55 protein-coding genes (1 of these 55 cut by a window edge) are annotated in these 55,820 nt (G+C 66.6%); 27 read left to right on the top strand and 28 right to left on the bottom strand.

The genetic code is table 11. The features are described from left to right. Positions 1-67, top strand: partial view of a PQQ-dependent catabolism-associated CXXCW motif protein gene (locus IEX25_RS06155; protein ID WP_188714474.1) — the 3' end only. The gene continues 464 nt to the left of window position 1, outside the view; only the last 67 of its 531 coding nucleotides appear in the window; its start codon lies off the left edge, out of view; its stop codon occupies positions 65-67. On the opposite strand, the gene IEX25_RS06150 is transcribed toward IEX25_RS06155, so the two are convergent. Together IEX25_RS06150 and IEX25_RS06145 are read right to left on the bottom strand one after the other, a co-directional pair. Further along, the gene (locus IEX25_RS06150) at positions 42-947 is read right to left on the bottom strand and encodes a YncE family protein (RefSeq protein ID WP_188714473.1); all 906 of its coding nucleotides are present in this window, start codon (positions 945-947) and stop codon (positions 42-44) included. The two genes, IEX25_RS06155 and IEX25_RS06150, sit on opposite strands and share 26 nt — an antisense overlap. Positions 948-967: 20 nt before the next feature. Beyond that, positions 968-1,522 carry an SRPBCC family protein gene (locus IEX25_RS06145; RefSeq protein ID WP_188714638.1) on the bottom strand — a complete coding sequence of 185 codons (555 nt, stop codon included), beginning with the start codon at positions 1,520-1,522 and terminating at the stop codon, positions 968-970. A gap of 214 nt (positions 1,523-1,736) precedes the next feature. On the opposite strand from IEX25_RS06145, the gene IEX25_RS06140 reads away from it, so the two are divergent. Genes IEX25_RS06140 through IEX25_RS06115 form a run of 6 tightly spaced genes read left to right on the top strand, consistent with a single transcriptional unit; the run spans position 1,737 to position 6,607 of the window. Further along, the gene (locus tag IEX25_RS06140) at positions 1,737-2,873 is read left to right on the top strand and encodes an ABC transporter substrate-binding protein (protein ID WP_229665084.1); all 1,137 of its coding nucleotides are present in this window, start codon (positions 1,737-1,739) and stop codon (positions 2,871-2,873) included. An 8-nt stretch (positions 2,874-2,881) separates the two neighbouring features. Further along, a complete protein-coding gene (locus IEX25_RS06135) occupies positions 2,882-3,847 on the top strand; it encodes a YVTN family beta-propeller repeat protein (RefSeq protein WP_188714471.1) in 966 nt (321 codons plus the stop codon). Positions 3,848-3,884: 37 nt separating this feature from the next. Beyond that, positions 3,885-4,466 (top strand): cupredoxin domain-containing protein, encoded by a 582-nt coding sequence (locus IEX25_RS06130; protein ID WP_188714470.1) that lies wholly within the window; start codon positions 3,885-3,887, stop codon positions 4,464-4,466. 7 nt (positions 4,467-4,473) lie between these two features. Next, positions 4,474-5,199, top strand: coding sequence for an ABC transporter ATP-binding protein (locus IEX25_RS06125; RefSeq protein WP_103172624.1), 726 nt, complete (start codon positions 4,474-4,476; stop codon positions 5,197-5,199). Next, positions 5,196-6,017 carry an ABC transporter permease gene (locus IEX25_RS06120; protein ID WP_188714469.1) on the top strand — a complete coding sequence of 274 codons (822 nt, stop codon included), beginning with the start codon at positions 5,196-5,198 and terminating at the stop codon, positions 6,015-6,017. The genes IEX25_RS06125 and IEX25_RS06120 overlap by 4 nt, the downstream gene beginning before the upstream one ends. After that, positions 6,014-6,607 (top strand): hypothetical protein, encoded by a 594-nt coding sequence (locus IEX25_RS06115; RefSeq protein WP_188714468.1) that lies wholly within the window; start codon positions 6,014-6,016, stop codon positions 6,605-6,607. Before IEX25_RS06120 ends, IEX25_RS06115 begins: the two co-directional genes overlap by 4 nt. A 21-nt stretch (positions 6,608-6,628) precedes the next feature. Here the strand turns inward: IEX25_RS06115 and IEX25_RS06110 are convergent, their stop codons facing one another. From IEX25_RS06110 to IEX25_RS06100, 3 genes are all read right to left on the bottom strand, one after another. After that, a complete protein-coding gene (locus IEX25_RS06110) occupies positions 6,629-7,330 on the bottom strand; it encodes an HAD family acid phosphatase (protein WP_158247974.1) in 702 nt (233 codons plus the stop codon). A 51-nt stretch (positions 7,331-7,381) separates the two neighbouring features. Then, a complete protein-coding gene (locus IEX25_RS06105; protein ID WP_188714467.1) occupies positions 7,382-8,629 on the bottom strand; it encodes an MFS transporter in 1,248 nt (415 codons plus the stop codon). Positions 8,630-8,745: 116 nt separating this feature from the next. Further along, positions 8,746-9,339 (bottom strand): LolA family protein, encoded by a 594-nt coding sequence (locus IEX25_RS06100; RefSeq protein ID WP_188714466.1) that lies wholly within the window; start codon positions 9,337-9,339, stop codon positions 8,746-8,748. A gap of 137 nt (positions 9,340-9,476) precedes the next feature. Between IEX25_RS06100 and IEX25_RS06095 the strand changes: the two genes are divergently transcribed. Together IEX25_RS06095 and IEX25_RS06090 are read left to right on the top strand one after the other, a co-directional pair. After that, positions 9,477-10,709 (top strand): putative DNA modification/repair radical SAM protein, encoded by a 1,233-nt coding sequence (locus IEX25_RS06095; RefSeq protein ID WP_188714465.1) that lies wholly within the window; start codon positions 9,477-9,479, stop codon positions 10,707-10,709. After that, positions 10,706-12,115, top strand: coding sequence for a UdgX family uracil-DNA binding protein (locus IEX25_RS06090; protein ID WP_188714464.1), 1,410 nt, complete (start codon positions 10,706-10,708; stop codon positions 12,113-12,115). Before IEX25_RS06095 ends, IEX25_RS06090 begins: the two co-directional genes overlap by 4 nt. Positions 12,116-12,181: 66 nt before the next feature. Here IEX25_RS06090 and IEX25_RS06085 read toward each other — a convergent pair whose 3' ends face one another. After that, on the bottom strand, positions 12,182-13,405 hold the full coding sequence (locus IEX25_RS06085) for a UbiH/UbiF/VisC/COQ6 family ubiquinone biosynthesis hydroxylase (protein ID WP_370463839.1): 1,224 nt from the start codon (positions 13,403-13,405) through the stop codon (positions 12,182-12,184). Then, positions 13,395-14,300 carry an SDR family oxidoreductase gene (locus IEX25_RS06080; RefSeq protein WP_188714462.1) on the bottom strand — a complete coding sequence of 302 codons (906 nt, stop codon included), beginning with the start codon at positions 14,298-14,300 and terminating at the stop codon, positions 13,395-13,397. Before IEX25_RS06080 ends, IEX25_RS06085 begins: the two co-directional genes overlap by 11 nt. A 92-nt stretch (positions 14,301-14,392) precedes the next feature. Here IEX25_RS06080 and IEX25_RS06075 point away from each other — a divergent pair, with 92 nt between their 5' ends. From IEX25_RS06075 to IEX25_RS06065, 3 genes are all read left to right on the top strand, one after another. Continuing rightward, entirely contained in the window at positions 14,393-15,871 is a 1,479-nt protein-coding gene (locus tag IEX25_RS06075) for an AMP nucleosidase (protein WP_103172615.1), read from the top strand. Positions 15,872-16,020: 149 nt separating this feature from the next. Further along, positions 16,021-16,311, top strand: a complete 291-nt coding sequence (locus IEX25_RS06070; RefSeq protein ID WP_103172614.1) for an HU family DNA-binding protein — start codon at positions 16,021-16,023, stop codon at positions 16,309-16,311. A 209-nt stretch (positions 16,312-16,520) separates the two neighbouring features. Next, positions 16,521-17,426 carry a DMT family transporter gene (locus tag IEX25_RS06065; protein ID WP_188714461.1) on the top strand — a complete coding sequence of 302 codons (906 nt, stop codon included), beginning with the start codon at positions 16,521-16,523 and terminating at the stop codon, positions 17,424-17,426. Here IEX25_RS06065 and IEX25_RS06060 read toward each other — a convergent pair. After that, a complete protein-coding gene (locus IEX25_RS06060) occupies positions 17,423-17,995 on the bottom strand; it encodes a glutathione S-transferase family protein (RefSeq protein ID WP_188714460.1) in 573 nt (190 codons plus the stop codon). The two genes, IEX25_RS06065 and IEX25_RS06060, sit on opposite strands and share 4 nt — an antisense overlap. A gap of 62 nt (positions 17,996-18,057) precedes the next feature. Between IEX25_RS06060 and IEX25_RS06055 the strand changes: the two genes are divergently transcribed. From IEX25_RS06055 to pdeM, 5 genes are read left to right on the top strand one after another with little or no spacing between them, the layout of a single operon-like run. Continuing rightward, positions 18,058-18,762 carry a helix-turn-helix transcriptional regulator gene (locus IEX25_RS06055; protein ID WP_188714459.1) on the top strand — a complete coding sequence of 235 codons (705 nt, stop codon included), beginning with the start codon at positions 18,058-18,060 and terminating at the stop codon, positions 18,760-18,762. Positions 18,763-18,793: 31 nt separating this feature from the next. Further along, entirely contained in the window at positions 18,794-19,786 is a 993-nt protein-coding gene (locus tag IEX25_RS06050) for a ligase-associated DNA damage response exonuclease (protein ID WP_188714637.1), read from the top strand. Continuing rightward, the gene (locus IEX25_RS06045; RefSeq protein ID WP_188714458.1) at positions 19,783-21,333 is read left to right on the top strand and encodes a cisplatin damage response ATP-dependent DNA ligase; all 1,551 of its coding nucleotides are present in this window, start codon (positions 19,783-19,785) and stop codon (positions 21,331-21,333) included. The genes IEX25_RS06050 and IEX25_RS06045 overlap by 4 nt, the downstream gene beginning before the upstream one ends. Then, positions 21,330-23,702, top strand: a complete 2,373-nt coding sequence (locus tag IEX25_RS06040; protein ID WP_188714457.1) for a ligase-associated DNA damage response DEXH box helicase — start codon at positions 21,330-21,332, stop codon at positions 23,700-23,702. The genes IEX25_RS06045 and IEX25_RS06040 overlap by 4 nt, the downstream gene beginning before the upstream one ends. Continuing rightward, the gene (pdeM, locus tag IEX25_RS06035; protein WP_188714456.1) at positions 23,699-24,373 is read left to right on the top strand and encodes a ligase-associated DNA damage response endonuclease PdeM; all 675 of its coding nucleotides are present in this window, start codon (positions 23,699-23,701) and stop codon (positions 24,371-24,373) included. The genes IEX25_RS06040 and pdeM overlap by 4 nt, the downstream gene beginning before the upstream one ends. Positions 24,374-24,424: 51 nt before the next feature. Here the strand turns inward: pdeM and IEX25_RS06030 are convergent, their stop codons facing one another. From IEX25_RS06030 to mutM, 8 genes are all read right to left on the bottom strand, one after another. Beyond that, a complete protein-coding gene (locus IEX25_RS06030) occupies positions 24,425-25,174 on the bottom strand; it encodes an outer membrane protein (RefSeq protein WP_188714455.1) in 750 nt (249 codons plus the stop codon). Between the two features lie 155 nt (positions 25,175-25,329). Continuing rightward, a complete protein-coding gene (gene gyrB, locus IEX25_RS06025) occupies positions 25,330-27,768 on the bottom strand; it encodes a DNA topoisomerase (ATP-hydrolyzing) subunit B (protein WP_188714454.1) in 2,439 nt (812 codons plus the stop codon). Positions 27,769-27,862: 94 nt separating this feature from the next. Then, on the bottom strand, positions 27,863-28,939 hold the full coding sequence (gene recF / locus IEX25_RS06020; RefSeq protein ID WP_188714453.1) for a DNA replication/repair protein RecF: 1,077 nt from the start codon (positions 28,937-28,939) through the stop codon (positions 27,863-27,865). Further along, on the bottom strand, positions 28,936-30,054 hold the full coding sequence (gene dnaN, locus IEX25_RS06015) for a DNA polymerase III subunit beta (RefSeq protein WP_188714452.1): 1,119 nt from the start codon (positions 30,052-30,054) through the stop codon (positions 28,936-28,938). Before dnaN ends, recF begins: the two co-directional genes overlap by 4 nt. Before the next feature lie 80 nt (positions 30,055-30,134). Further along, a complete protein-coding gene (dnaA, locus tag IEX25_RS06010; RefSeq protein ID WP_103172603.1) occupies positions 30,135-31,535 on the bottom strand; it encodes a chromosomal replication initiator protein DnaA in 1,401 nt (466 codons plus the stop codon). A 557-nt stretch (positions 31,536-32,092) separates the two neighbouring features. Further along, a complete protein-coding gene (gene rpsT, locus IEX25_RS06005) occupies positions 32,093-32,362 on the bottom strand; it encodes a 30S ribosomal protein S20 (protein WP_103172602.1) in 270 nt (89 codons plus the stop codon). Positions 32,363-32,531: 169 nt separating this feature from the next. Then, positions 32,532-33,308 (bottom strand): enoyl-CoA hydratase, encoded by a 777-nt coding sequence (locus tag IEX25_RS06000; protein WP_103172601.1) that lies wholly within the window; start codon positions 33,306-33,308, stop codon positions 32,532-32,534. 68 nt (positions 33,309-33,376) lie between these two features. Beyond that, positions 33,377-34,222 carry a bifunctional DNA-formamidopyrimidine glycosylase/DNA-(apurinic or apyrimidinic site) lyase gene (mutM, locus tag IEX25_RS05995; protein ID WP_188714451.1) on the bottom strand — a complete coding sequence of 282 codons (846 nt, stop codon included), beginning with the start codon at positions 34,220-34,222 and terminating at the stop codon, positions 33,377-33,379. Positions 34,223-34,297: 75 nt separating this feature from the next. On the opposite strand from mutM, the gene ubiE reads away from it, so the two are divergent. After that, a complete protein-coding gene (gene ubiE, locus IEX25_RS05990; RefSeq protein WP_103172644.1) occupies positions 34,298-35,044 on the top strand; it encodes a bifunctional demethylmenaquinone methyltransferase/2-methoxy-6-polyprenyl-1,4-benzoquinol methylase UbiE in 747 nt (248 codons plus the stop codon). Then, a complete protein-coding gene (ubiB, locus tag IEX25_RS05985; protein ID WP_188714450.1) occupies positions 35,041-36,579 on the top strand; it encodes a 2-polyprenylphenol 6-hydroxylase in 1,539 nt (512 codons plus the stop codon). The genes ubiE and ubiB overlap by 4 nt, the downstream gene beginning before the upstream one ends. A 45-nt stretch (positions 36,580-36,624) precedes the next feature. Here ubiB and IEX25_RS05980 read toward each other — a convergent pair whose 3' ends face one another. From IEX25_RS05980 to pqqA, 12 genes are all read right to left on the bottom strand, one after another. Beyond that, complete coding sequence (locus tag IEX25_RS05980) at positions 36,625-36,969, bottom strand: hypothetical protein (protein ID WP_188714449.1); 345 nt, start codon at positions 36,967-36,969, stop codon at positions 36,625-36,627. After that, on the bottom strand, positions 36,966-37,583 hold the full coding sequence (locus IEX25_RS05975; RefSeq protein ID WP_229665070.1) for a hypothetical protein: 618 nt from the start codon (positions 37,581-37,583) through the stop codon (positions 36,966-36,968). The genes IEX25_RS05980 and IEX25_RS05975 overlap by 4 nt, the downstream gene beginning before the upstream one ends. Positions 37,584-37,680: 97 nt before the next feature. Continuing rightward, positions 37,681-39,003 (bottom strand): ATP-binding response regulator, encoded by a 1,323-nt coding sequence (locus tag IEX25_RS05970; protein ID WP_188714448.1) that lies wholly within the window; start codon positions 39,001-39,003, stop codon positions 37,681-37,683. Next, entirely contained in the window at positions 38,993-40,156 is a 1,164-nt protein-coding gene (locus tag IEX25_RS05965; protein ID WP_188714447.1) for an FIST N-terminal domain-containing protein, read from the bottom strand. Before IEX25_RS05965 ends, IEX25_RS05970 begins: the two co-directional genes overlap by 11 nt. Further along, positions 40,156-40,863, bottom strand: a complete 708-nt coding sequence (locus IEX25_RS05960; RefSeq protein ID WP_103172596.1) for a response regulator transcription factor — start codon at positions 40,861-40,863, stop codon at positions 40,156-40,158. Before IEX25_RS05960 ends, IEX25_RS05965 begins: the two co-directional genes overlap by 1 nt. Before the next feature lie 120 nt (positions 40,864-40,983). Next, positions 40,984-41,544, bottom strand: a complete 561-nt coding sequence (locus IEX25_RS05955) for a cysteine hydrolase family protein (RefSeq protein WP_103172595.1) — start codon at positions 41,542-41,544, stop codon at positions 40,984-40,986. Positions 41,545-41,554: 10 nt separating this feature from the next. Then, a complete protein-coding gene (locus IEX25_RS05950; RefSeq protein ID WP_188714446.1) occupies positions 41,555-42,331 on the bottom strand; it encodes a quinoprotein dehydrogenase-associated SoxYZ-like carrier in 777 nt (258 codons plus the stop codon). Positions 42,332-42,333: 2 nt separating this feature from the next. Further along, positions 42,334-43,470, bottom strand: coding sequence for a pyrroloquinoline quinone biosynthesis protein PqqE (gene pqqE / locus IEX25_RS05945; RefSeq protein ID WP_188714445.1), 1,137 nt, complete (start codon positions 43,468-43,470; stop codon positions 42,334-42,336). Continuing rightward, a complete protein-coding gene (pqqD, locus tag IEX25_RS05940; protein WP_188714444.1) occupies positions 43,467-43,784 on the bottom strand; it encodes a pyrroloquinoline quinone biosynthesis peptide chaperone PqqD in 318 nt (105 codons plus the stop codon). The genes pqqE and pqqD overlap by 4 nt, the downstream gene beginning before the upstream one ends. Next, a complete protein-coding gene (gene pqqC, locus IEX25_RS05935) occupies positions 43,781-44,533 on the bottom strand; it encodes a pyrroloquinoline-quinone synthase PqqC (RefSeq protein WP_229665069.1) in 753 nt (250 codons plus the stop codon). The genes pqqD and pqqC overlap by 4 nt, the downstream gene beginning before the upstream one ends. Further along, positions 44,530-45,411, bottom strand: coding sequence for a pyrroloquinoline quinone biosynthesis protein PqqB (pqqB, locus tag IEX25_RS05930; protein WP_188714443.1), 882 nt, complete (start codon positions 45,409-45,411; stop codon positions 44,530-44,532). Before pqqB ends, pqqC begins: the two co-directional genes overlap by 4 nt. A gap of 72 nt (positions 45,412-45,483) precedes the next feature. After that, the gene (pqqA, locus tag IEX25_RS05925) at positions 45,484-45,576 is read right to left on the bottom strand and encodes a pyrroloquinoline quinone precursor peptide PqqA (RefSeq protein ID WP_076522366.1); all 93 of its coding nucleotides are present in this window, start codon (positions 45,574-45,576) and stop codon (positions 45,484-45,486) included. Positions 45,577-45,714: 138 nt separating this feature from the next. Between pqqA and IEX25_RS05920 the strand changes: the two genes are divergently transcribed. The 8 genes from IEX25_RS05920 to adh all read left to right on the top strand — a co-directional run bounded on the left by IEX25_RS05920 (position 45,715) and on the right by adh (position 55,774). After that, positions 45,715-46,767 (top strand): quinoprotein relay system zinc metallohydrolase 2, encoded by a 1,053-nt coding sequence (locus IEX25_RS05920; RefSeq protein ID WP_188714442.1) that lies wholly within the window; start codon positions 45,715-45,717, stop codon positions 46,765-46,767. 84 nt (positions 46,768-46,851) lie between these two features. Continuing rightward, positions 46,852-48,207: an ABC transporter substrate-binding protein gene (locus IEX25_RS05915; protein WP_188714441.1), complete on the top strand. Its 1,356-nt coding sequence runs from the start codon at positions 46,852-46,854 to the stop codon at positions 48,205-48,207. 54 nt (positions 48,208-48,261) lie between these two features. Then, positions 48,262-49,257, top strand: a complete 996-nt coding sequence (locus IEX25_RS05910) for a carbohydrate ABC transporter permease (protein WP_188714440.1) — start codon at positions 48,262-48,264, stop codon at positions 49,255-49,257. Further along, positions 49,257-50,390: a carbohydrate ABC transporter permease gene (locus IEX25_RS05905; protein ID WP_188714439.1), complete on the top strand. Its 1,134-nt coding sequence runs from the start codon at positions 49,257-49,259 to the stop codon at positions 50,388-50,390. Before IEX25_RS05910 ends, IEX25_RS05905 begins: the two co-directional genes overlap by 1 nt. Positions 50,391-50,393: 3 nt before the next feature. Beyond that, positions 50,394-51,929, top strand: a complete 1,536-nt coding sequence (locus IEX25_RS05900) for an alpha-amylase family glycosyl hydrolase (RefSeq protein WP_188714438.1) — start codon at positions 50,394-50,396, stop codon at positions 51,927-51,929. Between the two features lie 21 nt (positions 51,930-51,950). Then, entirely contained in the window at positions 51,951-53,090 is a 1,140-nt protein-coding gene (locus tag IEX25_RS05895; protein WP_188714437.1) for an ABC transporter ATP-binding protein, read from the top strand. 79 nt (positions 53,091-53,169) lie between these two features. After that, positions 53,170-54,117 carry a GAF domain-containing protein gene (locus tag IEX25_RS05890; protein WP_103172583.1) on the top strand — a complete coding sequence of 316 codons (948 nt, stop codon included), beginning with the start codon at positions 53,170-53,172 and terminating at the stop codon, positions 54,115-54,117. A gap of 130 nt (positions 54,118-54,247) precedes the next feature. Then, entirely contained in the window at positions 54,248-55,774 is a 1,527-nt protein-coding gene (gene adh, locus IEX25_RS05885) for an aldehyde dehydrogenase (RefSeq protein ID WP_188714436.1), read from the top strand. Positions 55,775-55,820 lie beyond the last annotated feature (46 nt).

Here is a 55,820-nt window from a genome sequence, read left to right as displayed (position 1 = left end):
CGGGATTGAGGGCTGGCTGGCCGCAGGCGGGGCGCCCCTGGTCAGGGCGACACCTGCCGACCCGTGAACTGTCCGAAGGCGCGCGGGCCGGACGGCATGTCGATTTCCGCCGTGATGGCCAGGCTTTCGGCATCCACCACGGTCAGCGTGTCCGATTCCCAATTCGCCACCGCCACGGCAGCGCCGTCCGGCAGGGGACTGATGCCCTCGGGGTAATCGCCGACCGGAATCTCTGTCAGCACCGCCAGGCTTGCCGGATCGAACACCGTCAGCGTGCCGGCATATTGATTGGTGACGAACCCCCGTCCCCCCGCGAAGGCAACGGCATAGGGGTGGCTGCCGGTCGGGACCTGTCCTGCCAGGCTGCCGGCAACCGGGTCGATCACCGACACCGTGTCCCCCTGCACATCCGCCGTCCAGAACCGCCCGCCATGCCAGGTGATGCCAAAGGGATGCGGCCCGGCCGTCGCGACCCGGTGCAGCAGCGCGCCGCTTTGGGCGTCAAAGATGCTGACGGCATCCGCGTCGCGATCCGCCGTCGCCACCCATTGCCCGTCGTCGCTGACGGCGACCCCCGCCGGGGCGGCGCCGGTCGGAACCTCCCACATCTTCTGCAGGTCGCTGTCCAGACGGATCAGCCGCGCCCCATACCAGTCGGTGACGAACAGCCCGCCTCCCGGGGCAGCGGCCAGGCCAAAGGCCCCCTCGCCCAGATCGAGGCTTTCGGTGATGTCGCCCTGCTCATCCAGCACGAAAAGGCGCCCGGTATCCGCCGCGATCACATAGGCACGCCCCGCTGGCGGGTCATAGGCGACCGGCGCGGGCTTTCCCGGAACCGGCGTTCGGGCCAGCACCGTGCCCGTCACCGTATCCACAAGCGTCACCATGTCCGCGTTCTGGCTGGTCACGAATGCCAAATCCCCCGCCAGGGCGGGGGATGCCAGCATCAGAAGAAGGGCGGCAAGCCTCACTCGGCCTTGCCGAATCGCTCGACCAGGGCATCAAGGCCCGCCTGATAGATGCCGTTGACCGCCGCCATCGCCGCGTCGTCGTTCAGGTCTGCAGGGGGATCGTTGTTCGGATAGCCACGATAGAAGCCGGCCTTCCAGACGACCTCGGCGCGGCCATCCTTGTCGTTGACCTGCAGCGTGGACGAATAGTTCGTGACCGGCAGAACCTCGACCACGACATCGGTAATCATGTACTTGTATTGCCGCTTGTCGGGATTGGTGGACATCAGCCTTTCGGTGATGGTCGGATCGCCGCTTTCCGCTTTCAGATGCAGGATCCGGGTCGATTCCTCGGGGACGTCGATGGGGGCGCCTTCGGGGGTGATCTCGGTCCGGGAGACGGCGGGGTGCCAGTTCATGTCGTCGAACTTGCCGATGACCTGCCAGACCTCGTCCGGGGTGGCGTCCAGAACCACCGACTGCTCGGTCTTCAGCCGCGCGGGTCCATGCGCCTGCGCGCCCAGGGTCATGGCCAGCGTGGCGGCGACGGCAAGGCCCAGGATCTTCTGCATCATCTGTCCGCTTTCCTCCAAATGCCATGACCATGCGCCGGAGCGGGCGGTCAGTCCATAAGACCTAAGACTGATCCAAATCTTCCCGGCCTGGACGGGAACAAAAACCGTCTTGTCCCAAGGCCTTGCACGACCCAACATGCCGTCAGGGAGAGATGAAATGTTCAAGGGAATCATAGGACTTTTGGCTGGCGTGGCGCTGGCCGGGCCTGTCATGGCCCAGCAGCCCCAGCCCGAGATGCAGCAGATCCGCGCGGCCGTTCTGCGCGTGGACGAGGAAAGACTGCCACCCATTTCCCGGCTGGACCTGCCGGTCGAGGATCTGGGATTCGCGGGCGCCCGCCTGGCGATCGAGGACAACGACACCACCGGCCGCTTCATGGGCCAGGACTTCGAGGCGCTGGAAGTGACCGCCACGCCCGACACCGCCGCGGCCGAACTGGACAGGATCCTGGCCGAGGGCATCCAGTTCGTCGTGGTCCTGGCCGACGACGCGACGACGCTTGCCCTGGCCGACCAGGCGGGCGACCGCGCGATGCTGCTGAACGCACGGGCGCGGGCGGACAGCCTGCGCGGGGTCGATTGCCGGTTCAACACCATCCATGTCGCGCCCAGCCATGCCATGCTGACCGATGCGCTGGCGCAATTCCTGATGTGGAAGAACTGGCCCGACTGGCTTCTGGTCCATGGCAGCCACCCCGAGGATCAGGCCCTGGCCGGCGCCTGGCGCCGGTCCGCGGCCAAGTTCGGCGCCAAGATCGTCGAGGAGCGTGTCTTCGAGGATACAGGCGGCGCCCGCAGCACCGATTCCGGCCATGTCCAGGTGCAGGCGAAGATGCCGGTCTTTACGCAGCGCGCGCCTGACTATGACGTGCTGATCGCGGCGGACGAAAGCGACATCTTCGCCCCCTATCTGCCCTATCTGACCTGGGATCCGCGGCCCGTGGCGGGATCCGCCGGGCTGGTGCCGCGAAGCTGGCATCCGGCCATGGAGGCCTGGGGCGGGACGCAATACCAGAACCGGTTCGAGAAACTGGCCAACCGCCCCATCCGCGAGGAGGATTACCAGGCCTGGCTGGCCCTGCGCATCGTCGGCGAGGCTGCGACCCGGACCCAGTCGGCCGACCCCGCCACGCTGCGCGAATTCATCCTGTCGGATCAGTTCGACGTGGCGGGCTTCAAGGGCCAGAAGCTGACCGTGCGCGACTGGGACCACCAGGTCCGCCAGCCGATCCTGCTGACCACCGGCGTCCTGACCACCTCGGTCAGCCCGCAGGACCAGTATCTGCACCAGACCAGTGCGCTGGACACCCTGGGCATCGACCGTCCCGAAACCGAATGTTCCTTTTGAGAGGTTCCATGAAGCATATCCTGGTCCTGGCCCCCGCCCTTGCCCTTCTGGCTGAACCGGCGCTTGCCAACCGCGTCTTCGTCACCAATGAAAAGGGCAACGACGTCACCGTCCTGGACAGCGACACGCTGGAGGTGATCGGCACCTATCCGGTCGGCAACCGCCCGCGCGGCATCACCATATCGCCGGACGGGACCGAACTTTACGTCTGCGCCTCCGACGACAACCTGGTCCGGGTCTTCGATCCCAACACGATGGAGGAATTGCACACGCTTCCCTCGGGTCCCGACCCGGAACTGTTCGTGCTGCATCCCTCGGGCAACCCGCTGTATGTCGCAAACGAAGACGACAACCTGGTCACCGTGGTCGATGTGAAGACCAAGCAGGTGCTGGCCGAAATCCCCGTGGGCGTCGAGCCCGAGGGCATGGGCGTCAGCCCGGACGGAAAGATCGTCATCAACACGTCGGAAACGACGAACATGGCGCATTTCATCGACACGGACACGTTCGAGATCGTGGCCAACGTCCTGGTGGATTCGCGCCCGCGCTTTGCCGAATACAATCACGACGGCACCAAGCTGTATGTCAGCGCCGAGATCGGCGGCACGGTCAGCGTGATCGACCCCGCCACGCAGGAAATCACCAAGAAGATCACCTTCGAGGTTCCGGGCGTCCTGCCCGAGGCGATCCAGCCCGTCGGCGTGCGCGTGACGAATGACGGGAAAAAGGTCTTCGTGGCGCTTGGCCCCTCGAACCGGGTGGCCGTGATCGACGGCGAAACGGACGAGGTCAAGGATTACCTTCTGGTCGGCCAGCGGGTCTGGCAGATGGCCTTCACCCCCGACGAGAAATACCTGTTCACCACCAACGGCAATTCCAACGACGTGTCGGTGATCGACGTCGCCGCCGAGGAAGTTATCAAATCCGTCGCCGTGGGCCAGCAGCCCTGGGGCGTCGTGGTCGCGCCGAACTGACGCGACTTCATCCATCCATTGAAGAAGGACACATCCCATGACCCGTTTGCTGACCGTTCTGATGATCATGGCCGGATTGACCGTTCCCGCCGCAGCCCAGGATGCCGCGACACCCGCCGAAGGGACCGCCGCGACCGAAGCCGCGCCTGCCGATGCCGCCGCGACCGAGGAAGATGACGACGACGACGATGACGACGCCGAAGGCGAAGCGGAGGGCGAGGCCGCCGTTTACGACGCGCAGGGCAAGTTCGACTACGGCTTCTCGGGGATCATGGCGCGCGACAACCGCACCGATCTGGCGCCGCTGACGCTGGCCTCGGGACAGCCGGTCGCGGGCGGGGAATACACCCTGAAGTCGGGCGGCTTCTACCGCATCGCCATCAATGCCGACGGCAGCCAGGAACTTGCGCTGTCGGGCGGCGACTTCTTCCGCCACATCTGGATCAACGAGATCGTCATCAACGACATCGAGATCCGCCCGATGGGCGTCCACAGCATCGAATTCGACAATGCGGGCACGGCGGTGATCAGCTTCATTGCAGTCACGCCCGGACGCTATACACTGTCGGTGCCGGGATCGTCCGGCGAAAGCCAGCAGGCCGTGTTCAATATCCAATAGGAGTGACGTGTCCACAGACGCGCTTCGCATCACCGGCCTGTCCCACAGCTTCGGCAGCGTCAAGGCGCTGTCGGATGTGTCGCTGACGGTCCCGCGCGGCAGCTTCACCGCGCTGCTGGGCGTGAACGGCGCGGGCAAGACCACGCTGTTCTCGCTGGTGACAAGGCTCTACAGCAATGTCACCGGCAGCATCGAGGTCGCGGGCCATGACGTCCGCCGCCAGCCTGCGCAGGCCATGGCGCGGCTGGGCGTGGTGTTTCAAAGCCGCGCCCTGGATGCCGATCTGAGCGTGGCGCAGAACCTGGCCTATCACGCGGCCCTGCACGGGATATCCCGCAAGGATGCAAGAAACCGCATCGAACAGGTGCTGGCCCAGGTCGGGCTGGACAGCCGGGCGGGGGACAGGGTCTCGGCCCTGTCGGGGGGACAGCAGCGCCGGGCGGAAATCGCCCGTGCCCTGATCCACCGTCCCGACCTTCTGCTTCTAGACGAGGCCACGGTGGGTCTGGACGTGAAATCCCGCGCCGAGGTTCTGGCCCTGACCCGCAGCCTGATCGCGTCCGAAGGAGTGTCCGCATTATGGGCCACCCATATCCTGGACGAAATCCAGCCGGACGACGATCTGGTGATCCTGCACAAGGGACGCGTGCTGAACAGCGGCAAGGCTGCGGCCGTGTCGGGGCCGTCGGGATTGACGCAGGCCTTCCTGTCGCTGACCGGTGCGGCGGCATGACCGCCCGCCGCTTTCCGGTCCGCGCCTGGGCCACCGCCTTTCGCGGCATCGCCTGGCGCGAGACGCTGCGCTTCGTCCAGCAGCGCGGCCGCTTCATGGCGGCGCTGGTCCGCCCGCTGGTCTGGCTGTTCATCTTCGCCGCCGGTTTCCGCGCCGTGCTGGGCCTGTCGATCACGCCGCCCTACCAGACCTATGTGCTGTACGAGGTCTATGTGACCCCCGGCCTAGTGGCGATGATCCAGCTGTTCAACGGGATGCAATCGTCGCTGTCGATGGTCTATGACCGGGAAACCGGGGCCATGCGGACGCTGCTGGTCAGCCCGTTCCCGCGCTGGTTCCTGTTGGGATCCAAGCTGATGGCGGGGGTGATCGTGTCGATCATCCAGGCCTATGCCTTTTTGCTGATCGCCTGGTTCTGGGACATCCGCCCGCCCGCCTGGGGCTATGTCGCCGTCTTTCCTGCGCTGGTCCTGTCGGGGCTGATGCTGGGCGCGCTGGGGCTGTTCCTGTCGTCGGCGATCCGGCAACTGGAGAATTTCGCGGGCGTGATGAACTTCGTGATCTTCCCGATGTTCTTCGCCTCGTCGGCGCTTTATCCGCTGTGGCGGATGAACGAAAGCTCGCCCCTTTTGCACGACATCTGCGCGGCCAACCCGTTCACCTATGCGGTGGAACTGATCCGCTTTGCGCTTTACCTTGAATGGAACGGGCAGGCCTTTGCCATGGTGGCGGGCTGCCTGGCGGCGTTTTTCGGCGCAGCCGTCTTCATGTATGATCCCGCCAAGGGCCTGTGGGCCAGACGGAAGGAGAGGGGATGAAACGCATCCTGTTCGCATTGACGATCGCCGCAGGGCCGGCATGGTCGGCCGCCGGCACCGACCCCGAATGGCCCTGCATCCAGCGAAAGCAGCCGCATCTGTCGCTGGGCCAGGTCTGGGCCGGGCCGGTCCCCGACGACCGCGTGACGGAACTGGCCCGCGATCCCCGGATCGACGCGCTGGCCGCCCGGCTGGAACAGCGCCGCCTGCCGATGGAGGAAGCCGAGGCCGCCATCGCGGACTTCGCGGCCGATGCCGACGATGCCCGGCTGACGGCGCTGATGGTCGCGGTCATGGGCAAGATCGAGCCGGACCGGTCCGCCCTGATCGAGGGGATCGCGCGTTATGGCCGCAGTCAGGTGGCCCTGGCCCAGAGGATCGAGGAACGCCGCGCGCAGATGGCGGAACTTGAAGCCGCCGCCGATCCCGACTTTGACGCCATCGACGCCGCCGAGGAGGCGCTGGACTGGGATCAGCGCATCTTCACCGAACGGCAGCAATCGCTGACCTATGTCTGCGAAACACCGGTGATCCTGGAACAGCGCGCCTTTGCCCTGGGCCGGGCCATCGCGGCGCACCTGGGCGAATAGGGCAGGGCCGGAGGGCGTGCGTCAGCGCGGCTTTGTCGCCCCTGGCAGGTTCCAGGGGCGCAGTTCCGCCTCCATCCAGGTGCCGTGGGCGGCGTTCGGGAAGACAATCCAGTCCTCGCCGAAGCGGTCGGCGTGATCCTCGGCCAGCTTGTGCTGTTCGTCCAGCGTCACGCCCGCGAAGCAACCGTGGAAATCGTGCAGCGTGTCGCCCAGGTGCAGGATGACGCGGTGGTTCCTTTCCACGGCGGCGCGGCGTTCGGCCTTGGGCGGCCCGAACAGCAGCACCTGGTCTGCATGGACCTGCGGCAGGCCAAGCCGCGACAGGGTGGCGATGGTCGCCAGCTTGTTTTCCTCGAACCGGTCCGAGACATAGAAGATCGTGACGCCCAGGCTGTCGGCCAGGTGGAAGAAATCGCTCGCACCGGGCAGCAGATGCGGCGTGCCTTCGCGTTCCCACAGCTTCCAGGTCTCGAACCCGTCCAGATGCTCGCCCAGGGCCATCGCGTGGGCCATGACGGCGGTGTTGTCCAGGATCGTCTCGTCGATGTCGCTGACAACGGCCAGGCCCTTGCCGGTGCCGTTCGCCTCCACCGCCGCGCGCAGGCGCAGCGTCGCCAGGGCATAGCATTGCCGTTGCAGGGCCTTCACCTCGGCCGAGCGTTGCTGATAGCGGATCGCGATGGCGCGTTCCGACGGGTGATGGCGGGGGGGCGGGGTGGTCATGGCGAATCCTGTCCTTGGCGCGCCGGACCCTAGGACCGCCATCCGCCTTCGTCAAACCGCTGCGGCAGTCGCGGGCAGTCGCGAGGGCGCCTCGCGCACCGGCAGGTGGATCAGGGCGCTGATCGCGCCGACGCCGACGCCCACCCACCAGACCAGGGTATAATCGCCATAGGCGTCATACAGCTTGCCGCCCAGCCAGACCCCCAGGAAGGATCCGATCTGGTGGGACAGGAACACGAAGCCGTAAAGCGTGCCCATATAGCGCAGCCCATAGATATAGGCGACAAGCCCCGAGGTCAGCGGCACCGTGGCCAGCCAGAGCGCCCCCATGACCAGCGAAAAGACGATGACGCTGGCCGGCGTGATCGGCATCAGGATGAAGGTGGCGGCGGCGATGGTGCGAAGCGTATAGATCCCCGCCAGCAGGTATTTCTTGGTATAACGCTTGCCCAGCCATCCCGACAGGATCGAGCCCGCGATATTGGCAAGCCCGATCAGGCTGATCGCCGCCGCCCCCAGGGCCGAGGTGGTGGTGATCCCGATGCTGGCCAGCGTGCCCATGGGGCTGATGGGGCCGCACATTTCCGTCACCATGGCGGGGAAATGGGCGGTGATGAAGCCAAGCTGATAGCCGCAGGAAAAGAAGCCCACGAAGATCATCAGGAAGGACGGGTCGCGGAAGGCGCGGCCTAGGACGCTGCCCAGGCTTTCCTCAAGCTCGTGGCGGCTGGCGGGCTTGCCGTCGCCCAGCATCGGCAGGAAGGCCATGCAGGCCAGCACGATCACGCCGAAGATGATGAACACCGTAGGCCAGGCATAAAAGCCCAGCAGAACCTCGGCCAGGGGGGCGCCGAAGACCTGGCCCGCCGATCCGGCGGCGGTGGCGATACCTAGGGCCAGGCTGCGGTTCTCGTCGCTGGCCGCACGGCCGACCACGGCCAGGATCACGCCGAAGCCCGTGCCCGCGATGCCGAAGCCCACCATCACCTCCAGCAATTGCATCGTCGCGGGCGAGGTGGCGAAGGCGGTCAGGATCAGGCCGGCCGAATACAGGATCGCCCCCAGGATGATCGCCCAGCGGTCGCCCCAGCGTTCGGCAAGCGCGCCGAAGATCGGCTGCCCGATCCCCCAGGCCAGGTTCTGGATGGCGATCGCCAGCGAAAATTCCGCGCGCGGCCAGCCGAAATCGGCGGCGATGGGGATCTGGAAGACGCCGAAACTGGCCCGCAGGGCGAAGTTGATCAGCAGGATCAGCGATCCGCCGATCAGGATGGGCGTGAACAAACGAGAGGAAGGCATGACGGAACCCGCGCGGCCATATGTCGCGGCCAGCGTTGAACCCGTCAGGCCCGAAGATCAAGCCCCGTCGGCGTGATGCGATCCATCACCCGCGATGATGGGATCGCGCCGAAGGATCAGTTCCGCCGCGCCATCTCGTTGTTGATCGAGAATTTGGAGGCGGGGATGGAACCGCCCTCGCGCATCTCGCCCAGGATCACGGTGGTCTTCTGCCCGCTGTCGTCGGTTACGACCCATTGGCGCAACTGCGTGGGCCCTGCGGTGAAGACCATCTGGATATTGCCGTATTGCGGGTTCTGCGGATCCTGCGCGGTGACGACGGTGGCGTTCTTCGCTTCCGTGTGCGCGGTGACCATGTTCGCGCGCCCCAGGTTCACGTTCGCATCCAGGATGATCGACAAGGGCGTCTGCGACAGCGGATATTGCTGCGGCCCACTGGATTTCGGATCGAACACCGCCACGTTCCCGCCCGACGCCATGACCAGCGTGCTGTCGTTGTTATACTCGAACCGGACGCGCCCGGGCCGCTGGATATAGACCGTCCCGGTCGAGATCGAGCCATCGGGATTGACCTGCGTGAACTCGGCCGTCGCTGTCGTCATCCGGTTCAGATAACGCGACAGTTCGTTCAGCGGGATCTTCTCGGCCAGGGCCGGGAAGGCAAGGGCAAGAACAAGGGCGGGCGCAAGCGCGAGGGATCTGAGGTTCATGCGGGCGATCATATCCTTTCGGTGGCGGGATGCACATCACGTCTGGCGGATGGCGTTGCGGCGAACGCTCGCATCGGCGTGAGGGTTCCTGCGGGGCAAAGGTTGAACGGAACACAGCGCGAACATATATCTGCCCCATGGCAGCGCGAACATTGCAACAGAAGCTTGCGATCCTGTCGGACGCGGCGAAATACGACGCCTCTTGCGCGTCCAGCGGCACGACCCGGCGGGACTCGCGTTCCGGCGGGCTGGGATCGACCGAAGGCATGGGCATCTGCCATGCCTATACGCCCGACGGGCGCTGCATCAGCCTGCTGAAGATCCTGATGACGAACTTCTGCATCTATGACTGTGCCTATTGCATCAACCGCGTCAGCAGCAACGTCGAACGCGCCCGCTTCACGCCCGAAGAGGTCGTGACGCTGACGCTGGAATTCTATCGCCGCAACATGATCGAGGGGTTGTTCCTGTCGTCGGGCATCATCCGCAGCCCCGACCAGACGATGGGCGACATGGTCCGCATCGCGCGGATGCTGCGGGTGGATCATGGCTTCAAGGGTTATATCCATCTGAAAACCATCCCCGACGCCTCGCCCGAACTGGTGGCCGAGGCGGGGCTTCATGCGGACCGGCTGTCCGTGAACATCGAACTGCCGCAGGATGCCAGCATCCGCGAACTGGCCCCCGAAAAGCGCCCCGAGACGATCCGCGCCGCCATGGCCGATGTCCGCCTGTCGCGCGAGGCCGCGAAGGAACGGACGCATACCGGCAAGCGCCCGCCGCGCTTTGCCCCGGCCGGCCAGTCCACGCAGATGATCATCGGCGCGGACGCGGCCACCGACCGCGACATCCTGAAGACCTCGGCGAACCTGTATTCCGGCTATGACCTGAAGCGGGTCTATTATTCCGCCTTCAGCCCGATCCCCGACGCATCCGCCGTTCTGCCGCTGGTCAAGCCGCCCTTGATGCGCGAACACCGCCTTTATCAGGCCGACTGGCTGATGCGCTTCTATGGCTTCGAGGCCGAGGAGATCGGCGCCGCCCATCCGTCGGGCTTCCTGGATCTGGCGATCGACCCCAAGCTGGCCTGGGCGCTTGCGAACCGCGCGCAGTTTCCCGTCGATGTCGCCCGCGCCAGCAAGGAGATGCTGCTGCGCGTCCCCGGTTTCGGCACAAAGACGGTGACGCGCATCCTGGCCGCACGGCGCAACGGGCCGGTGCGATATGGCGACCTGCTGCGCATGGGGGCGATCATGTCCAAGGCCAAGCCCTTCGTGACGCTGCCCGACTGGCATCCCGGCGTGCTGACCGACAGCGCAGGTCTTCGCGCGCGTTTCGCACCGCCGCCTGAACAGCTGCAACTGCTGTGATCCGCGTCGATCTGCCCCGCTTCGGCCGGTTCGACGCCTGGCGCGACGTGGCCCGGCAACTGGCGTCGAACCGGGTGACGCCCGGTGACGTGGCTTGGGGCGATGGGGGGCTGTTCGGCGGCGATGCGCCCCCGCCCATCGGTCCGCATCCCGTGATCGCGACCAAAGATTTCCTGGATCTGGCCCGAACGGTCGCCAGCCATTCCGATCCCGAACGCTGGGCCTTGCTTTACGGCGCGCTGATCCGATTGCAGGATGACCGCAGCTTCATCGCCAATCCTGCCGACCCGCTGACCAGCCGGTTGTCGCGCATGGCGAAATCCGTGCGCCGCGACCTGCACAAGATGCACGCCTTCGTGCGCTTCCATGAACTGCCCTCGGACGGTCCGCGCCGCAGCTTCGGCGCCTGGTTCGAACCCGAACACCTGATCCTGGAAGCGGGCGCGCCGTTCTTTGCCAGGCGTTTCGCCGACATGGACTGGCTGATCGCCACCCCCGAGGGCATGGCCCGGTTCGACGGCAGCTTGCATTTCGATCCGCCCGGACCGCGCCCGAACCTGCCCCCGGACGCCAGCCACGACCTGTGGCAGACCTATTTCGCCAATATCTTCAACCCCGCCCGGATCAAGACCCAGGCCATGCTGTCCGAAATGCCGCGCAAATACTGGAAGAACCTGCCCGAAACCGACTTGATCGCGCAGATGCTGGCCGATGCGCCCCGCCGCGTGCAGGCGATGCGGGACGCCGGGGCGACCGACGCCCCCGCCTTCGCCGCCCGCGTGACCGCCCGCATCCGCCAGATCCCCGACGACAGCCTGCCCGAGACGTTGGGGGGCGCGCGCGACCAGGCCCTGCGCTGCACCCGCTGCGATCTCTGCCATGCCGCGACCCAGACCGTCTGGGGCGAGGGCGATCTCTCAGCCCCCCTGATGATCGTGGGCGAGGCGCCGGGCGATCACGAGGATCTGCAGGGCCGCCCCTTCGTCGGTCCGGCCGGGCAGCTTCTGCGCCAGACCATGGACCAGGTCGGCCTTGATCCCGCGCAGGCCTGGATGACCAATGCGGTCAAGCACTTCAAGTTCACCCCGCGCGGCAAGCGCCGCATCCACCAGAACCCCAATGCAGGCGAAATCCGGCATTGCAAATGGTGGCTGGATATCGAACGCCGGATGATCGCGCCGCGCCTGACCGTGGCGCTTGGCGCGACGGCGGCCTTTGCCCTGACCGGCAACCGCTTGCCCCTGACTCCCCGGCGTGGCGGGGTGGAAACGACGCTGGATGGCGGGCCGGTGCTGATCACCTGGCATCCCAGCCTGATCCTGCGCCTTGATCCCGGTGCGGCCGCCACGGCGCGCGAACAGTTCGCCCTTGACCTGTCGCAGGCGGCACGGCTGATGGCGGCCTGATACCCATCTTCTGTGCTCAAATATCCGCGGGGGAGTCCGCCTTGGCGGACGGGGGCGGCAGCCCCCCTACAACGCCCGTCCTGTCAGAAGCCGCGGCATCGGATCGACCGACAGCCCCGCCGCCTGCCGCATGAAGCGGCGCCGCAGGCCGGGAACGGCGCTGACGACCCCCATGCCGATCCCCCGCACGACCGACAGCGCCGGATTGTCGCTGGCGAACAGCCTGTTCACCCCGTCCATGCCAAGCGCGAGGCTGGTGCCATCGAACCGCCGCCACCCCTGGTATCGTTCCAGCACCAGGTCGGACCCGATATCCTCGCCCCGGCGGGCGGCATCCACCAGCACCTCGGCCAGGGCCGCCACGTCGCGCAGGCCCAGGTTCAGCCCCTGGCCCGCGATCGGATGCACCCCATGGGCCGCATCGCCCACAAGGGCCACGCGGTCGGCGACATAGCGATCGGCCAGCGACAGGCTCAGCGGATAGGTGAAGCGCGCCCCGGCCAGCGAGATGTCGCCCAGGTAATCGCCGAAACGCGGGCGCAGCACGTCCAGGAAGGCCTCGTCGGGCAGCGCCGCAATGGCGCGGGCATTGTCATGGGTTTCCGACCAGACGACGCTGCTGCGGTTGCCGGGCAGCGGCAGGATCGCCAGCGGACCCGTCGCCATGAAATACTGTTGCGCGACGCCGTCATGCGGGCGGTCATGGGCAATGGCCGCGACAAGCGCCGTCTGGCCGTAATCCCATCCCTGCCGCCGGATGCCCGCGCGCGCGGCCACGCCCGACCCGCGGCCGTCGGCGCCCACCAGAAGCCGGGCGCGCAGCCGCCGGCCGTCCGACAACGCGGCCTCGACCCCCCAAGGCCCGATCTGCTGGTCCACGACCGACAGGCCCGACAGATGCTGCACCCGATCCCGCATGGCCGCCAGAAGGGCGCGATACAGGAACCGATCCTCCAGCATGAAGCCGACCGGGCCTTCCTCGATCTCGGCGCTGTCGAAATGCAGGAAGAAGGGCGCGGCCCCTTCGCCGGGGCGGCCCTGGGATGCCTTGACCTGGCGGATCGGCTGGCTGTCGTCCGCCAGCCCCTGCCACAGCCCAAGCGCCTTCAGCAACCGTTGCGAGGCGACCGCCAGCGCATAGGCGCGCCCGTCGAAATTGTCGCCCGCGCGGTCGTCCGCAGGCCGGGGATCGACCACCGCCACGCGCAACCCCGCCTGGGCCAGGGCAAGCGCCAGCGCAGGGCCGTTCAGCCCGCCACCGGCGATCAGGATATCGGTATCAAGCTCCATCGCCGCGATCATGCACGGGTGCGGGGCGATGTCCATGCGGCGATGCGTCCTCGGCCGCCAGGATCGCGGCAAGGCCGCTGCGATAATCGGGATAACGCAGCCTGATGCCCAGGTCGTCCTTGATGCGCCGGTTCGACACCCGCTTGCTGTCGGCATAGAAGGACCGCGCCATCGGCGTCATCTCGGCCTTCTCGAAAGGCACCTCGGGCGGCGGGGGCAGGCCCAGAAGGGCCGCCGCATGGGCCAGCACCTCCTGGGGCGGGGCCGGGTCGTCGTCGCAGAGGTTATAGGCGGTCCCCGGCGCAGGCCGGTCGATCGAGGCCAGCAGCACCCGGGCGATATCCTCGGCATGGATGCGCGAAAAGACCTGGCCCGGCTTGATGATCCGCCGGGCGGTGCCGTTTCGCACCTTTTCGAACGGCCCCCGGCCGGGACCATAGATCCCCGCCAGCCGGAAGATGTGCAGCGGCAGCCCAGCCTGATCGGCCAGGGCGCGCCAGTCGCTCTCGGCGCGGATGCGGGCCGCCCCGCGCGGGCCGGTGGCGTCAAGGGCGCTGTCCTCGTCCACCCAGCCGCCGTTGCGGTCGCCATAAACCCCGGTGGTCGAAAGATAGCCCAGCCAGAAGGGCCGCGCCCGGGCCAGATCATCGCGGAAGGCAGCCAGGACTGGATCGCCCTGCGGCCCGGGTGCGGCGGAGACCAGGACCGCATCGGCCGAGGCGATCTCGGACCGCAACCGTTCCTCCTCCCCCGGCCACAGGACCGGTTGCGCGCCCGCCGCCGCCACCCGGTCGGGATCGTTCCGGGTGGTGCCCGTGACCTGCCAGCCGCGCGCGCGAAGCAGGGGCGTCAGGAAGCCCGCCGAATAGCCGTGACCGAAAACAAGCATCTTCATGACGGCACGGTAACCGTCCGGCAGCCGGGACGCCAGACGCTTGCCTGCGGCCGGTCCGGCTGGCAGGGTCGGAACAAAGAAGGATAACAAGAATGGATACGGATCCCCGCTACCTGCCGGTCGAATCCCCCGACACGCCGGGCCGCCAGCAGTTCACCGATGCCGCCGCCGCCGTCGCGCATCTGCAGGCGCTTTATGCGCAGGCGACCGGCTTTCTGCTGAACCGCTTCACCAGGGCCCTGGAAGGCGACAAGCCCACCGCCCGGTATCGCGCCTATTATCCCGAACTGCGCCTGACCGTGACCACGCATCCGGCGGTCGATTCGCGCTTGGCCTTCGGCCATGTGGTGGCGCCCGGCAGCTATTCCGCGACGGTCACCCGCCCCGACCTGTTCGGCAACTATCTGCGCGAACAGATCGGATTGCTGATCCGCAACCACCGTGTCCCCGTGACCGTGGGGGTCAGCGACACGCCCATGCCCGTCCATTTCGCAGTCGCCGCGCAAAGCGACCTGGCCGTGCCGCAGGAAGGCGTGCTGGACTTTTCGCTGCGCGATGTCTTCGACGTGCCCGACCTGAACACCATGAACGACGACATCGTGAACGGGGTGGCCGGGCCGATGCCGGACGGATCGCTGCATCTGGCGGCGTTCACGGCGCAGCGCATCGACTATTCCCTGGCGCGGCTGCAGCATTACACGGCGACGGCGGCGGAACATTTCCAGAATTTCGTGCTGTTCACCAACTACCAGTTTTATGTGGACGAGTTCGAAGCCTTTGCCCGCCGCGTCCTGGGCAACCCCGATCTGGGCTATGACAGCTTCGTGGCGCCGGGCAACCAGGTGATCACCGATGCGGACACGCCCCTGGCCACGCTGGCCAAGCTGCCGCAGATGCCCGCCTATCACCTGAAGCGCGCGAACGGGCAGGGGATCACGCTGGTCAATATCGGCGTGGGGCCGTCGAACGCCAAGACCGCGACGGACCACATCGCGGTTCTGCGGCCCCATGCCTGGCTGATGGTCGGCCATTGCGCGGGGCTGCGCAATAGCCAGCGGCTGGGCGATTTCGTGCTGGCCCATGCCTATCTGCGCGAGGATCACGTCCTGGACGCCGACCTGCCGGTCTGGATCCCGCTTCCCACCCTGTCCGAGGTGCAGGTGGCCTTGCAGGAAGCCGTGGCCGAGGTGACGCAGCTTGAAGGCTACGAACTCAAGCGGATCATGCGGACCGGCACGGTGGCCACCATCGACAACCGCAACTGGGAACTGCGCGACACGCCGATCCATCGGCTGTCGCTGGCGCGGGCCGTCGCGCTGGACATGGAAAGCGCCACCATCGCCGCCAACGGGTTCCGGTTCCGGGTGCCCTATGGCACGCTTCTGTGCGTCAGCGACAAGCCGCTGCATGGCGAACTGAAGCTGCCGGGCATGGCCACCGACTTTTACCGCACCCAGGTCGCCAACCACCTGCTGATCGGCATCCGCGCCATGGAAAAGCTGCGCGAGATGCCGCTGGAACGGATCCATTCACGCAAGCTGCGGTCGTTCAACGAAACGGCCTTCCTTTGACCTTGCGTCAACCGGTCACAAGCCCTCCGCTTTGGCAGGAAACGGCGAAAAAGGCTTGATCTGTTGGGGAAAACGGTGTGTAGCAGGCGATATGCCGCAAACGGCGCCATCCATAGGCCCCGCAGAACCGGGCAAGAGGAGACAGATCAATGGCTGACAAACCGATGACCAAGACCCAGCTGGTTGCGACCCTGGCCGAGGAAATGGGTTCGGACAAGAAATCGGCATCCGCCGCGCTGGACGCGATCGCCGCCGTTGTTTCCCGCGAAGTCGCCGCCGGCGGTTCCGTGACGATCCCGGGCATCGGCAAGATCGCCTGCCGCGCCCGCCCGGAACGCCAGGTCCGCAACCCGCAGACCCAGGAAATGATGACCAAGCCGGCCGACAAGCAGGTCAAGGTGACGGTCGCCAAGTCGCTGAAGGACAGCGTCAACAGCTGATACCTGCGACGCCGCAGATGACAGGGCCGTGCCGCCGGGCGCGGCCTTTTTCGTTGGCCCGGCAGGGTCCGCGATGGATGCAAGCAAAATGCCTAGGGAAGGCATGTGTTCGACTAACACGGTCCTTGATCGCGGGATTTCGGTATCGGCCCTTCCCGCCGCCGCCATGACCTGCTAGCCCTTCTGCATCATCTGCAAACGAGGCCGGCATGGACATTCGCGCAATCCTCATGGGGGTGTTCTTTGCGGTGATGTGGGCCTCGGCCTTCACCTCGACCCGGATGATCGTGACCGAGGTGCCGCCGCTGTTCGCCCTGGCCTTGCGCTTTGCCCTGTCGGGGGTCATGGCGGTGGTCATCGCCTTGCTGATGGGCCAGACCTGGCGCGCGCTGACGCGGGCGCAATGGCGGGCGGTGGTGATCCTGGGGCTGTGCCAGAATGCGCTGTATCTGGGCCTGAACTGGGTGGCGATGCAGTGGATCGAAGCGGGGCTGGCCTCGATCATCGCGGCCACCATGCCGCTGATCGTGGCCGCGCTGGGCTGGGTGCTGATGGGCGAACGGCTGCGGCCCATGGGGGTCGCGGGCCTGGTCCTGGGCCTTGCCGGGGTGGCGATCATCATGGGCGCGCGGCTGCAGGGCGGGGGCAGCGATCCCGTGGGCATCGTGATGTGCTTTGCCGCCGCCCTTGCGCTTGCCGTCGCCACGCTGACGGTGCGCGGGGCCAGTTCGGGGGGCAACGTCATGATGATCGTCGGCTTGCAGATGCTGGTCGGATCGGTGACCCTGTGGTGCATCGCCCCCATCCTGGAGGATTGGCATGTCGATCCCAATCCCAGGCTGGTCTGGGCCTTCCTTTACACGGTGATCGTGCCGGGCCTTGTCGCCACCTGGGTCTGGTTCAAGCTGGTCGGCCGGATCGGCGCGGTGCGGGCGGCGACCTTCCATTTCCTGACGCCGTTCTTCGGGGTCGCCACGGGCGCGGCCCTTCTGGGCGAACGGCTTGCCATGGGCGACGTGATCGGCGTCGGCGTCATCATGGCCGGCATCCTGGCGGTGCAGCTGTCCAAGGCGCCGGCCCCCGTGGTTCCCGTCAGGCCCGCACCGCCTGCCTAAGATGCGCGCATCCGTTCGGCGCAGCGATCCGCCCATTCCCTGACCGCAGGCGTCATCGGCATCGCTTCGCCAAAGAAGATAAAGGGCGAGGCGCAGAGCAGGTCGGCGGCCGAGAAATCCTGCCCCAGCAGGAAGGGGCCGTCCGCCAGGGCCTCTTCGATCCGCGCCAGCATCGTGTGGTGGTCGCGAAAGGTCGCCTGCAGCGCGGGATGGTCGATCCCCAGGTAATGCAGCAGGGACACCGGCTCGATCACGCCCTGGTAATAGAACAGCCAGGACACGAAGGCGCCGCGTTGCGGATGGCCGACGGGGCGGCCAAGACCGCCTTCGGGAAAGCGGTCGGTCAGCCAGGTGATGATCGCCCCTCTTTCGCGGACATGGTCGTCCCCATCGACCAGATAGGGCACCTTGCCTTCGGGATGAGGGTTCCTTGGGTCGCGGCTGCCGCTGCCGTCCTGGCGGGGGATCGTCACCTCGACGATGTCGATCCGGTCGCGGATCCCCATCAGGTCGATCAGGGTGACGATGCTGTCGGACCGGCTGTCCGGGGCGTGATAAAGCGTGGGCACGGGCTTGTCTCCGAGGTTGGTGTGGCGACAGGATAGCGCAAGCCCTGACAGAAAGTGACAGCATGGCCCGCACCGACCGCCTGATGCGCCTGATGGATGCGCTGCGCCGCCTGCCCGGCCCCGTCACCGCCGCACGTCTGGCCCAGGAAACCGGCGTGTCGCCCCGTCAGCTTTACCGCGACATCGCCACCCTGCGCGCGGGCGGCGCGCTGATCGACGGGGCGGCGGGCCTTGGCTATACCCTGACCGAGGATCCGGCCCTGCCGCCGCAAAGCTTTTCGCGCCTCGAGATCGAGGCGTTGCGCCTGGCCGTCGAAGCGCTGGCGGGGATCGGCGACGAGGATCTAGTCCGCGCGGGACGCGACGCCCTGGCGCGGATCGTGGCGACGCTGCCCGAACGCCAGGCGCGTCAGGCGATGCACGCAATCATGCGCTGTTTCCTGCAGGCCCCCGACCGCGCCGCGCCGCAGGTCGATCTGGCGCTGATCCGCGCGGCCTGCTGGGACGAACAGGCGCTGCTGATCGATTATCTGGACCTGAACGGCGCGAAGACGCACCGGGTCATCTGGCCCCTGGGCCTGTCCTATTCCGACCAGTCGCTGATGCTGCTGGCCCATTGCCGGTTGCGCATGGATTACCGCGTCTTCCACGTCAACCGCATCGCGGCAGCCAGCCTGACCGGCGACAGCTTCCGCCCCCGGCGCGTGGCGCTGGTGCGCGATTATGCCGATGCCCACCGGGAACACGTCCAAGCCGCGAGGCGTTGATTTTCATGGAATGTTCACCATCTTGGTTTCCATGCGCGCCGATCAGATCCTGCACCCCACGCCGGCCGGTCTCTACTGCCCTCCCGGTGATTTCTACATCGACCCGGTCCGCCCGGTACATCGCGCGCTGATCACCCATGGCCATGGCGACCATGCCCGATCGGGGCACGGCGCGGTCCTTGCCACGCGCCAGACGCTGGAGATCATGGCGATCCGCTATGGCGAGGATTTCGCGGGCCAGCGGCAGGCGGCGGACGAGCCGCTGCGGATCGGAGACACCACCGTCAGCTTCCACCCGGCGGGCCATATCTTGGGTTCCGCGCAGATCGCCGTGCAGCCGGATCATGGGCCCAGGATCGTCGTGTCGGGCGACTATTGCCGCCACCCGAACCCGGTCAGCGCGCCTTATGAACCCGTGCCCTGCGACATCTTCGTGACCGAGGCGACCTTCGGCCTGCCGGTCTTCAAGCACCCCGACCCTGCGGGCGAGATGACCCGCCTGCTGGCCAGCATGGCCGAGTTTCCCGAACGCCACCACCTGATTGGCGCCTATGCCCTGGGCAAGGCGCAGCGGCTGATCATGCTGGCGCGGCAGGCGGGGATCGACGGTCCCATCGCCATCCACGGCGCGCTGCAACGGTTGTGCGATTACCATGTGGAACAGGGCATCGACCTTGGCCCCCTGGTCCCTGCCACCGCAAAACAGGTGGACGCGCAACTGGTGATCGCGCCGCCCTCGGCCTTTGCATCCGCCTGGGTGCAGCGGTTCCGCGACCCGGTGGTCGGTTTTGCATCCGGCTGGATGGCGGTGCGGGCGCGTGCCCGGCAAAGGGGTGTCGAACTGCCCCTGGTGATCAGCGACCATGTGGACTGGCCGCAGGTCACGCAGACCATCCGCGAACTGGCCCCGCAGGAGGTCTGGATCACCCACGGGGCCGAGGACGGGCTGCTGCGCTGGTGCGAATTGCAGGGCATACCCGCCCGCCCCCTGCGGCTGGTCGGTTACGAGGACGAGCCGGAATGAGGGCCTTCGCGAACCTGCTGGAACGCCTGGCCTTCACGCCCGCGCGCAACGCCAAGCTGCGGCTGCTGCGGCATTACCTGGAACAGACGCCCGACCCCGATCGCGGCTTCGCCCTGGCCGCGCTGACGGGCGATCTGAAGCTGCGCACGGTGACGCCCGGCCTTTTGCGCGGGCTGATGGTCGAACGCGTGGACGAACAGCTGTTCGCGCTGTCCTATGACTTCGTGGGCGATCTGGCGGAAACCATCGCGCTGCTGTGGGACAGTGACCGGGACGAGGACGTGCCCCTGCATCAGGCCGTGGCGCTGCTGTCGGATACCGGCAAGGCGGGCCTGCCCGCGGCCATCGCCGGGATGCTGGACCGGCTGGGCCCGTCGCAGCGGCTGGCCTTCCTGAAGCTTGCCACCGGCAACATGCGCATCGGCCTGTCCGCCCGCATGGCGCGCATGGCCCTGGCGGATATGGGCGCCCCCGACGTGGCCCAGATCGAGGAGATCTGGCACGGGCTGACCCCGCCCTATCAGCCCTTGTTCGACTGGATCGCGGGGGGCACGCGCCCCGAACATGCCGCCCGCGCGCCCTTCCGCCCGGTGATGCTGTCCACGCCCGTCGATCTGGACCAGCTTGGGGCCTTCGATCCCGCAGATTATGTCGCCGAGTGGAAATGGGACGGCATCCGCGTGCAGGCGATCAACGACGGCGGGGTGCGCAGGCTCTATTCCCGCACCGGAGAGGACATCGGCAACAGCTTTCCCGACCTGATCGAGGCGCTGAACTTCGACGGCACCCTGGATGGCGAACTGCTGGTCAGGCGGGGCGAGGATGTCGCCGTCTTCGGCGACCTGCAAAAGCGGCTTGGCCGCAAGCAGGTGGGCAAGGGGATGCTGGAAAGCCACCCTGCGGGCTTGCGCGTCTATGATGCCTTGATCTGGCAGGGCCGCGACCTGCGGGATCTGCCGCTGATCGACCGCCGCGCGGTGCTGGAGGGTGCGGATTTCGGCAGCGACCGCATCGACGTGTCGCCCCTGCTGGATTTCACCACCTGGGACGATCTGGCGGCCTTGCGCGCCGATCCCCCGGCCCAGGTGATCGAGGGCGTGATGATCAAGCGCCGCGACAGCCTCTATGTCGGCGGCCGCCCGCGCGGGCCCTGGTTCAAGTGGAAGCGCGACCCGCATGTGGTCGATGCCGTGCTGCTTTATGCGCAGCGCGGTCATGGCAAGCGGTCGGGCTTCTACAGCGATTTCACCTTCGGCCTGTGGGACGCGGACCAGCTTGTCCCGGTCGGCAAGGCCTATTTCGGCTTCACGGACGAGGAACTGCGCGAACTGGACCGCTTCGTGCGCAACAACACCATCGAACGTTTCGGCCCCGTGCGATCCATCGCCCCCAAGCTGGTGCTTGAGGTCGCCTTCGAGGGGCTGAACGCATCCGGCCGCCACAAGTCGGGCGTCGCCATGCGCTTTCCCCGCATCAGCCGCATCCGCTGGGACAAGCCCGCGTCCGAGGCCGATCACCTGTCCGCGCTGAAGGCCATGATCCCGTGACCCTTCCGCCCGAGTTCCAGGACTGGTTCGCAGCCCAAGGCTGGCAGCCGCATCCGCATCAGCTGGATCTGCTGGCGGCGCAGAGCGACACGCTGCTGATCGCGCCGACCGGGGGCGGCAAGACGCTGGCGGGTTTTCTGCCCTCGCTGGTGGCGCTGAAGGACGGACACAAGGGGCTGCACACGCTCTATGTCTCGCCCCTGAAGGCGCTGACGGCGGATATCGCGCGCAACCTGGCGCGCCCGGTGGCGGAACTGAACCTGCCCGTCCGGGTCGAGGATCGAACCGGCGACACGCGATCCTCGCAACGCGCGCGGCAAAGGGTCGATCCGCCACAGATCCTGCTGACCACGCCGGAATCGCTGGCCTTGATGCTGTCCTATGAACAGGCGCCGCAGATTTTCGGCAGCCTGCGCCGCGTGGTGCTGGACGAATTGCACGCGCTTGCGGAAAACAAGCGGGGCGACCAGTTGATGCTGTGCCTGGCGCGGCTGCGGACGCTGGCGCCGGGCCTGGTCGCCACCGGCCTGTCCGCCACGGTTGAGGATCCGCGCGCCTTGGCCGATTTCATGGGCGGCGCGGCGATCATCCATGCCGATCCCGGCCCAGAACCCGACATCGCCATGCTGGCCACTGCCCGTCCCGCGCCCTGGTCCGGCGGCGGCGGCCATTACGCCGTCCCCGAGGTTCTGGCCGAGATCAGGCAGGCCCGCACCACCATCATCTTCATCAACACCCGCGCCCAGGCCGAACTGTTCTTCCAAGCCCTGTGGGCGGCCAATGACGAGAACCTGCCTATCGGGTTGCACCACGGCAGCCTGGCCCGCGAGGCCCGCCAAAGGGTCGAGGCGGCGATGGCCGCGGGCGAATTGCGCGCCGTTGTCGCGACGGGCAGCCTGGATCTGGGCATCGACTGGGGCGCGGTCGATCTGGTGATCCAGGTGGGGGCGCCCAAGAACGTCAAGCGGCTGGTCCAACGGATCGGGCGGGCGAACCACCGCTATAACGCGCCCTCGCGCGCGCGCATCGTGCCCGCCAACCGCTTCGAGGTGGTCGAATGCATCGCCGCCCTTGAAGCCGTCCACGAACATGACCTTGACGGCGATCCGCGCGGCCCGGGCCCCTTGGATGTGCTGTGCCAGCATATCCTGCTGACGGCCTGCGCGGGGCCCTTCGATGCCGACGCGCTGCTGGCCGAGGTGCGCACCGCCGGCCCCTATCGCGGGCTGACGCGGGCGCAGTTCGACGATTGCCTGGATTTCGCCGCGACCGGGGGATACGCCCTGCGCGCCTATGACCGCTGGCAGCGTCTGATGCAGCGCGACGGGCCGTGGCGTCTGCGCGATCCGCGCGCGGCCCGCGACCTGCGCATGAACGTGGGCACCATCGTCGAGGCCGAGATGCTGAAGGTCCGGTTCCGGCGCGGCGGCGGCCTGCTGGGCGAGGTCGAGGAAGGCTTTGCCGCGACCCTGGTGCCCGGCGACACCTTCCTGATCGGCGGGCAGACCGTCAGGTACGACGCCCTGCGCGAGATGGTGGTCGAGGTCACGAAGCAGCCCACCAAACAGCCGCGCATCGCGCTTTATTCCGGGATGAAGCTGGCGACATCCACGCAATTGTCGCACCGGGTCCAGGCGCTGATCGGGGACCGGTCGCGCCACTGGGTTCTGCCCCCCGACACCGCCGACTGGCTGGCCATGCAGGCCCGCATCAGCACCCTGCCGCAGCCGGGCGTCCTGCTGAGCGAAAGCTTTCCCTTTCAGGGCAAGTGGCATTTCGCGCTTTATGGCTTTGCCGGGCGCAATGCCTTGCAGACCCTGGGCCTGTTGATGACCAAGACGATGGAGGATGCGGGCCTGGGTCCCCTGGGCTTCATCGCCACCGATTACGCGCTGCTGATCTGGTCGCTGGACCCGGTGGTTGATCCCGCGCCGCTGCTGGACCGCGACGCCCTGCGCGCGGGCCTGGGCGACTGGCTGGCGGGCAATGCGGTGATGAAGCGGACCTTTAAGAATGTCGCGGTGATCTCGGGCCTGATCCAGCGCAACATGCCGGGACAGCGCAAGTCGGGCAAGCAGGCCACCTTTTCCAGCGACATCCTTTACGATACCTTGCGCCGCTATGACCCCGACCACCTTCTGCTGCGCATCACCGCGGACGAGGCGCGCCGGGGCCTTGTCGATTTCGACCGGATCGAGGAGATGCTGGACCATCTGCCCCATCACGACCATCGCATGACGGGCCGCGTGACACCCCTGGCCGCGCCCTTGCTGCTGGAATACGGCCGCGTGCCGATCACCGGCGCCGGGCGCGACCGCCTGGCCGAGGCCGAGGCTAAGGCCCTGATGGCCGAGGCGGGCCTGGCATGAGCCATGCCTTCGACTTCGCGGGACATGCGCTTCAGGCCCGGCCATCGGGCGCGCTTTACTGGCCTGAACGCCGCTGGCTGATCGTGGCCGACCTGCACCTGGGCAAGTCCGAGCGCATGGCCCGGCGGGGCGGATCCCTGCTGCCGCCCTATGAGGTTCTGGTGACGCTGGACCGGCTGGAAGCCGAGATCGCCGCCACCGACCCGGCCGCCGTCGTCAGCCTAGGCGACGGCTTCGACGACGATGCCGCCGCCCTGGCACTGCCGGATGCGCTGTGCGACCGGCTGCGGAACATGGCCTGTGGCCGCCGCTGGATCTGGGTCAGCGGCAACCACGATCCCTCTCCGGTCTGCCCGCGCCTTCCGGGCGAAACGGTGGGGGAACTGGATGACGGGCTGGTCCTGCGCCATCAGGCGGGGCAGAGACCGGACGTGTCGGGACATTTCCACCCCTGTGTCCGGCTGGCGGGCGACCGGCGACGCTGTTTCCTGGTCGGACAGGACCATCTGATCCTGCCCGCCTTTGGTGCCTATACCGGCGGGCTTGCCATCGACAGCCCGGTGCTGACAGCGCTGGTCCCGCAAGGCATTGCCATCGCCTGCGGCAGCCGCGCCCTGGCGGTGCCTGTGGGCCATCCGATGCGCAGCGGCACATCGCGCCGCAGGTCGTGAAAAAGCCGGGCCGCCGCAGGCGCCCGGCTTTCATTCGTGGACAGGATCGGATCAGAAGCTGAAGTTCACGCCGACCTTGACGTTGTGATGCTCGGGCGTGGCGCGCGTCAGGATCGTCTGGTCGTCTCCGATGTCATAGCTGACCTCGGTCTTGCCGAAGTTGCGGTACTGCCATTCCGCAAAGACCGACAAGTTGTCGCGCAACTTGCGTTCGACCCCAAGACCCAGCGAGTAGCCGGTCTCGGAATAGCTTTCGGTGATGCTGTTGTCCGAGCCGCCGAGCTTGTAGTCGAAGTCGCCGTGAACGACGCCCGCCGTGCCATAGACCAGGGTCTGCGGATCGACGGTATAGCCCGTCTTGAACTGCAGGCCGGCGATGTAGTTCACCGAGGATTCGACGTCGAAATTGACGCCATCGACGCTGACGCGGTCCGAGGCGTCGATGCTGCCGCCCTCGACCCACAGTTCGGGACCGAAGACCCAATTCCCGCGCTGCCAGCGATAGCCTGCGTGAAGGCCCGCGTTCAGACCCTTGAGATCCACACTTCCCAGGTCATTCGCACGGTCGATCAACGCTCCGCCTTCGAGCAGGTCCAAACCGATCTCGTCATCGCTGCCGAAGGCATAGCCGATCGAGCCGCCGGCATAACCACCAGCCCAGTTGCTGGCAGGTGCGGCTTCGATGACGGGTGCGGCCACCACCGGATCAGCGACCGGGGCAACATAGCCGCCGGCAAGGGCGCCAGATACGCCTGAGATCAGGCCAAGGGCGGAAATCGCCAGGAACGAGGAATAACGCATCTAAAGCTCCTTCTTCGAGGAAATCTCAACAATTGCGCAAGTTTCGCAATGATCACGAGAATAAGCGCGATTTGTATGTCCTGCGATCATACAGTCCATGCGTTCAAACCGGAACCCCGCGCCTTGAACAAAGGCGCGGCATTTTCGCAACAGGCTCAGGTGTCCAGGTTCTCGACGCTCAGCGCGTTCTGCTGGATGAATTCGCGGCGGGGTTCGACGACATCGCCCATCAGCTTGGTGAACAGATCCTCGGCCTCGGCCACGTCCTCGATGCGGACCTGCAGCATGGTGCGCGCGCCGGGATCCAGCGTGGTTTCCCACAACTGTTCTGGGTTCATCTCGCCCAGACCCTTGTAGCGTTGAAGCGACAAGCCCTTTTCGCCTTCCAGGAAGATCGACTGCAACAGGCCCAGGGGTCCGAAGATCGGCTGGTCGCGGTCCTTGCGCACCAGACGGGCGCCCTGGCCATAGACGTCCTGCAGGGCCTGGGTCATTTCGCCCAGGCGGCGGCTTTCGGCGCTGCGCAGCATCTGCCCGTCCAGGGTGCGGCTTTCCTCGACCCCGCGCAGGGTGCGGGTCAGGCGGATCCCTGCGTCCTGCGTGGGGCGTCCGGTCCAGCCGCGTTCGTATTCCTCGGCGATCATGTCCAGGCGGGCCGCCACGGCATCGGCCGCGCCCTGGGCATCCGTGTCGATGCGGCCCGGCAGAAGCGCACCGGCAATGGCCGCCTGTTCGGTAATGTGCGGGGGGTAATGCGTCGGATAGGCGCGCAGCAGGCGGCGGGCAATGCGCGCCTCGCCCACGACGCGGGCCAGGTCCGCGCCCACGATCTCCTCGCCCGAGGCAAGGCGCAGCACCGCACCCTCGACGCCCTGCTGGATCAGGTAATCCTCCAGCGCGGCCTCGTCCTTGAGGTAGACCTCGGACCGCCCGCGCGACACCTTATAAAGCGGCGGCTGCGCGATATACAGGTGACCGGCGTCGATCAGTTCCGGCATCTGCCGGAAGAAGAAGGTCAGAAGCAGCGTGCGGATATGGGCGCCGTCGACGTCGGCATCGGTCATGATGACGATCTTGTGGTAGCGCAGCTTGGACAGGTTGAATTCGTCACGCCCGATCCCCGTGCCAAGCGCCGTGATCAGCGTGCCGATCATTTCCGACGACAGCATCCGGTCGAAGCGCGCGCGTTCCACGTTCAGGATCTTGCCCCGCAGGGGCAGCACCGCCTGGTTCTGGCGCGACCGGCCCTGCTTGGCGGACCCGCCCGCCGAGTCACCCTCGACGATGAACAGTTCGGACAGCGCCGGATCCTTTTCCTGGCAGTCGGCCAGCTTGCCGGGCAGCGAGGCCACGTCCATGGCCGTCTTGCGGCGCGTCAGTTCGCGGGCCTTGCGCGCAGCCTCTCGGGCCAGGGCGGCCTCGATGATCTTGCCGACGATGGATTTCGCTTCGGCCGGGTTTTCCTCGAACCACTCGGCCAGCTTTTCGCCCACCAGGTTCTCGACCGCCGGGCGGACCTCGCTGGACACCAGCTTGTCCTTGGTCTGGCTGGAGAACTTGGGATCGGGCACCTTGACGGACAGCACGCAGGTCAGGCCTTCGCGCGCGTCGTCGCCGGTGAAATCCACCTTTTCCTTTTTCGCGATGCCGCTGTCCTGGGCGTATTTGGTGATGACGCGCGTCAGCGCGCCCCGGAAGCCCGCCAGATGGGTGCCGCCGTCCCGCTGGGGGATGTTGTTGGTGAAGGGCAGCACGGTTTCATGATAGCTGTCGTTCCACCACATCGCGACCTCGACCCCGATGCCGTTCCGCTCGCCGGTCATGAAGATCGGCTCGGGCATGACGGCGGTCTTGGACCGGTCGAGGAACTTCACGAATTCCCGCACGCCGCCTTCATAGTAAAGCTCGGTCTTCTGCACCTCGGCATGGCGTTCGTCTTCCAGGATGATGCGGACGCCGCTGTTCAGGAAGGCCAGTTCCCGCAGGCGGTTTTCCAGCGTCTTGTACACATATTCCAGGTTGCTGAACGTGCCGTCCGGGTGGGTGGTCTTGGCGGATGCCAGGAACCGCACCTCGGTCCCCTTTTCGCCCGGCGCGGCATCGCCCACCACGCGCAGGGGTTCGACCGTGTCGCCCTTTTCGAACCGGGCGTAATGTTCCTTGCCGTTGCGCCAAATGCGCAGTTCCAGCCAGTCCGACAGCGCGTTCACCACCGACACGCCCACGCCGTGCAAGCCCCCCGACACCTTGTAGGAGTTGCTGTCGAACTTGCCGCCCGCGTGAAGCTGGGTCATGATGACCTCGGCCGCGGAAACACCCTCGGTCGGGTGCATGTCCACGGGAATGCCGCGCCCGTTGTCGCGCACGCTGACGCTGTTGTCGGCGTGGATCTTGACCTTCACATAGTCGGCATGACCGGCCAGGGCCTCGTCGATGCCGTTGTCCACGACCTCGGTCACCATGTGGTGCAGGCCCGATCCGTCGTCGGTGTCGCCGATATACATGCCGGGCCGTTTCCGGACGGCTTCCAATCCCTTGAGAACCTTGATGGAATCGGCGCCGTATTCGGCGGTCTGCGCGGCTGTTGCGGTCATGGGTGAATGTGTCCTGTTCCTGTAGCGCCGATATAAGCATTCCGGCAGCCAAAGTCACGGGAAAGACGGGATTTTTCTGCCTTTTTGGCAGGGTTCAGCCGGTCGTTTCGGTGGCCTGCGACCGCCCCTCCGTCTTGGTCACCGAAAGGCGCCGCGCCCGCGGTCCCAGGCTGTCGAAAAGCTCGGCCCCGGTGCCCGTCAGCAGGCTTTGCGCGGGCAGGCCGCAGATGCGGTCGTAAAGCGCCGCGCGGCGGTCGGCGTCCAGATGGGCCGCGACCTCGTCCAGCAGCAGCACGACCGGCTGGTCGGACAGGGCACGGGCATTGGCCAGGATCAGCGACAGCAGAAGCGCCTTCTGTTCCCCCGTGGACGACAGCGCGGCGGGCATGTCCTGCGGCCCCCAATGCGCGCCCAGATCGGCGCGATGCGGACCGGTCAGCGTGCGGCCCGCCGCCATGTCGCGCGGGCGCATGGCGGACAGGCGGTCGGCGATGCTGCCTTCGTCGGGATCGTCGGCCTGTCCTTCGCCCGGCAGCAGGGCCAGGACGGCGGCGGGGAAATCGCCGCCGTCCTGCGCGGCCATGATCGCCCGCAGGGCGTCGCGGCGATTGCGGGTCAGGGCGGCCCCGGCCTCGGCCATCTGCGCCTCCAGCGCACGATACCAGGCGGGATCGCCGATCTGGTCCTTCAGCAGGCGGTTGCGTTCCCGCATCGCCCGGTCATAGGTCAGGGCAAGGTCGGCATGGTCGGGATGCAGGCTCAGCGTGACGCGGTCCAGGAAACGGCGGCGTGCCTCGGGCGGGTCGGACCACAGCCGGTCCATGGCGGGTACCAGCCAGATGATCCGCAGCAGGCGTCCAAGGGCTGTCTGCGCCACCGGCTTGTCGTCGATGCTGACGCCGCGCGGCTGGCCCGGCGGGGCCACGGTCTCGACCGGGCGGCCGTCGATCATGGCCCGGATCCGCCAGCCCGCATCCTTGCCCTGCCGGGCCTGGTCGGGCGCGGGCACGGCCCGCAGGCCGCGGCCCGGCGCCAGCATCGACACGGCTTCCAGGATATTGGTCTTGCCCGATCCGTTCGGGCCGAAGATCGCCAGGGGCCGGTGGTCCAGATCCAGGTCAAGCCGGGACCAGGACCGGAATTGCGCAAGTGAAAGACGGGTAAGCGTCACACCCGCATCGGCATGACGACATAGACGGCGCTTTGATCGCCGCCTTCACGGATCAGCGCAGCATCGCCCGAGCCGTTGAACAGGAACACCGCATTGTCGCGGTCCACCTGGGACGCGATTTCCTGCAGGTATTTGGCGTTGAAGCCGATCTCCAGCGGATCGTCGGCATAGGCCACGATCAACTCCTCCTCGGCCGCGCCCGCGTCGGGGGCGTTCACCGACAGGATCAGCCGGTCCTGGTCCAGCGCCAGCTTGACCGCGCGGGACCGTTCGCTGCTGACGGTCGCCACACGGTCCACCGCGCGGGCGAAGTCGGTGGCGTCCACTTCCAGCTTGCGGGCGTTGTTCAGGGGGATCACGCGCGAATAATCGGGGAAGGTCCCGTCGATGACCTTGGAGGTCAGCGTCAGCGTGGGCGTGGCGAAGCGCACCTTCGTCTCGCTGACCGAAACCGCGATGTCGGTATCGTCGTCGTCCAGAAGCTTGCGCAGTTCCGCGACCGTCTTGCGCGGCACGATCACGCCCGGCATCTCGTCCGCGCCGACCGGCAGGGGCGCGTCGATCCGCGCCAGGCGGTGCCCGTCGGTCGCCACGCAGCGCAGCATCGGCTGGCCGTCAACCTGCGCCACATGCATGTAGACGCCGTTGAGGTAATAGCGCGTCTCCTCGGTCGAGATGGCGAATTTCGCCTTGTCGAACAGCCGGCGCAGCAGGTCGGCCTTGGCCTTGAAGTTGACGCTGTATTCCGAGGACGCCATCACCGGGAAATCCTCGCGCGGCAGGGTCGCCAGGCTGAAGTTGGACCGCCCGGCCTGCACCGACAGCCGGCCCGCGGCCTCGTCCGTGCTGATCTGCACCAGGGCGCCGTCGGGCAGCTTGCGCGCGATCTCGTTCAGCATCACCGCGCTGACGGTGGTGGCGCCGGGGCGTTCGACCTGGGCGGGGGCCTGGTCCACCACCTCGGTGTCCAGGTCGGTGGCGCGGAAGCTGACGCCATCGGGCGTGGCCTCGATCAGGACGTTGGCCAGGATCGGAATGGTGTTGCGACGTTCCACAACCGACTGGGCCTGAGACACGGCCTTGACCAGAACCGCACGCTCGATCGAGAATTTCATCGCTTTTCCCTGTGCCTTCGGCCATCCGGCCCGTGAACGGACCTGATTTGTAACCAGACCGACGCGCCCTCACAAGTCGCTTATGCTTCCAGCAGGCGCTTGAGAAGGGCGACATCCTCGGCCAGGGCGTGATCCTCGGTGACCAGTTCCTCGATCTTGCGGATCCCGTGCATGATCGTGGTGTGGTCGCGCCCGCCGAAGCGGCGGCCGATTTCCGGCAAGGACCGGCTGGTCAGCTGTTTCGCCAGATACATCGCGATCTGGCGGGGCCGGGCCACGTTGCGGGCGCGCTTGGGGCCCACCATGTCGGCCAGGCGGATGTTGTAATGTTCCGCCACCTTGCGCTGGATGTCGTCGATCGAGATCTTGCGGTCGTTGGTGCGCAGGATATCGGCCAGGCATTCCTGGGCCACCTCCAGCGTGATCTCTCGGCGCAGAAGGCTGGCATGGGCGAACAGGCGCTGCAGCGCGCCTTCCAGGACGCGGACGTTGGTGGTGATGCGGTTTGCCAGGAATTCCAGCACGCCGGTGCCGATTTCCAGATCCGGCTGCTGGGCGCGGAAGCCTTCGGTCTTGGATTGCAGGATGCCCAGGCGCAGCTCATAGGTCGTGGGATGCAGGTCCACGATCAGCCCGCAGGACAGGCGCGACTTGATGCGTTCCTCAAGCCCCTTGATCTCGGCGGGGGCGCGGTCGGCGGAAATCACGATCTGCTTGCCCTGATCGACCAGGGCGTTGAAGGTGTGGAAGAATTCTTCCTGGGTGCTGTCCTTGCCGGCGATGAACTGCACGTCGTCGACCATCAGCATGTTCACGTTGCGGAACATGCCCTTGAAATCCATGATGGTGCTTTCGCGCAGCGCCTGCACGAAGCGGTACATGAACTGTTCCGCCGACAGATACAGCACCTGCGCCATCGGGTGGCGCGTCTGATAATCATGGGCGATGGCATGCATCAGGTGGGTCTTGCCCAGGCCCACGCCGCCATAAAGGAACAGCGGGTTGAAGCCCACGGGCCCGCCCTCGGCCACGCGGCGCGCGGCGGCATGGGCCAGTTCGTTGGGCTTTCCGACGATGAAATTGCCGAAGGTATAGCGGGGATCGAGCGGTGCCCCTAGGTCGGTGCGCCCCACCCGCGCCGTCGCGGGCGCCGCGGCCGAGGCGACGGGCCGCATGGGCTTCGCAGGCGCGGCAGCGGCAGCGGTCGGCGCAGGCGCGGGGCGGGCGCGGCCAGGTGCGGTCTGCGGGACGACATCGAACCGAAGCCGTTCGACGGGCTGGCCGTGGCGGCTGAGTTCCCCAAGGATGTCCTTGGCGAAGTGGCGGTTCACCCAGTCCGAGATGAAGCGCGTCGGGCTTGCAAAATGCGCGATTCCCGCATCCACGCCCGTCAGGCGCAGCGGCTTGATCCAGTGGTTGAAGTTGTTCGGTCCCACGCTTGTTTCAAGCGCGGCGCATGCCTGGCCCCAAATCTCGTCCATGGTCTTGCCCTATCTATCCTGTCCCCAGCCTTCGCCGGACCTTCCGGCGAAACAGGATCCGCGACGCGGGTCGGATGGCTGAACTGCAGACAACACCCCATCCTGCGGCCCAAGACGGGTCACATGACGGGGCCTGCGCCCGAGTTCAAATCCTAGACACGAGTTTCCATGCAGCCAGTGGCAGCCGTCTGCAAGAATCTCGAGGGCTTGCGGGGCGCCTGATGCCCCGGTGCCCGACCTGTCGATGCGGAAAAATCCGCCGCCCGACAGGCCCGTCCCCAACACAGCGACGTGAATCGCATCATCAGGTTATCCATGGCGCCGCTGGGGCTGCAACCGAACTCTGCGCTTGACAAAGCCTTTGCCGGATCGAATCTCCGAGACCCTTGACTCAAAAGGAAAGAATCTTGAACGCCTTGATATGTAGGCATTTTTGCCACATTGCGCAGGTGCGGCAAAGAAAAATCGGGCGCGGCAAGGAACCGCACCCGATGTCTGGAATCGCCCTTTGCGGGGCCGTGATTTCAAGCGGATTCCGCCCCTGAAGGGCGCAAGGATCAGACCGCCGACAGCGCCTTCACGCGCGACGCCAGGCGCGAGATTTTCCGCGATGCAGTATTCTTGTGGACCACGCCCTTGGTCACGCCGCGCATCAGTTCGGGCTGTGCCGCCTGCAGGGCCGCCTTGGCCGCGTCGGCATTGCCGGATGCGATGGCTTCTTCCACCTTGCGGATGAAGGTGCGGATGCGCGAGCGGCGGGCCTTGTTGATGTCGGTGCGACGCTCGATCTGGCGGGCGCGTTTCTTGGACTGGGGCGTATTGGCCATGGGTTCTGGATCCTATCGGTCTTTCAGCGTTTCGTTCGCGCAAAAGACCCAAGGAACCGCTTCACGGGGAAGCGGTCATGATTCTTGCCTAAGCGGGCCCACGCGCATGTAAGCCGGGGCGTATAGGGCATGGCGCCCGAAAAGGAAAGCCCGAAAAGAAGGCCTGAAATCAGCGGTCGCGGAACTGGGCTTCGCGCTTTTCCAGGAAGGCGGCCATGCCTTCCTTCTGATCCTCGGTCGAGAACAGCGCCTGGAAGTTGCGGCGCTCGAACAGGATCCCTTCGGTCATGGTCGTCTCATAGGCGCGGTTCACGGCCTCCTTCGCGGCCTTGACCGAGATCTGGGATTTCTCGGCGATCTTGCGGGCGGCGGCCATGGCCTCGGGGATCAGCTTGGCTGCGGGCACGACGCGGCTGACCAGGCCCGACCGTTCCGCCTCGGCCGCGTCCATGAAGCGGCCGGTCAGGTGCATGTCCATGGCCTTGGACTTGCCCACGAAGCGGGTCAGGCGCTGCGTGCCGCCGATGCCCGCGATGACGCCCAGGTTGATCTCGGGCTGGCCGAACTTGGCTGTGTCGGATGCGATGATGAAGTCGCAGATCATGGCCAGTTCGCAGCCGCCCCCCAGGGCATAGCCGCTGACAGCGGCGATGATCGGCTTGCGGATGCGGGTGATGGTGTCGATCTTCGCGCCGAACAGATCCTCGTCATAGGCGTCCACGAAGGTCTTGGTGGACATCTCCTTGATGTCGGCGCCGGCGGCGAAGGCCTTTTCGCTGCCGGTCAGCACCACGCAGCGGATCTTGTCGTTGCGGTCGGCGTCCAGCAGGGCCTGGCCCAGCTCGGTGATCAGCGCGGTGTTCAGCGCGTTCAGCGCCTCGGGGCGGTTCAGCCGGATCAGGGCGACGCTGTCCTCGATCTCGACGATGATGGTTTCATAGGCCATGGCTGCGTCCCCGTTGCGATGCGTTCGCGGCGGACCCTATCAAATGCGCGGCGGGAAAGCCAAGCGGCCTAGCGCTGGCAGGCCGGGCAGAAGAAGCTGGACCGCCCGCCCTGCACGATCCGGCGGACCGTGCCCGCGCAGCCGGGGGTGGGGCAGGGCGCGCCCTCGCGGTCATAGACGCGGAAGCTGTGCTGGAAATAGCCCAGTTCGCCGCTGGCCTGCCGGTGGTCGCGCAGGGACGACCCGCCTGCCGCGATGGCATCCGTCAGCACGTCGCGGATATGGCCCACAAGCGCCGCGATGCGCGCGGCCCCGATGCGCCCCGCCGCCCGGCGCGGGTCGATGCCCGCGCGGTGCAGTGCCTCGGACACATAGATGTTGCCCAAGCCCGCAACGATCCGCTGGTCCAGCAGCGCCTGCTTCACCGGCACCCTGCGCCCCGCGAAGGCCGCGGCCAGATAGGCGGGCGAGAAGCCGTCGTCGAAGGGTTCGGGCCCCAGGTGATCCAGCAGCGGATGGGCCGATCCCTCGCGGATCAGGTCCACCATGCCGAAGCGGCGGGCGTCGTTGAAGGTGATTGTGCTGCCGCCTTCCGTCACCAGCACCACATGGTCGTGACGCGGCAGGATCGCCGGATCGCGGTGGAAATCGCCAAGGCTGCCGCCCTGGACCAGCATCCGCCCCGACATGCCCAGATGCATCAACAGCGTGCCGCCCCGGTCCAGATCCGCCAGCAGGTATTTCGACCGCCGCCGCAGCGCCGTGACCGTGGCCCCGGTCAGCACCTGAACCAGATCGACCGGCATAGGCCAGCGCAGGTCGGGTCGTCGAACTTCGGCGCGCGCGATGCGTTGGCCTTCCAGGTGCGGCAACAGACCGCGGCGCACGGTTTCGACTTCGGGCAGTTCTGGCAATTACAGTCCTCTCGCTGCATTGTGCGCAAGGCGCGTCGGGCTTATCTGGCGATGAAACAGGTGAACGGCAAGCGTATGAGCGACAAGAAGCAGACCCATTTCGGTTTCCAGACCGTGGACGAGGATGCCAAGGCCGGGATGGTCCACGGGGTCTTTTCATCCGTCGCGTCCCGATACGACCTGATGAACGACCTGATGAGCGCGGGCATCCACCGCGTCTGGAAGAACGCGATGATGGACTGGCTGGCCCCGCGCGACGGCCAGCACCTTCTTGACGTGGCGGGCGGCACGGGCGACGTGGCCTTCCGCTTCCTGGACCGCGCGCCGGGCGGGCGCGTCACGGTCTGCGACATGACCGAATCCATGCTGGTCGAGGGGCGCAAGCGCGCCGATGCCGTGGAAAAGGGCGACCGGCTGGCCTGGGTCACGGGCGATGCGATGGCGCTGCCTTTCGCAGACAACAGCTTCGACCGCTATACGATCAGCTTCGGCATCCGCAACGTCACCCGCATCCCCGACGCCCTGGCAGAGGCGTATCGCGTGCTGCGCCCCGGCGGGCGGCTGATGGTGCTGGAGTTCAGCCAGATCCCGGTGCCCGCGATGCAATGGGCCTATGACCGCTATTCCTTCAACGTCATCCCGGCGATGGGCCAGGCGGTGACGGGGGATCGCGACAGTTATCAATACCTGGTCGAATCGATCCGCAAGTTTCCCGACCAAGACAGCTTCGCGGACATGATCCGGGCCGCTGGCTTCGACCGGGTCCAATACCGCAACCTGTCGATGGGGATTGCAGCACTCCATTCGGGCTGGAAGCTGTGAGGGGTCCGCATAACCTTTTGCGCCTGATCCGAACGGGCGCCACCTTCGAACGCACGGGCGCCATGCGCGCGGTTCTGGATGCGGTCGAAGCGCCGCCCCGGCTGCGCGTCGCGGCCCGCGTGCTGGGCTGGCCCTTCCGCTGGCTGGGCTACAAGGGCGATCCGAACCTGCCGCCGATCACGCGGGCGATCACCGCGCTTGGCCCTGCCTACATCAAGTTCGGCCAGATCCTGTCCACCCGCGCCGATGTGGTGGGCGTCGAGATGGCCCAGCAGTTGCGGATGCTGCAGGACCGCCTGCCGCCTTTCCCGACCGAGATTGCCAAGGACATCATCCTGGCCGACCTGCGCCAGCCGGTCGATCTGCTGTTTTCGGAATTTTCCGAACCCGTGGCGGCGGCGTCCATCGCCCAGGTCCACCGCGCCCGGATCCGCGAAACGGGGCAAGAGGTCGCGGTCAAGGTGCTGCGCCCCGGCATCGCCGGCGCCTTCCGCCGCGACATCGACGCCTTTCACTTTGCCGCGGGCATCATCGAATTCCTGTCGCCCGGCAGCCGGCGGTTGCGCCCGCGCGACGTGGTGCGCCATTTCGAATCGACTGTCACCGCCGAACAGGACATGCGGCTGGAAGCGGCCAATGCGTCCGAATTCGCGGAAAACACCAAGGACGATGCGGGCTTCGCCGTTCCCCGGCCGCATTGGCACCTGTCCTCGCGCCGGGTGCTGACCTCGGACTGGGCGGAAGGGCTGCCGATGGGCGATCGCGCGGCCCTGGTGGCGGCGGGGCACGACACCAGCCGGATCGCCGCGCGGGTGATCCAGCTTTTCCTGCAACATGCCCTGCGCGACGGCTTCTTCCATGCCGACATGCATCACGGCAACCTGAAGGTCGGGGCCAATGGCGATGTCATCGCCTATGACTTCGGCATCATGGGCGAGATCGACGAATATACCCGCCGCATCTATGCCGAGATCCTCTATGGCTTCATCCAGCGCGATTACCGCCGCGTTGCCCGCGTCCATTTCGAGGCGGGATATGTCCCCCGCGACCGGGACGAGGCGCAGTTCGCCCGCGCCCTGCGCGCCGTGGGCGAGCCGATCTTCGGCGCCGATGCCAGCCGGATTTCCATGGCGAACCTGCTGGCCTATCTGTTCGAGGTGACGGAACGCTTCGGGATGCAGACGCAGACGCAACTGATCCTGCTGCAACGCACCATGGTCGTGGTGGAGGGCGTGGCCCGGTCTGTCGATCCGCAACTGAACATCTGGGACGCGGCCAAGCCGGTGGTGTCCGATTACATCCGGTCGAACATCGGACCCAAGGCGCTGGCGGGCGACATGGCGCGCGTGGCGCAAACGGTCGGGCGATACGGCCCGCTGCTGCCGCGCATCGTGGAACAGGCCTTGTGGGAACGCGCCCACCCCGAGGACGCGCGCCCGGTCCAGCCCATCCTGGTCCGGCGCGGGGCGCCGGTCTGGCTGGCGGTGGTGCTGGCGCTGGGGGCGGGTGCGGCCCTGGGGGTGGCGCTGGTCTGAAGGGCCGGTCCGCCGGCCCTTGGATTCACCGCGCGAAGGGATGGTTCAGAAGCACAGGATCTCGGCCTCGGCCTCGGCGCGCTTCAGCCCGGCCACGATCTCGGTCAACTGGGCCATGCTCTTGAACATGCCGGACCGTTCGCCGGTGGTCTGTTGCATTCGCAGGACGGTTTCGGCCTGGACGTAATCGTCATAGGGCAACACCTCGGCGATCTGGTCGATGGCGCAGGAACAGCGGTCCAGCATGTCGCGGGTCTGGCCGTTCGTGGCCATGCAGGCAAAGACATATTCCGCCCGCGCGTTGGTCGGGTAATCGTTCACCGCCTGCGCATGAGCCGAGGGGGGGGCGGCGACCAGGGCCGTGCCAAGCGCGATCAGACGCAGCTTCATTGCAGGGCCATCCGGTTCACATAGCCGGGCATGTCGCCCTGGGTTTCGGCGCGCAATTCGCGGATCGGCTGCTTGGGATCGTCCAGGACGAAGGTGAGGGTCAGCGTCTCGAACCCCTTCATGCGGGCTGCATTCGGATCCTCGGCGAAGGGGGTGAAGGTGGCGACCGATGCCTCGCCCTGGCGGGCGATCTGGCCGCCGCGGAACAGCGCGTCCTTGATGCGGTTGCGGATGTAATGCGGGCTGCCGCCGGTCAGTCCCGCCATGTCGCGGGCGGTCTGTTCCAGAAAGAAGGTCAGCACCGGATCACCCCCCGAAATCGGGAAAGGCCCGATCTGGCGTGTCCGGCTGTCGGTCTTCTGGGTCAGTTGCAGGACCGGCTGCTGGTCGGACGGATCGACGACCTCGGCCAGGGTCACGCTGCCGTCGTCGATGCGCAGGAAGCCGGGCGCATCCGGCCCCTCGACATGGACGGACCATTGCAGTTCCTGCCCGCCCAGCGACCAGGGGCCGCGTTCGGCAAAGACGGCATCCCCGGCCTCGCCCGCAAGGGCATGGCCCGCGCTCAGCGCGGACAGGCCCAGCCACAGGGCCGCGGCAATGGCTTTTCTCATGATATCCCTCCCACTTCCGGTGTCAGAGTTGCGAAGGCGGGGGCCAAGGACAAGCCCGGCCCCCGATCCCTCGGCCTTTGGTCGCAGATCGTGCCGATCACCCCAGGATCCCGCCCAGCATCTCGGCCAGTTCGGTGGGGCGGACGGGCTTTTCCATCAGATGCACATGCATCGCCGCGCAACTGCGGGCGATCTGGGGATCGCGATGGGCCGTGATCATCACCGCCGGTATGGCCTGGCCCGCCGACTGGCGCAGCGCCGTGATGGCCTGAACGCCGGTATCGCCGTTTTCCAGGTTGTAATCGGCCAGGATCACGTCGGGCGGCTCGTCGCCCATGGCGGCCAGGGCCTCGGCCGTGCCGCCGGTCACGCGGGCCACCATGCCCAGCCGGTCGCGCAGGATCATCTCGTATCCGCGCTGCATGCCGTGGTCGTTTTCCACCACCAAAGCCACGCGGCCGCGCAGGGGCAGGGTGGACCGGGCGGGCTGGTCGGGACCGGGGCGGTCGGCCTGCTGGACCAGTGGCAGGCCCACGCAAAAGACGGTGCCGCGCATCGCCTCGGAATCAAGGCGAATGGGATGGTCCAGCTTGGCGCAGGCACGCCGCACGATGGACAGCCCAAGCCCCATGCCCGGCGTGCGCGCGTCGTTCCCAAGGCGCTGGAATTCGTCGAATATCCGGTTGCGGTCCACCGCCGGGATGCCCACTCCCGTGTCATAGACGCAAAGCCAGCACAAAGGCCCGCGCCGTCGCGCGCCCACCACCACGCCGCCCCGATGGGTATACTTGATCGCGTTCGACACCAGGTTCTGCGCAATGCGGCGCAGAAAGACAGGGTCGCTTTCCACGACCGCATCGGTCGGCACGAAGGACAGGCGCAGGGCCTTGGCCTCGGCCAGGGGGGCATATTCGATGGCCAGCTTTCGAAACAACTCGTCCAGCGGCACGGGCTGGCGGTGGAACTCGATCCGCTGGCTGTCCAGGCGCGAGATGTCGAGAACCGCGTGCATCAGCTGTTCCACCGATTCGAAGGCGCCCGACAGCCGGTCGGACAGTTCCCGCTGATGTTCGTTCAGGGGCGTATCGGCCAAGGCCGCCAGAAACAGCCGCGCCGCCGACAAGGGTTGCAGCAGGTCGTGGCTGGCCGCCCGCAGGAAGCGGGTCTTGGACCTGTTCGCTTCCTCGGCCGATGCGCGCGCGACCGCCAGCTCGCGGTTGCGCTGCGACAGATCGGCCAGGGCGCGTTCCAGGTCGCGGGTGCGGACCATCACCTCTTGTTCCAGGGCGACGGCGGCCTGGAACATCGACCAGGCGGAACCGCGCGATTCCTCCAACCGGTCGATGCGGTCGATCAGCACCTGGTTGATCCGGGCCAGCTTCTCGATCCGGCGTTCCGGCCCGTCGTCGTCACGAAGCATGGGCAGGCGCATCCGTATTGGGCATGAAGGCCAGGCCCACGAAGGTCTGGTTCACATGCATCCCGCTGTGCTGTTCGCCATAGGTATTGAAGCCCGCCACGCGGTATCGGGCCAGCAGTTCGGACATCTGGTCGTGCAGCCCTTCGCGTTCCAGGGCCAGGCGGCGCAGGATGCAGTCGAAGCCCAGCACCATCAGCGGCGGGCGGGGCAGGGACGCCAGGGCCTCGGCGAAACCCTGGGTCATGTCCTCGGCCCGGCCAAGGGTCAGGACGGTGCCGGTGTCGATGGCCGACATCAGGGACAGCCCGCCATCGGCGGTCTGGGCGCTGATGGCGCGAACATGGTGGTGGCGGCCCATCCGCAGCAGCAGGGGGTGGCGGGCGAATTCGCTGGGCGTCAGCGCATCGGGGCTGATGCCGGTCAGGCGGGCATATTCCTCGGCGGCGGGTTCGGCGTTCAGTTCCAGGATGCGGCGCTTTTCGGGGATCGCCGCCGTCACCACGACGCGGGTCGCGGTGGGGCTGAAATGGGCGAAGGTCACCTCGCTGACGGCAAGGTCGGTTTCGACCAGCAGGAAGACGGCGGCATTGGTGATGACCTGTCCCTGCGCCAGCAGCCAGGTTTGCTTGAAGGACAGCCCGTCGCCCGCCGATCCGCCCAGGGTGGGAACGGATGGCAGGGCCGCGTCGATGGTGGCGACAAGCACGTCTTCCTGACCCGCCAGCCCGTCAACCAGCAACAGCCCAAACAGCGACCGCTGCGGATCGGGCCCGAAACCGGCCTGCAGCCGGCGCAACGCCGCCATCCAGTCCGACACGGGCAGGGCATCCAGGTTCGGCAGGATCAGGGCCGAGGCCCGGAAATGGGCCGCGGGAAAGCCGATTGCCACGATGCTGCCCGAGGCATAGCCCGACGGGCCGATTTCACCGGCGGACGAACATCCCGCAATCAGGCAGCCGTCCGGCAGGCCCGCGCGCAACACCGCGTCAAGCCCGGCCAGTTCGGCGCCATCCGCGCCGAAGACCAGCACCAGGCCCGGATCGGCTCCGCGCAGGCCGTCCAGCAGGATCCGGCCAGGGTCGGCCTTTCCGCGGTCGGCCTGCACGGCCACCGGCCCGATGGCGCCCTCCTTCGCGACCGGGCCGGTATCCATCAGCCCGCCTCGAACAGCCGGACCGTATTGGCAAGCAGCACGGCCTGGGTGCGGCGGCGCGCGTTGATCTTGGACATGATCGCCGTGATATGGGTCTTCACCGTCGCCTCGGCGATGGACAGGTCATAGCTGATTTCCTTGTTCGCCTTGCCCTGGCAGATCAGCCGCAGAATCTTCATCTGCTGGGGCGTCAGGGTGGCGAAGCGGCGGGCGAGTTCGGCCTTGGCCGCGTCATCGGCATCGGCCTGGTCGGGGGCATAGCCTTCGGGCGTGACGTATTCGCCTTCCCACATGCGGCGCAGGCTGTCCACCAGGGCCTCGCGTCCCAGGGACTTGCTGATATAGCCTTGCGCCCCCGCCGCCATCGCGGCCGAGATCATGGCGCCGTCCATGTCTGCGGAAATCATCGTGATCGGCACGTCGGGCAGTTGCCGGCGCAGGGTCACAATGCCTTCGGCCCCCCGCGCGTCGGGAAGGTTCAGGTCCAGGATCACCGCATCGGGGGCGCCCTGCGCCTTGATCCCGTCAAGGGCCGCGCCCAGGCTGCGGGCGGTGCGGACATTCTTCAGGCCGAAGCTGATCTTCAGCGTCAGTGCAAGCGCGTCGCACATCAACGGATGGTCATCGACGATCAGGATTTCGCGCACCTGATCGGCACTTTGCCGTGGCGTCTGCGGCGATCGCGCCTGCATGGCTGCGGCTGTCATGTGGTTCCCTCCTCGGATGGTCCTGCGGTCTCCCGTCCGCATCCTCCATCCAAGTTTAGGCCACTGCCCCGGCAAAGCAAGCCCGCATCTGCGACAAAGGTCGCGGTCGGCGGCGGATGGTCAGGCCGTGGTCCGGTCCGCGATCCAGTCCCCGGCGTCGGTGACGGTCGCATAGCCGAAGGCCAGCCCACTCATCATCGCGGCATGGACCTGGGCGGCGGGAACGGTCGTGCCCTGGAATTCCAGGTCGCGCGTCGCGCAGGCGTCGGCGATCACCGTGGTCTTGTAGCCCAGGTCGGATGCGGCGCGGGTGGCGGCGTCGATGCACATATGGCTCATGGCGCCGACGATCACGACTTCGGTCACGCCATTGTCGTCCAGGATGCGCTTCAGGTCGGTGTCCTTGAAGGCGTTGACGTTGTTCTTGGTCACGACGATTTCGTCGCCTTGCGGCGCGGCGGCGGGGTTGATCTCGGCGCCGGGGCTGCCGGGATGGAAGAAGGGGGCCGAGGCGTCGGCGAATTCGTGGCGGACATGCACGATCAGGTCGCCGCGTTCGCGGGCGGCGTCCAGAACGGCGCGGGCCTTGGCGGCAGCCTGTTCCATACCCTCCAGCGGGAATTTTCCGTCGGGGAAATAGTCGTTCTGGATGTCCACGGCGATGGCGGCGCGTCTGGTCATGATGGTTTCCTTATCCGTTGACAACATCGAAGGTCTGGTCCCAGCTATTGCCGTCCGTATCCTCGACATGGACGCGGATGGGCTGGCCGTCGGACCGATAGGCAAAGCGGAACACCGGATCCTCGCTGATCGAGATGCCGGCCTGCAAGGTGAACAGCACCTCGTCGCCCTGCCGCACCTCCAGCCGGTCGATGAAATGGGCGGGGATGTTGAGCAGCGTCACCTGGTCGCGTTGCAGGCCCGAAAAGTTGGGATGCCGGACCATCAGCGTGCCGATGGTGCGGCCGTCCTGCTGGTCGCTTTTCCAGCGCATCTGGCCCATGGTCGCCTCGACCTCGGCCATGTTCTTGCCCGCGGGGGCGGAACAGCCGCCCGACGCCTTGACGAAGCGGCCCGCCATCACGCGGTTGCCGTTGCCGGTATCGGCGATGGCGCGCACGTCGGAATAGCTGTCCACGCGCACCCGGAATTCGAAGTCCAGCGGCGTCATGGCGGGACCGAAGGTGTATTCGGCGGCCACCGGCGCGGGATTTTCGTCGATCACCAGCGTGACCGCCTGCACTGGCGGGGCATCGGCGGGCTGGGTCAGGCGGATGGGCACGATCGCGGCCTCGTGGGCGCGCACGGGCGCTTCCAGATCCAGCACCGCCAGATCCAGCGGCACCTCGGCCGACAGGCCCAGGACGGAATCGCGCAGATCGTCCCAGGTCGATGTGTTCTGCAGGGGATTGTCCTGCGCCGCCACGGGCGTGGCCAGAAGCAGCGCGGCAAGGATGCGGGCCTTCATCGCTAGTCTCCCTTCCTCATGCGGCGATAGATCAGGTCGGCGGTATCAGCCTCGGCATCGGCCTCGGCACGGGCCACCACTTCGGCGTGGAAGGGCGACAGTGAGCAGACCGGATCGGTCGCCCGCGCATCGCCCGCCAGCGCCATGGCCTGGCAGCGGCATCCCCCGAAGTCGATGGTCTTGCGGTCGCAGGACTGGCAGGGTTCGGGCATCCAGCCGGTGCCGCGAAAGGCGTTGAAGCTGTCCGAGTTCTGCCAGATGTCGCCCAAGTCGCGGTCGCGGACGTTTTCGAAGCGCATCCAGGTGATCGTCTGCGCGGCATGGCAGGGCAGGACCGTGCCGTCGGGCGCGACATTCAGGCCGGTCGATCCCCAGCCGCCCATGCAGGCCTTGGGGAAGACGGCGTGATGGTCAGCGGGGACATAGTCGATGACCATGCGGCCCCGCAGGCGGATGCGCGCGTCGTTCACCACCTGGCGGGCGAATGCCGCCTGTTCGCGCGTGGGCATCAGGGCCTTGCGGTTCAGGTCCGCCCAGCCGTGGAACTGCACGGTCGCGACCTCAATCCGCCGGGCACCCAGGGTTTCCGCCAGCTCGATCATGTCGGGCAGGCGTTCCAGGTTCTGGCGGTGGACCACGGCGTTGATCGTCAGGGGAAAGCCGATCTGTTGCACCCATTCGGCGAAGTGCATCTTCTTGTCCCAGGATCCCGGATGGCCGCTGATCCGGTCGGCCATGTCGGGGCGGATGCCCTGCAACGAAAGCTGGACGTGATCCACGCCCGCGCGGTCCAGTTCCTCCAGCCGGTCGCGCGTGATGCCGATCCCCGAGGTGATGAGGTTCACATACAGCCCCGCATCGCGGGCATGGGCCACGATCTGCGCCAGATCGCGCCGCGCGCCGGGTTCCCCGCCCGAAATGTGGACCTGCAACACGCCCAGATCGGCGGCCTGCCGGAACACCCGGCCCCAGTCGTCGGCCGTCAGTTCCTGCGCGGCGCGGGTCAGTTCCACGGGATTCGAACAATAGGGGCAGGCCAGCGGGCAGCGATGCGTCACCTCGGCCAGCATGGCCATCGGCAGGCCGGGGGTGACGGGGTTTCCGTCCAGGTCGCGGGGTTGGTGTTGCTGGTCCTTCATGGCTTCCTCACAAAGACCATGCGGCGTTCGATCAGCCCCGTCAGGAAGTCGCGCACATCGCCCGCGATCTGGTCTTCGGGCGCATTATAGCGCGCGGCAAGGCCGCTGACGATGGCCGCCATGCTGCGGCTGCCGTCCAGTTCCCCCAGGATCGCGTCGCCGATGGCGTCCAGCTGCATGGCCCGTTCGGGGGCCTGCAGCACGCGGATGCCGCGCACCCGGTCATCCTGCAGGCGCACCCCGCGCGGCAGATAGGGCACGTCGTCCGGCCCGATCAGGGGCGCAGGGCGGATAGGGCCTGGCTGGGCGTTCATGGGGCCATCCCCTCGCCCGGCCGCCAGGCGCCCGGCGGGATGTTGCCCTCGACATAGCCGTGCCACAGGGCGTCGAGCTGCGCCCAGAGCACGTCGGTCTTGAAGGTCAGGGCCGCCGCCGCCGCGTCCTGCTTTTCCTTGGTGTCGGCGTTGGTCAGAACATAATCCAGGCCGAATTTCACATCCTCGGGCGCTTCGGTCAGGCGCTTCTTGAAATAGGACAGGCTGCTGTCGTCCGCGAAATCGTAATGGGCCAGCAGGCCTTCGATCCGCTGGGCGTGGATCTTGGGCGCGAACAGTTCCGTCAGGCTGGCCGCCACCGCGTCCAGCAGGGGCATGTCGCGCACGAAACGGACATAGGCATCCACCGCAAAGCGCGTCGCGGGCATGATGCCCACGCCGCTGGCGACGTAATCCGGATCCAGTCCCACCGCATGCGCCAGGGCCAGCCAGCGGCGGATGCCGCCGCCTTCGGTCACGCCGCCGTCGTGATCCTCGATCCGCTTGCGCCAGGCGCGGCGCAGGTCGGGATCCTCGACCCGGCTCATGAAGGCCGCGTCCTTCATGGGGATGCGGGACTGGTACATCCAGCGGTTGATGACCCAGGCGCGAACCTCGTCCGGGGTGCAATGGCCGCCATGCAGACGTTCGTGGAAGGGGTGACGGTCGTGATAGCGTTGGGCGCCGATGGCGCGCAGCCGTGCCTCGAAATCCTCGCGCGATTGCGCCTGTTCCTGCACATCTTTCACAGCGTGATCTCCATTCCATCGCGGCCGACCTGCCAGCCGCTGGCTTCCGCTTCGCGCGTCTGGGTGCTGGCCGGATCGACCAGCGGGTTGGAATTGTTCATGTGGACGAAGACCCTTCGGCCGACCGGCAGGTCGCGCATCGCGGCCATGGTTTCCACCACGGGCATGTGGCCCATGCGGCGGCCGGTCTTCTGGCCCAGGCCCATGCGGATCATCTCGTCATCATCCCACAGCGTGCCGTCGAACATCAGCAGATCGGCCCCCGCGATGCGGTCGGCCAGCCAGCCGGGCAGTTCCGCGCAGCCGGGGATATACAGCGCGCGCCGCCCCTTCGCGGACAACTCGACGCCCACCGTCGTCTCGCCGACCAGCCCGGTCTCGACCACGGCGCCTTCCTGATACAGCGGCACCTTGCCGGGCACCGCGAACAGGGTCGCCGTCAGGCCGGGCGCGATCTCGATCCCTTGGTCCAGGGCCACCGGCTGCCGCGCCACAAGATCGGCCCGCAGGGCCGTCAGCATCGGGTTCTGGGCCAGCACCTCGTGTATCGCGGGCGTCGCGAACAGGGTGAAGGGCTGGCTTTCCCGCAGCGTCAGCAGGCCCGCCACATGGTCGATGTCGCCATTCGTGACCAGCACCGAGCGCAGCGGCATGTCGCGCAGCCCCGTCGGATGCAGCGCAGGCATGGCCGCAAGTTGGACCCGGATGTCGGGCGAGGCGTTCAGCACCGCCCAGTGCCGCCCGTCCGCGCTGACCGCGATCGAGCTTTGCGTCATCGCCGGGATGCGCCCGGCCCGTGCGGCATTGCAGTTGTCGCAGCCGCAGTTCCATTGCGGCAGGCCCCCGCCGGCTGCGGCGCCCAGCACTATGATCTTCATGATGTCCCTGACGAAAAGACCCCGCCCGATGGTGTCGGACGGGGCCGTTCATGATGCCTGAAGCGCGACGCCTCAGAACAGGACCGGTTCGTCCTCGGCCGGGGCGTACATGTTGATTTCCATGCCGCAGGCGATTTCTTTCAGGGTGGGTTTCGTCCAAGCCATGCATTTCCTCCAAATCCACGGCCGCCATCACGGCGACTGCGTTCTATGTTAGAGGAGAGACAACGCCTTTCAACACGACTAAGGTCGCAAGGTCACGAAAAGTTGGCCGCTTCGCGTCCATGTTGGGAAGATTCGGCAATGCTTTATGCCATTTTGACCATTTGTCTTGCGGCGGATTCCCGGTCCTGCGGGACGGTGACGCCCGTCGGCCATGCTTTTGCCGCACAGGCCGAATGCGAGGCCGCCGCGCCGCGAATCGCCCGGGACTGGCTGGGAAGCCAATCCGGCTGGACCCTCGACCGCCTGGAATGCGCGCCGCTTGACAGCCTTCCCGTTATGCCGGTCCAGCCCGTCGCGGACGGCGTTCATGTCCATGTCGGCCAGATCGCCCAGTTCGAGGACAGCCCCGACGGCTGGATCGCCAATCTGGGCTTCGTGATCGGGCGGGACAGCATCGCGGTGATCGACGCGGGCGCCTCGCGCCGACAGGGCGAGGCGCTGTTCGCGGCCATCCGCCGGATCAGCGACAAGCCGATCAGCCACCTGATCGTCACGCATATGCATCCCGACCACGCCTTCGGCGCCGAAGTCTTTCGCGAAGCGGGCGCGACGATCGTCGGGCATCAGCGCCTGGCGGACGCCTTGCAGGGGCGGGGGCCGACCTATCTGGACAATCTTGTCCGGCTTTACGGTGCGGGTGCCATGGCGGGCACACGGGTCGTCTTGCCGGATGTCGCGGTCGCGGACAGCCTGGATATCGACCTGGGGGATCGGGTCCTGACGCTGAAAGCCGTGGCCACGGCGCATAGCGACAATGACCTGACGGTGCTGGACCGGGCGACCGGGACCTTCTTTGCGGGCGATCTTGTGTTTCGCGGGCTGACGCCCATCGTGGACGGGTCGCTGCCGGGCTGGCTGGACTGGATGGCGGCGCCGCAGGCCGGCGGCCCGGTGGTGCCCGGCCACGGCCCCGTCGCCGCAAGCTGGCCGGACGCCGTCACCGCCCAGCAGGATTTCCTGACGACCCTGGCCCAGGCCACCCGCCAGACGATCCGCGACGGCCTGCCGATGTCCCAGGCGGTCCCCGCCATCGTCGGGGCCTTGCAACCCTTTGCCGGGGAATGGGCTTCCTTTCCGGACTCGGCGGCACGCGATGCCACCGCAGCCTTCAAGGAACTGGAATGGGAGTAAGGATTTGACAGATTGCGCCTTGTCAGGCGACCATTGCAATCAAGGCTCGCACGCAGGTTGCGGGCAAGGGGGAGGGGGGAATACGTGAAGGCAGTTTTCCACACGACCGTGGCCTTGGCCGCGTTGCTTGCGGGGTCCGCAGAGGCCCAGCTTGTGATCGAGAAAGGCAGCGACGACCGCATCAACTGGCAAAGCCTGGAGGATTTCGGCGCGGCCCATTCTGACATCGAGGGGCAGAGCGTGACGATCCTGGGCCCCTGGCTGGGACCGGACCAGGAATTGTTCACCTCGATCACCGCCTATTTCGAGGATGTGACGGGCGCCACGGTCAATTACTCCGGCTCGACCAGCTTCGAACAGCAGATCGTCATCGACAGCGAGGCCGGCTCGCCCCCCGACATCGCGGTGCTGCCGCAACCGGGGCTTGCGGCCGACCTGGCCGCCAAGGGCCATCTGCGCGACCTGGGCGAGGAAACCGCGCAATGGGTGCGCGACAACTATGCGGCGGGCGAAAGCTGGGTCGCGCTCAGCACCTATGCGGGCCAGGACGGGGCGGAAAGGATGTTCGCCTTTCCCTATAAGGCCGATGTGAAGTCGCTGGTCTGGTATGTCCCGGAAAACTTCGAGGATGCGGAATACGAGATCCCCGAAACCTATGAGGATCTGAAGGCCCTGACCGAACAGATGGCCGCCGACGGGGAAACCCCCTGGTGCATCGGCCTGGCATCGGGCGGGGCGACCGGCTGGCCCGCGACCGACTGGGTCGAGGATCTGATGCTGCGCCTGAACAGCCCCGAGGATTACGACGCCTGGACCACCAACGCCTTGCCCTTCAACGATCCCAAGGTCGTCGCCGCCATCGAGGATTTCGGCTGGTTCGCCAAGAACGACGATTTCGTGGCGGGCGGCACGGCCTCGGTCGCGTCCAATGATTTCCGCGAAAGCCCCGCCGGTTTGTTCGAAAGCCCTCCGGGCTGCTACATGCACCGGCAGGCCAGCTTCATCCCCTCGTTCTTCCCCGAAGGCACGGTCGAGGGCGAGGATTACGATTTCTTCTATTTCCCCGCGCCTGCTGACGGCAGCGTCGGCCAGCCGGTGCTGGGCGGCGGCACGCTGTTCGGGGTGTTCACCGACAACCCGGTCGCCATGGCCTTTGTCGAGTTCCTGAAGACGCCCGCCGCGCATGAATTGTGGATGGCGCAGTCGGGCTTCACCACGCCCCATACCGGCGTGAACATGGACGCCTATGCCAGCGAGACCCAGCGCAAGATGGGCCAGATCCTGCTGGATGCGACCACCTTCCGCTTTGACGGGTCGGATCTGATGCCGGGCGCGGTCGGCGCCGGTGTCTTCTGGACGGCGATGGTCGATTTCGTGGGCGGCGCATCCGCGCAGGACGTTGCGGACCGCATCCAGCAGACCTGGGCCACGCTGAAGTAAGCCCGTGGCGCGGCGGGCCAGCCGCCGCGCTTGTCCTGATTTCGGGGTTCAAGAATGGAACTGTTCTGGCTGGCCGTCAGCACGATCGCCATCGGCGTCTTCGGCTGCGTGGCGTGGTTCTGGGGATCGAACCTGATCCTGGACCGCATCTATCCCCCGCGCGGTCCCAATGCGGGCGACAATATCCGCAAGGCCAACCAGATCCGGCCCTGGCTGTTCCTGGGGCCTGCGATCCTGTTTTTGGGCGTTTACCTAGTCTATCCGATCTTCGACAGCCTGTGGCGGTCCATGCACAATGCGCGGGGAAGCGAGTTCGTGGGCCTGTCGAACTATGCCTGGCACATGGGCGACGGCAAGTTCCGCGAATCCATGCGCAACAACCTGCTGTGGCTGCTGGTGGTGCCGGCGCTGTCCACGCTGTTCGGGCTGATCGCGGCGCAGCTGACCGACCGGCTGAAATGGGGCAATATCGGCAAGTCGCTGATCTTCATGCCCATGGCGATCAGCTTCGTGGGCGCGGGCGTGATCTGGAAGTTCATCTATGAATACCGCGCGCCCGGCGAAACCCAGATCGGCCTGCTGAACGCCATCGTCCAGGCGCTTGGCGGCGATCCGCAACTGTGGCTGACGCTGATCCCCTGGAACAACCTGTTCCTGATGATCGTGCTGGTCTGGATCCAGACAGGGTTCGCCATGGTGATCCTGTCCGCCGCCCTGCGCGGCATCCCCGAGGAAACCATCGAGGCCGCGATCCTGGACGGCGCATCCCCCTGGCAGGTGTTCTTCAAGATCAAGGTGCCGCAGATCATGGGCACCATCGCGGTGGTCTGGACCACCATCACCATCGTGGTCCTGAAGGTCTTCGACATCGTCTTCGTGATGACCAACGGGCAATGGGGCACGCAGGTGCTGGCGAACCTGATGTATGACTGGATGTTCCGCGGCACGCCCGATTACGGGCGGGGATCGGCCATCGCCATCATCCTGATGCTGCTGGTGACCCCCATCATGATCTGGAACATCGTCAACGCGCGTCGAGAGGTTCGCTGATGGAAGGCATGGCCGGACAGAAATCCTCGCTGGTCTGGGCGGTCAACATCGCCGCTTTCCTGCTGGTGCTGTTGTGGACGATCCCGACGCTGGGACTTCTGGTGTCGTCCTTCCGCGACCGCGACCAGATCCTGACCTCGGGCTGGTGGCAGTCCTTTTCCGCGCAAGAGGCCACGGGCTTCGTGCGCACCGGCACGGGCGACGATGCGGTTCAAGAGGACGGCCAGTATGTCATCGAGGGCACCGTGCTGGAGGAAGGCCAGAACCTGATCGGCTGGGGCATCCGCGCCCGCGAACCGGCCGCCTTCCAGCCCGGCGAGACGACCGAGATCGAGGACGGCTGGCAACTGACCGTGGCCGAGGACGGCAGCTATCGACTGACCTCGGATACGCCCTTCGAGATGCGGCGGGGCGAACGGATCTTCGTCACCACCGGCGCGCCCGCCCGCCTGACGACCGAAAACTATGACCGCGTGCTGACCGCCGAAGGCCTGGGCCGCGCCTTCATGAACACCATGACCGTGACCATCCCCGCCACCGTGATCCCGATCCTGATCGCGGCCTTCGCGGCCTATGCCCTGGCCTGGATGGAGTTTCCCGGCCGCGCCCTGCTGACCGCCGCCGTGGTGGGCCTGCTGGTCGTGCCCTTGCAGGTGGCGCTGATCCCGCTGTTGCGGCTGCACAACGAACTGGGCATCGGCAAGGGATACCTGGGGATCTGGCTGGCTCATACCGGCTTCGGCCTGCCCTTGGCGATATACCTGCTGCGCAACTACATGGTCGGCCTGCCCCGAGAGGTGATCGAAAGCGCCCGCGTGGACGGCGCGACCGAGTTCCAGATCTTTCGCAAGATCATCCTGCCGCTGTCCTTCCCGGCCCTGGCCAGCTTTGCCATCTTCCAGTTCCTGTGGGTCTGGAACGACCTGCTTGTCGCCACCGTGTTCCTTGGCAATACGCGCGAACAGCTGGTCATGACCGGCGTGCTGCGCGAGTTGATGGGGTCCAAGGGTGGGGAATGGGAAATCCTTGCCACCTCGGCCTTCATCTCCATCGCGGTGCCGCTGATCGTGTTCTTCGCGATGCAGAAATATCTGGTCCGCGGCCTTCTGGCCGGGTCCGTGAAAGGTGGATGAGACTTGACGGACGTGACAATCGACTGGTGGAAGGGTGGGGTCATCTATCAGATCTATCCGCGCAGTTTCCAGGACACGACGGGCGATGGCATCGGCGACCTGCCGGGCATCACGCAGCGCCTGCCCTATGTCGCGTCGCTGGGCGTGGATGCGGTCTGGATCTCGCCCTTCTTCACGTCGCCGATGAAGGATTTCGGCTATGACGTGTCCGATTACCGCGGCATCGACCCGCTGTTCGGCGACATGGAGGATTTCGACGCCCTGATCGCCCGCGCCCATGAACTGGGCCTGAAGGTGATGATCGACCTGGTGATGTCGCATTCCTCGGACCAGCATCCCTGGTTCGTCGAAAGCCGCGCCAGCCGCGACAACCCCAAGGCCGACTGGTATGTCTGGGCCGATCCGAAACCGGACGGCACGCCGCCCAACAACTGGCTGTCTATCTTCGGCGGTCCCGCCTGGCAGTGGGAGGCCCGGCGCGAACAGTATTACCTGCACAATTTCCTGGCCTCGCAGCCCGATCTCAACTTCCACAACCCGGCCGTTCAGGACGAACTGCTGGAGATGGCGCGGTTCTGGCTGGACCGGGGGGTGGACGGCTTCCGGCTGGACACGGTCAACTTCTATTTCCACGACGCGCAGTTGCGCGACAACCCGCCCCTGCCCAGGGAATTGCGCAAGGCGGACACGGCACCGGCGGTCAATCCCTACAACCACCAAAGCCACAGATACGACAAGTCGCAGCCCGAGAACATCGCCTTCCTGGAACGCTTCGCGGCGCTGCTGCGCCAATATGGCGCGGCCGTCATCGGCGAGATCGGCGACAGCGAACGATCGCTGGAACTGCTGGAGGAATATACCGGCGTCGCGGGCCGGATGCAGATGTCCTATGTCTTCGACTTCCTGTCCGGCAACGACCTGGCCGCGGCCCGCATCAGCGAGGTCTTCGACAGCCTGCACGCGGTGGCGCCCAATTCCTGGCCCTGCTGGGCGATGTCGAACCATGATGTCGTGCGCCATATCAGCCGCTGGAACCTGACCGACCAGGCCGCCAAGGCCTATGCCACGGTGCTTTTGTGCCTGAAGGGGTCCGTCTGCCTGTATCAGGGCGAGGAACTGGGCCTGCCCGAGGCAGACATTTCCTATGAGGATCTGCAGGACCCTTACGGCAAGGAGTTCTGGCCCGAGTTCAAGGGCCGCGACGGCTGCCGGACGCCGATGGTCTGGGACATGGGCGTGAACGGCGGCTTTTCGACGGCCAAGCCCTGGCTGCCCGTGCCCCATGCCCATCTGCAACGCACCGTCGTGGGCCAGGAAGCCGACGCCCAGTCGATGCTGCACCATTACCGCTGGGCCATCGGGTTGCGGCGCAAGCATTCGGCCCTGCGGGGCGGCGACATGACCGACATTCATGCCGAAGGGCCGGTCCTGACCTTCAACCGCGCCGACAGCCGGCAATCGCTGCAGATCCAGGCGAACCTGTCGGCGGACGAGGCGGGCGGCCTGCGGCCGTGGCAGGTCCAGATCATCGAGGGATAGGGTTCAACAGGGAGGACGCCGATGGCCGATCTGAAACTGACCGATGTCGCCAAGTCCTATGGCGAGGTGAACGTGCTTCGGGACATCAACCTCGACATACGGTCGGGCGAGTTCATCGTCTTCGTCGGCCCTTCGGGCTGTGGCAAATCCACGCTGCTGCGGATGATCGCGGGGCTGGAACGGATCAGCGGCGGCACGCTGGAAATCGACGGGCAGGTGATGAACGACATCCCGCCCAGCCAGCGGGGCATCGCGATGGTGTTCCAGTCATACGCGCTTTATCCGCATATGACCGTGCGTGACAACATGGCCTTCGCGCTGAAGATTGCCGGCAAGTCCAAGGCCGAGGTGCAGGAGGCCACCGACCGCGCGGGGCGGATGCTGCAACTGACCCCTTATCTGGACCGCCTGCCCAAGGCCCTGTCGGGCGGGCAGCGCCAGCGGGTCGCCATTGGCCGGGCCATCGTGCGCGACCCCAAGGTCTATCTGTTCGACGAACCCCTGTCGAACCTGGACGCCGCGCTGCGCGTGGCGACCCGGATCGAGATCGCGCAACTGAAGGCCGCCATGCCCGACCGCACGATGATCTATGTCACCCATGACCAGACCGAGGCGATGACCCTGGCCGACCGCATCGTCGTGCTGGCCGGCGGCGGCATCGCCCAGGTCGGCGCGCCGCTGGAGCTTTACGAACGCCCGGTCAACGAATTCGTGGCCCAGTTCATTGGCAGCCCCGCCATGAACCTGCTGCCCGGCCGCGTCACCGCCACCGGCCCGATGACCACCGTCCAGCTTGACGGCGGCGGCGTGGCCCAGGCCGCTATTCCCACCCGCGCAGGCGACGAAGGGATGCGCGTCAACCTGGGCGTCCGCCCCGAGGACATGCGCGAAACCGAAGGGCAGGCGATCTTCGAAGGCACCGTCGATCTGACCGAGGCCCTGGGGGAAGTGACCCTTCTCTATTTCGGCACGCGCGGCGAAGGCGTGCCGGTCATCGCCAAGCTGCCGGGCATCCACCCCGGCCTGAACGGCCGCAGCGTGCGGCTGACCGCCGACCCGGCGGCGCTGCACCTGTTCCATGACGGGCAGTCGCTTCTGTATCGCGCGGGGGTCGATCTGCCCCCCTATCAGCCCCGCGTCTCGGCGCCCGTCCCCGCCTGAGGCAATTAGCCCTTGGTCGAATTGCCAGACTGCGTGTTATAGTGTCCGCTACCGACGACGGAGGAGGAGCCGGCCCGGTATGCGTCACGCGGACTATGTCGCAAGTCAGTCGCAGTCGAATTCCGCAACCTCGGCCCTGGCGGCGTCGTGGCGGCGGTCGCTTCTGAAGCACGGGCTGGATCCCTCCGATATCCGGCGCCCGGAACGTCTGACCCTTGAGGAACTGTCCCGCCGCCGCCAGGCCATGGACCAGTTCCTGCGCCTGGCCAGCCCGCAACTGGACCAGTTGTTCAACCTGGTCGGCCTGTCCGGCTGCAACGTGCTGCTGACCGATGCCGAGGGCGTGGTGATGGACCAGCGGGTCGGCGGGGCGGATGCCGAACAGTTCCGCGACTGGGGCCTGTGGCAGGGCACGGTCTGGTCCGAGGCGGCCCAGGGCACCAACGGCATCGGCACCTGCCTGGCCGAGGGACGGCAGGTCACGATCCATCGCAACGAACATTTCCATACCCGCAACACGGCCATGTCCTGCATGGACGCGCCGATCTGGGGGCCCGACGGGCGGCTGCTGGCGGCCCTGGATGTCAGTTCCGCCCGTGCCGACCAGACCGAGCGGTACAACCGCCTGATTTCCGCCCAGGTCGCCCAGACCGCCCGTGCCATCGAGGCGGTCTTCTTCCGCGCCAGCTTTCCCGACGCCCGCATCGTCGTGGCATCCGACGACAATGCCGATGCGGCGGTCCTGCTGGCGGTGGACAGGAACGACCTGGCCATCGGTGCGACCCGCGCCGCCCGCCGCGCCCTGGGCCTGGAACGCGAAGGCGCGATCCGCCCGCGCCCCGCCGCCGACCTTCTGGGCCGCGACGACGACCTGAAGGGGTTCGACAAGGCCGAACGGGCTGCCGTGGCCCGGGCGCTTGCGCGGGCCGATGGCAATGTATCGGCTGCGGCCCGTGCCTTGGGGATCGGGCGGGCCACGATGTATCGCCGGATGGCGCGCCTGGGTTTGGCTGAAAAAACCGGCTGACTGTCTCACCCCTGAGACAGCTTGCGCATTGCCGCATGGGATAGCCGCTTGCAACGAATCGTCCCTGCGCCAAGCTGTCACCCATACCCGGAGAGGGAGAGACTCCGGGCAATATCCAGAGGAGGAAGAAATGCCGAACGACCAGACGCATGAATTTCGTGGCGTGGGCGTGATGCCCTTTGCCAAGCGCTACGACAACTTCATCGGCGGACAGTGGACCGCGCCGAAATCGGGCAGGTACTTCACCAACACCACCCCCATCACCGGCGCCGAAATCGGCGAGATTGCCCGGTCGGGCGCCGAGGACATCGAGGCGGCACTTGATGCGGCCCATGCCGCCAAGGACAAGTGGGGCCAGACCTCGGCCGCCGAACGGTCGCTGGTGCTGCTGCGCATTGCCGACCGGATGGAACAGAACCTGGAACTGCTGGCGACGGCGGAAACCTGGGACAACGGCAAGCCCATCCGCGAGACGATGGCCGCCGACCTGCCGCTGGGCATCGACCATTTCCGTTACTTTGCGGGCGTACTGCGCGCGCAGGAAGGCGGAATTTCGGAAATCGACCACGACACCATCGCCTATCACTTCCACGAGCCGCTGGGCGTCGTGGGCCAGATCATCCCCTGGAACTTCCCGCTGCTGATGGCGGTGTGGAAGCTGGCACCGGCGCTTGCCGCCGGGAACTGCGTGGTGCTGAAGCCGGCCGAACAGACACCCGCCAGCATCATGGTCTTCGTGGACCTGATCGCCGACCTGCTGCCGCCGGGCGTGCTGAACGTCGTCAACGGCTTCGGTCTGGAAGCCGGCAAGCCGCTGGCCTCGAACCCGCGCATCGCCAAGATCGCCTTCACCGGGGAAACCACTACCGGTCGGCTGATCATGCAATACGCGTCCGAAAACCTGATCCCCGTCACGCTGGAACTGGGCGGCAAGTCCCCCAACATCTTCTTCGAGGATGTGGTGCGCGAGGACGACGACTTCTTCGACAAGGCGCTGGAAGGCTTCGCGATGTTCGCGCTGAACCAGGGCGAGGTCTGCACCTGCCCGTCGCGCGTGCTGATCCAGGAATCGATCTATGACCGCTTCATGGAACGGGCGCTGAAGCGCGTCGAGGCGATCAAGCTGGGCGACCCGCGCGACAGCGCCACGATGGTCGGTGCCCAGGCATCGTCCGAGCAGAAGGAGAAGATCCTCTCCTACTTCGACGTCGGCCGGAAGGAGGGGGCCGAGGTGCTGATCGGCGGCGAGGCGGCCGATCATGGCGGGGAACTGTCGAACGGCTATTACATCAAGCCGACCGTGTTCCGCGGCAACAACAAGATGCGCATCTTCCAGGAGGAAATCTTCGGCCCGGTCGTGTCGGTGACCACCTTCAAGGACCAGGACGAGGCGCTGTCGATCGCCAATGACACGCTGTACGGCCTGGGCGCGGGTGTCTGGTCGCGCGAGGCCAATACCTGCTATCGCTTCGGCCGCGCGATCAAGGCGGGCCGGGTCTGGACCAACTGCTATCACGCCTATCCGGCCCATGCGGCCTTTGGCGGCTACAAGCAGTCGGGCATCGGGCGCGAGAACCACAAGATGATGCTGGATCATTACCAGCAGACCAAGAACATGCTGGTCAGCTACAGCCCGAAGAAGTTGGGCTTCTTCTGATTGCATGACGTGAAGCGGGCCATCCGGCCCGCTTCACGTCCAACGT

It is taken from the genome of Paracoccus acridae (genome assembly GCF_014642735.1).
Taxonomy (GTDB): domain Bacteria; phylum Pseudomonadota; class Alphaproteobacteria; order Rhodobacterales; family Rhodobacteraceae; genus Paracoccus; species Paracoccus acridae.
This window is presented reverse-complemented; position numbering and strand designations above follow the sequence as displayed.

What these genes read in the sequence shown, in the direction of transcription:
- IEX25_RS06085 (WP_370463839.1), bottom strand. Translation starts at nt 13,405, where the DNA reads ATGGAGCTTGATACCGATATCCTGATCGCCGGTGGCGGGCTGAACGGC.
- pqqA (WP_076522366.1), bottom strand. Translation starts at nt 45,576, where the DNA reads ATGGCTTGGACGAAACCCACCCTGAAAGAAATCGCCTGCGGCATGGAA.
- IEX25_RS05910 (WP_188714440.1), top strand. Translation starts at nt 48,262, where the DNA reads ATGGAACTGTTCTGGCTGGCCGTCAGCACGATCGCCATCGGCGTCTTC.
- IEX25_RS05950 (WP_188714446.1), bottom strand. Translation starts at nt 42,331, where the DNA reads ATGAAGGCCCGCATCCTTGCCGCGCTGCTTCTGGCCACGCCCGTGGCG.
- IEX25_RS06045 (WP_188714458.1), top strand. Translation starts at nt 19,783, where the DNA reads ATGAGGGCCTTCGCGAACCTGCTGGAACGCCTGGCCTTCACGCCCGCG.
- pqqB (WP_188714443.1), bottom strand. Translation starts at nt 45,411, where the DNA reads ATGAAGATCATAGTGCTGGGCGCCGCAGCCGGCGGGGGCCTGCCGCAA.
- IEX25_RS05975 (WP_229665070.1), bottom strand. Translation starts at nt 37,583, where the DNA reads ATGAGAAAAGCCATTGCCGCGGCCCTGTGGCTGGGCCTGTCCGCGCTG.
- IEX25_RS06050 (WP_188714637.1), top strand. Translation starts at nt 18,794, where the DNA reads ATGCGCGCCGATCAGATCCTGCACCCCACGCCGGCCGGTCTCTACTGC.
- IEX25_RS05890 (WP_103172583.1), top strand. Translation starts at nt 53,170, where the DNA reads ATGCGTCACGCGGACTATGTCGCAAGTCAGTCGCAGTCGAATTCCGCA.
- pqqD (WP_188714444.1), bottom strand. Translation starts at nt 43,784, where the DNA reads ATGAACGCCCAGCCAGGCCCTATCCGCCCTGCGCCCCTGATCGGGCCG.
- IEX25_RS06145 (WP_188714638.1), bottom strand. Translation starts at nt 1,522, where the DNA reads ATGCAGAAGATCCTGGGCCTTGCCGTCGCCGCCACGCTGGCCATGACC.
- IEX25_RS06055 (WP_188714459.1), top strand. Translation starts at nt 18,058, where the DNA reads ATGGCCCGCACCGACCGCCTGATGCGCCTGATGGATGCGCTGCGCCGC.
- IEX25_RS06105 (WP_188714467.1), bottom strand. Translation starts at nt 8,629, where the DNA reads ATGCCTTCCTCTCGTTTGTTCACGCCCATCCTGATCGGCGGATCGCTG.
- IEX25_RS06000 (WP_103172601.1), bottom strand. Translation starts at nt 33,308, where the DNA reads ATGGCCTATGAAACCATCATCGTCGAGATCGAGGACAGCGTCGCCCTG.
- IEX25_RS05955 (WP_103172595.1), bottom strand. Translation starts at nt 41,544, where the DNA reads ATGACCAGACGCGCCGCCATCGCCGTGGACATCCAGAACGACTATTTC.
- IEX25_RS06070 (WP_103172614.1), top strand. Translation starts at nt 16,021, where the DNA reads ATGGCTGACAAACCGATGACCAAGACCCAGCTGGTTGCGACCCTGGCC.
- IEX25_RS06030 (WP_188714455.1), bottom strand. Translation starts at nt 25,174, where the DNA reads ATGCGTTATTCCTCGTTCCTGGCGATTTCCGCCCTTGGCCTGATCTCA.
- dnaA (WP_103172603.1), bottom strand. Translation starts at nt 31,535, where the DNA reads ATGGACGAGATTTGGGGCCAGGCATGCGCCGCGCTTGAAACAAGCGTG.
- IEX25_RS06120 (WP_188714469.1), top strand. Translation starts at nt 5,196, where the DNA reads ATGACCGCCCGCCGCTTTCCGGTCCGCGCCTGGGCCACCGCCTTTCGC.
- IEX25_RS05960 (WP_103172596.1), bottom strand. Translation starts at nt 40,863, where the DNA reads ATGACAGCCGCAGCCATGCAGGCGCGATCGCCGCAGACGCCACGGCAA.
- IEX25_RS05920 (WP_188714442.1), top strand. Translation starts at nt 45,715, where the DNA reads ATGCTTTATGCCATTTTGACCATTTGTCTTGCGGCGGATTCCCGGTCC.
- IEX25_RS06075 (WP_103172615.1), top strand. Translation starts at nt 14,393, where the DNA reads ATGGATACGGATCCCCGCTACCTGCCGGTCGAATCCCCCGACACGCCG.
- IEX25_RS06135 (WP_188714471.1), top strand. Translation starts at nt 2,882, where the DNA reads ATGAAGCATATCCTGGTCCTGGCCCCCGCCCTTGCCCTTCTGGCTGAA.
- IEX25_RS05970 (WP_188714448.1), bottom strand. Translation starts at nt 39,003, where the DNA reads ATGCTTCGTGACGACGACGGGCCGGAACGCCGGATCGAGAAGCTGGCC.
- IEX25_RS05895 (WP_188714437.1), top strand. Translation starts at nt 51,951, where the DNA reads ATGGCCGATCTGAAACTGACCGATGTCGCCAAGTCCTATGGCGAGGTG.
- adh (WP_188714436.1), top strand. Translation starts at nt 54,248, where the DNA reads ATGCCGAACGACCAGACGCATGAATTTCGTGGCGTGGGCGTGATGCCC.
- IEX25_RS06100 (WP_188714466.1), bottom strand. Translation starts at nt 9,339, where the DNA reads ATGAACCTCAGATCCCTCGCGCTTGCGCCCGCCCTTGTTCTTGCCCTT.
- IEX25_RS06150 (WP_188714473.1), bottom strand. Translation starts at nt 947, where the DNA reads ATGCTGGCATCCCCCGCCCTGGCGGGGGATTTGGCATTCGTGACCAGC.
- gyrB (WP_188714454.1), bottom strand. Translation starts at nt 27,768, where the DNA reads ATGACCGCAACAGCCGCGCAGACCGCCGAATACGGCGCCGATTCCATC.
- IEX25_RS05905 (WP_188714439.1), top strand. Translation starts at nt 49,257, where the DNA reads ATGGAAGGCATGGCCGGACAGAAATCCTCGCTGGTCTGGGCGGTCAAC.
- IEX25_RS06080 (WP_188714462.1), bottom strand. Translation starts at nt 14,300, where the DNA reads ATGAAGATGCTTGTTTTCGGTCACGGCTATTCGGCGGGCTTCCTGACG.
- IEX25_RS05980 (WP_188714449.1), bottom strand. Translation starts at nt 36,969, where the DNA reads ATGAAGCTGCGTCTGATCGCGCTTGGCACGGCCCTGGTCGCCGCCCCC.
- rpsT (WP_103172602.1), bottom strand. Translation starts at nt 32,362, where the DNA reads ATGGCCAATACGCCCCAGTCCAAGAAACGCGCCCGCCAGATCGAGCGT.
- IEX25_RS06110 (WP_158247974.1), bottom strand. Translation starts at nt 7,330, where the DNA reads ATGACCACCCCGCCCCCCCGCCATCACCCGTCGGAACGCGCCATCGCG.
- ubiE (WP_103172644.1), top strand. Translation starts at nt 34,298, where the DNA reads ATGAGCGACAAGAAGCAGACCCATTTCGGTTTCCAGACCGTGGACGAG.
- IEX25_RS06130 (WP_188714470.1), top strand. Translation starts at nt 3,885, where the DNA reads ATGACCCGTTTGCTGACCGTTCTGATGATCATGGCCGGATTGACCGTT.
- IEX25_RS06065 (WP_188714461.1), top strand. Translation starts at nt 16,521, where the DNA reads ATGGACATTCGCGCAATCCTCATGGGGGTGTTCTTTGCGGTGATGTGG.
- pqqE (WP_188714445.1), bottom strand. Translation starts at nt 43,470, where the DNA reads ATGAAGGACCAGCAACACCAACCCCGCGACCTGGACGGAAACCCCGTC.
- IEX25_RS06095 (WP_188714465.1), top strand. Translation starts at nt 9,477, where the DNA reads ATGGCAGCGCGAACATTGCAACAGAAGCTTGCGATCCTGTCGGACGCG.
- dnaN (WP_188714452.1), bottom strand. Translation starts at nt 30,054, where the DNA reads ATGAAATTCTCGATCGAGCGTGCGGTTCTGGTCAAGGCCGTGTCTCAG.
- IEX25_RS05965 (WP_188714447.1), bottom strand. Translation starts at nt 40,156, where the DNA reads ATGGATACCGGCCCGGTCGCGAAGGAGGGCGCCATCGGGCCGGTGGCC.
- IEX25_RS06115 (WP_188714468.1), top strand. Translation starts at nt 6,014, where the DNA reads ATGAAACGCATCCTGTTCGCATTGACGATCGCCGCAGGGCCGGCATGG.
- IEX25_RS06140 (WP_229665084.1), top strand. Translation starts at nt 1,737, where the DNA reads ATGGCCCAGCAGCCCCAGCCCGAGATGCAGCAGATCCGCGCGGCCGTT.
- pdeM (WP_188714456.1), top strand. Translation starts at nt 23,699, where the DNA reads ATGAGCCATGCCTTCGACTTCGCGGGACATGCGCTTCAGGCCCGGCCA.